At 69.7% G+C, this 56,405-nt stretch carries 50 protein-coding genes and 1 pseudogene (2 of these 51 cut by a window edge); 26 read left to right on the forward strand and 25 right to left on the reverse strand.

Annotation, left to right across the window (positions count from 1 at the left end):
• The 4 genes from CRT23_RS13490 to CRT23_RS13505 all read left to right on the forward strand — a co-directional run.
• On the forward strand, positions 1–255 hold the 3' end of the coding sequence (locus CRT23_RS13490) for an RlmE family RNA methyltransferase (protein ID WP_103710125.1). It extends 462 nt beyond the left edge of the window; the window shows 255 of its 717 coding nt (coding positions 463–717); its start codon lies off the left edge, out of view; it ends in the stop codon at positions 253–255.
• Between the two features lie 262 nt (positions 256–517).
• Positions 518–1,813 (forward strand): alpha-hydroxy acid oxidase, encoded by a 1,296-nt coding sequence (locus CRT23_RS13495; protein WP_245436197.1) that lies wholly within the window; start codon positions 518–520, stop codon positions 1,811–1,813.
• A gap of 439 nt (positions 1,814–2,252) precedes the next feature.
• Complete coding sequence (locus CRT23_RS13500; protein ID WP_103710126.1) at positions 2,253–3,464, forward strand: hypothetical protein; 1,212 nt, start codon at positions 2,253–2,255, stop codon at positions 3,462–3,464.
• 37 nt (positions 3,465–3,501) lie between these two features.
• A complete protein-coding gene (locus CRT23_RS13505) occupies positions 3,502–4,056 on the forward strand; it encodes a hypothetical protein (protein WP_103710127.1) in 555 nt (184 codons plus the stop codon).
• Between the two features lie 4 nt (positions 4,057–4,060).
• Here the strand turns inward: CRT23_RS13505 and CRT23_RS13510 are convergent, their stop codons facing one another.
• The 3 genes from CRT23_RS13510 to CRT23_RS13520 all read right to left on the reverse strand — a co-directional run bounded on the left by CRT23_RS13510 (position 4,061) and on the right by CRT23_RS13520 (position 7,768).
• Complete coding sequence (locus CRT23_RS13510; RefSeq protein ID WP_103710128.1) at positions 4,061–4,483, reverse strand: DUF779 domain-containing protein; 423 nt, start codon at positions 4,481–4,483, stop codon at positions 4,061–4,063.
• Positions 4,484–4,637: 154 nt separating this feature from the next.
• The gene (adh, locus tag CRT23_RS13515) at positions 4,638–6,158 is read right to left on the reverse strand and encodes an aldehyde dehydrogenase (protein ID WP_055953430.1); all 1,521 of its coding nucleotides are present in this window, start codon (positions 6,156–6,158) and stop codon (positions 4,638–4,640) included.
• A gap of 185 nt (positions 6,159–6,343) precedes the next feature.
• Positions 6,344–7,768, reverse strand: a complete 1,425-nt coding sequence (locus CRT23_RS13520) for a serine hydrolase (RefSeq protein ID WP_103710170.1) — start codon at positions 7,766–7,768, stop codon at positions 6,344–6,346.
• 366 nt (positions 7,769–8,134) lie between these two features.
• Between CRT23_RS13520 and CRT23_RS13525 the strand changes: the two genes are divergently transcribed.
• Both CRT23_RS13525 and CRT23_RS13530 read left to right on the forward strand, forming a co-directional pair.
• Complete coding sequence (locus CRT23_RS13525; protein WP_103710171.1) at positions 8,135–9,304, forward strand: multidrug effflux MFS transporter; 1,170 nt, start codon at positions 8,135–8,137, stop codon at positions 9,302–9,304.
• Between the two features lie 79 nt (positions 9,305–9,383).
• Complete coding sequence (locus tag CRT23_RS13530) at positions 9,384–9,908, forward strand: DoxX family protein (RefSeq protein ID WP_103710129.1); 525 nt, start codon at positions 9,384–9,386, stop codon at positions 9,906–9,908.
• Positions 9,909–9,928: 20 nt separating this feature from the next.
• Here the strand turns inward: CRT23_RS13530 and CRT23_RS13535 are convergent, their stop codons facing one another.
• On the reverse strand, positions 9,929–11,578 hold the full coding sequence (locus tag CRT23_RS13535; RefSeq protein ID WP_348628855.1) for an MDR family MFS transporter: 1,650 nt from the start codon (positions 11,576–11,578) through the stop codon (positions 9,929–9,931).
• Positions 11,579–11,684: 106 nt separating this feature from the next.
• Here CRT23_RS13535 and CRT23_RS13540 point away from each other — a divergent pair, with 106 nt between their 5' ends.
• From CRT23_RS13540 to panE, 4 genes are all read left to right on the forward strand, one after another.
• Positions 11,685–12,587 (forward strand): DUF3313 domain-containing protein, encoded by a 903-nt coding sequence (locus CRT23_RS13540; RefSeq protein WP_103710131.1) that lies wholly within the window; start codon positions 11,685–11,687, stop codon positions 12,585–12,587.
• A 164-nt stretch (positions 12,588–12,751) separates the two neighbouring features.
• Positions 12,752–14,245, forward strand: a complete 1,494-nt coding sequence (guaB, locus tag CRT23_RS13545) for an IMP dehydrogenase (protein ID WP_055953442.1) — start codon at positions 12,752–12,754, stop codon at positions 14,243–14,245.
• A gap of 60 nt (positions 14,246–14,305) precedes the next feature.
• Positions 14,306–14,737, forward strand: a complete 432-nt coding sequence (locus CRT23_RS13550; protein WP_055953445.1) for an MAPEG family protein — start codon at positions 14,306–14,308, stop codon at positions 14,735–14,737.
• Positions 14,738–14,815: 78 nt separating this feature from the next.
• Positions 14,816–15,772, forward strand: coding sequence for a 2-dehydropantoate 2-reductase (gene panE / locus CRT23_RS13555; protein ID WP_103710132.1), 957 nt, complete (start codon positions 14,816–14,818; stop codon positions 15,770–15,772).
• Here the strand turns inward: panE and CRT23_RS28490 are convergent.
• Positions 15,766–15,939, reverse strand: a complete 174-nt coding sequence (locus CRT23_RS28490) for a hypothetical protein (RefSeq protein ID WP_181017347.1) — start codon at positions 15,937–15,939, stop codon at positions 15,766–15,768. The genes panE and CRT23_RS28490 overlap by 7 nt on opposite strands.
• A gap of 165 nt (positions 15,940–16,104) precedes the next feature.
• On the opposite strand from CRT23_RS28490, the gene CRT23_RS13560 reads away from it, so the two are divergent.
• A complete protein-coding gene (locus tag CRT23_RS13560; RefSeq protein ID WP_103710172.1) occupies positions 16,105–17,406 on the forward strand; it encodes an RsmB/NOP family class I SAM-dependent RNA methyltransferase in 1,302 nt (433 codons plus the stop codon).
• Positions 17,407–17,528: 122 nt separating this feature from the next.
• Here CRT23_RS13560 and CRT23_RS13565 read toward each other — a convergent pair whose 3' ends face one another.
• Entirely contained in the window at positions 17,529–17,756 is a 228-nt protein-coding gene (locus CRT23_RS13565) for a hypothetical protein (protein WP_055953452.1), read from the reverse strand.
• A gap of 164 nt (positions 17,757–17,920) precedes the next feature.
• On the opposite strand from CRT23_RS13565, the gene guaA reads away from it, so the two are divergent.
• From guaA to CRT23_RS13580, 3 genes are all read left to right on the forward strand, one after another.
• Positions 17,921–19,477, forward strand: a complete 1,557-nt coding sequence (gene guaA / locus CRT23_RS13570; protein WP_055953455.1) for a glutamine-hydrolyzing GMP synthase — start codon at positions 17,921–17,923, stop codon at positions 19,475–19,477.
• 594 nt (positions 19,478–20,071) lie between these two features.
• Positions 20,072–21,163 carry an efflux RND transporter periplasmic adaptor subunit gene (locus tag CRT23_RS13575; RefSeq protein ID WP_245436199.1) on the forward strand — a complete coding sequence of 364 codons (1,092 nt, stop codon included), beginning with the start codon at positions 20,072–20,074 and terminating at the stop codon, positions 21,161–21,163.
• Positions 21,164–21,195: 32 nt separating this feature from the next.
• Positions 21,196–24,372 (forward strand): CusA/CzcA family heavy metal efflux RND transporter, encoded by a 3,177-nt coding sequence (locus tag CRT23_RS13580; RefSeq protein WP_103710134.1) that lies wholly within the window; start codon positions 21,196–21,198, stop codon positions 24,370–24,372.
• A 260-nt stretch (positions 24,373–24,632) separates the two neighbouring features.
• Here CRT23_RS13580 and CRT23_RS13585 read toward each other — a convergent pair whose 3' ends face one another.
• On the reverse strand, positions 24,633–24,965 hold the full coding sequence (locus tag CRT23_RS13585; RefSeq protein WP_055953464.1) for a hypothetical protein: 333 nt from the start codon (positions 24,963–24,965) through the stop codon (positions 24,633–24,635).
• A 266-nt stretch (positions 24,966–25,231) separates the two neighbouring features.
• Positions 25,232–26,854, reverse strand: a complete 1,623-nt coding sequence (locus CRT23_RS13590; RefSeq protein ID WP_103710135.1) for an ABC-F family ATP-binding cassette domain-containing protein — start codon at positions 26,852–26,854, stop codon at positions 25,232–25,234.
• A 170-nt stretch (positions 26,855–27,024) separates the two neighbouring features.
• Here CRT23_RS13590 and CRT23_RS13595 point away from each other — a divergent pair.
• The 3 genes and pseudogenes from CRT23_RS13595 to CRT23_RS13605 form a co-directional block, all read left to right on the forward strand.
• Positions 27,025–28,914 (forward strand): annotated as a pseudogene (locus CRT23_RS13595) (MHYT domain-containing protein); the annotation flags it as partial.
• Positions 28,915–28,949: 35 nt separating this feature from the next.
• Positions 28,950–29,363, forward strand: a complete 414-nt coding sequence (locus CRT23_RS13600; RefSeq protein WP_103710173.1) for a response regulator — start codon at positions 28,950–28,952, stop codon at positions 29,361–29,363.
• Between the two features lie 13 nt (positions 29,364–29,376).
• Positions 29,377–30,426 (forward strand): histidine kinase dimerization/phosphoacceptor domain -containing protein, encoded by a 1,050-nt coding sequence (locus CRT23_RS13605; RefSeq protein WP_103710137.1) that lies wholly within the window; start codon positions 29,377–29,379, stop codon positions 30,424–30,426.
• 7 nt (positions 30,427–30,433) lie between these two features.
• Here the strand turns inward: CRT23_RS13605 and CRT23_RS13610 are convergent, their stop codons facing one another.
• From CRT23_RS13610 to CRT23_RS13620, 3 genes are all read right to left on the reverse strand, one after another.
• Positions 30,434–31,873, reverse strand: coding sequence for an FAD-binding oxidoreductase (locus CRT23_RS13610; RefSeq protein ID WP_103710138.1), 1,440 nt, complete (start codon positions 31,871–31,873; stop codon positions 30,434–30,436).
• Positions 31,874–32,220: 347 nt separating this feature from the next.
• Positions 32,221–34,002 (reverse strand): GGDEF and EAL domain-containing protein, encoded by a 1,782-nt coding sequence (locus CRT23_RS13615; protein ID WP_103710139.1) that lies wholly within the window; start codon positions 34,000–34,002, stop codon positions 32,221–32,223.
• A gap of 805 nt (positions 34,003–34,807) precedes the next feature.
• Positions 34,808–35,818, reverse strand: coding sequence for a 1-aminocyclopropane-1-carboxylate deaminase (locus tag CRT23_RS13620; RefSeq protein WP_103710140.1), 1,011 nt, complete (start codon positions 35,816–35,818; stop codon positions 34,808–34,810).
• A gap of 154 nt (positions 35,819–35,972) precedes the next feature.
• On the opposite strand from CRT23_RS13620, the gene CRT23_RS13625 reads away from it, so the two are divergent.
• On the forward strand, positions 35,973–36,437 hold the full coding sequence (locus CRT23_RS13625) for an Lrp/AsnC family transcriptional regulator (RefSeq protein ID WP_103710141.1): 465 nt from the start codon (positions 35,973–35,975) through the stop codon (positions 36,435–36,437).
• A gap of 55 nt (positions 36,438–36,492) precedes the next feature.
• Complete coding sequence (locus CRT23_RS13630) at positions 36,493–37,755, forward strand: D-serine ammonia-lyase (protein ID WP_245436202.1); 1,263 nt, start codon at positions 36,493–36,495, stop codon at positions 37,753–37,755.
• Between the two features lie 129 nt (positions 37,756–37,884).
• Here CRT23_RS13630 and CRT23_RS13635 read toward each other — a convergent pair whose 3' ends face one another.
• Positions 37,885–38,280, reverse strand: coding sequence for a helix-turn-helix domain-containing protein (locus CRT23_RS13635; protein ID WP_103710143.1), 396 nt, complete (start codon positions 38,278–38,280; stop codon positions 37,885–37,887).
• Between the two features lie 107 nt (positions 38,281–38,387).
• On the opposite strand from CRT23_RS13635, the gene CRT23_RS13640 reads away from it, so the two are divergent.
• Positions 38,388–39,134, forward strand: coding sequence for a glucose 1-dehydrogenase (locus CRT23_RS13640; RefSeq protein ID WP_103710144.1), 747 nt, complete (start codon positions 38,388–38,390; stop codon positions 39,132–39,134).
• Positions 39,135–39,189: 55 nt separating this feature from the next.
• Here the strand turns inward: CRT23_RS13640 and CRT23_RS13645 are convergent, their stop codons facing one another.
• The 4 genes from CRT23_RS13645 to CRT23_RS13660 are packed head-to-tail and all read right to left on the reverse strand — an operon-like array spanning position 39,190 to position 42,843.
• A complete protein-coding gene (locus tag CRT23_RS13645) occupies positions 39,190–40,155 on the reverse strand; it encodes an aliphatic sulfonate ABC transporter substrate-binding protein (RefSeq protein ID WP_103710145.1) in 966 nt (321 codons plus the stop codon).
• Between the two features lie 14 nt (positions 40,156–40,169).
• Positions 40,170–40,718 carry a cupin domain-containing protein gene (locus CRT23_RS13650; protein WP_103710146.1) on the reverse strand — a complete coding sequence of 183 codons (549 nt, stop codon included), beginning with the start codon at positions 40,716–40,718 and terminating at the stop codon, positions 40,170–40,172.
• A 29-nt stretch (positions 40,719–40,747) separates the two neighbouring features.
• A complete protein-coding gene (locus CRT23_RS13655) occupies positions 40,748–41,740 on the reverse strand; it encodes an ABC transporter substrate-binding protein (RefSeq protein ID WP_103710147.1) in 993 nt (330 codons plus the stop codon).
• A complete protein-coding gene (locus CRT23_RS13660) occupies positions 41,740–42,843 on the reverse strand; it encodes an LLM class flavin-dependent oxidoreductase (RefSeq protein WP_103710148.1) in 1,104 nt (367 codons plus the stop codon). Before CRT23_RS13660 ends, CRT23_RS13655 begins: the two co-directional genes overlap by 1 nt.
• Before the next feature lie 313 nt (positions 42,844–43,156).
• Here CRT23_RS13660 and CRT23_RS13665 point away from each other — a divergent pair, with 313 nt between their 5' ends.
• Together CRT23_RS13665 and CRT23_RS13670 are read left to right on the forward strand one after the other, a co-directional pair.
• Positions 43,157–44,542 (forward strand): FAD/NAD(P)-binding protein, encoded by a 1,386-nt coding sequence (locus CRT23_RS13665; protein WP_103710149.1) that lies wholly within the window; start codon positions 43,157–43,159, stop codon positions 44,540–44,542.
• 261 nt (positions 44,543–44,803) lie between these two features.
• Positions 44,804–45,073, forward strand: coding sequence for a hypothetical protein (locus CRT23_RS13670; protein ID WP_181017348.1), 270 nt, complete (start codon positions 44,804–44,806; stop codon positions 45,071–45,073).
• A 30-nt stretch (positions 45,074–45,103) separates the two neighbouring features.
• Here CRT23_RS13670 and CRT23_RS13675 read toward each other — a convergent pair whose 3' ends face one another.
• Entirely contained in the window at positions 45,104–47,761 is a 2,658-nt protein-coding gene (locus CRT23_RS13675) for a glucosidase (protein WP_103710150.1), read from the reverse strand.
• 283 nt (positions 47,762–48,044) lie between these two features.
• Positions 48,045–48,665, reverse strand: a complete 621-nt coding sequence (locus CRT23_RS13680; RefSeq protein WP_103710151.1) for a pyridoxamine 5'-phosphate oxidase family protein — start codon at positions 48,663–48,665, stop codon at positions 48,045–48,047.
• Positions 48,666–48,905: 240 nt separating this feature from the next.
• Between CRT23_RS13680 and CRT23_RS13685 the strand changes: the two genes are divergently transcribed.
• Together CRT23_RS13685 and CRT23_RS13690 are read left to right on the forward strand one after the other, a co-directional pair.
• Positions 48,906–49,319 carry a DUF1236 domain-containing protein gene (locus CRT23_RS13685; RefSeq protein WP_103710152.1) on the forward strand — a complete coding sequence of 138 codons (414 nt, stop codon included), beginning with the start codon at positions 48,906–48,908 and terminating at the stop codon, positions 49,317–49,319.
• Positions 49,320–49,450: 131 nt separating this feature from the next.
• The gene (locus tag CRT23_RS13690) at positions 49,451–49,831 is read left to right on the forward strand and encodes a hypothetical protein (protein WP_103710153.1); all 381 of its coding nucleotides are present in this window, start codon (positions 49,451–49,453) and stop codon (positions 49,829–49,831) included.
• A gap of 338 nt (positions 49,832–50,169) precedes the next feature.
• Here the strand turns inward: CRT23_RS13690 and CRT23_RS13695 are convergent, their stop codons facing one another.
• The 5 genes from CRT23_RS13695 to CRT23_RS13715 form a co-directional block, all read right to left on the reverse strand.
• Positions 50,170–50,544 (reverse strand): hypothetical protein, encoded by a 375-nt coding sequence (locus tag CRT23_RS13695; RefSeq protein ID WP_103710154.1) that lies wholly within the window; start codon positions 50,542–50,544, stop codon positions 50,170–50,172.
• Positions 50,545–50,558: 14 nt separating this feature from the next.
• Complete coding sequence (locus CRT23_RS13700) at positions 50,559–50,927, reverse strand: hypothetical protein (protein WP_245436204.1); 369 nt, start codon at positions 50,925–50,927, stop codon at positions 50,559–50,561.
• A 146-nt stretch (positions 50,928–51,073) separates the two neighbouring features.
• Positions 51,074–51,595, reverse strand: a complete 522-nt coding sequence (locus CRT23_RS13705; protein WP_103710174.1) for an Hsp20/alpha crystallin family protein — start codon at positions 51,593–51,595, stop codon at positions 51,074–51,076.
• A 134-nt stretch (positions 51,596–51,729) separates the two neighbouring features.
• Complete coding sequence (locus tag CRT23_RS13710; RefSeq protein WP_103710155.1) at positions 51,730–52,293, reverse strand: Hsp20 family protein; 564 nt, start codon at positions 52,291–52,293, stop codon at positions 51,730–51,732.
• A 295-nt stretch (positions 52,294–52,588) separates the two neighbouring features.
• A complete protein-coding gene (locus CRT23_RS13715) occupies positions 52,589–53,059 on the reverse strand; it encodes a hypothetical protein (RefSeq protein WP_181017349.1) in 471 nt (156 codons plus the stop codon).
• A 171-nt stretch (positions 53,060–53,230) separates the two neighbouring features.
• On the opposite strand from CRT23_RS13715, the gene CRT23_RS13720 reads away from it, so the two are divergent.
• Positions 53,231–54,109 carry a LysR substrate-binding domain-containing protein gene (locus tag CRT23_RS13720; RefSeq protein ID WP_103710156.1) on the forward strand — a complete coding sequence of 293 codons (879 nt, stop codon included), beginning with the start codon at positions 53,231–53,233 and terminating at the stop codon, positions 54,107–54,109.
• A 101-nt stretch (positions 54,110–54,210) separates the two neighbouring features.
• Positions 54,211–55,116, forward strand: coding sequence for a ketopantoate reductase family protein (locus CRT23_RS13725; RefSeq protein ID WP_103710157.1), 906 nt, complete (start codon positions 54,211–54,213; stop codon positions 55,114–55,116).
• A gap of 16 nt (positions 55,117–55,132) precedes the next feature.
• Here CRT23_RS13725 and CRT23_RS13730 read toward each other — a convergent pair whose 3' ends face one another.
• Together CRT23_RS13730 and CRT23_RS13735 are read right to left on the reverse strand one after the other, a co-directional pair.
• Positions 55,133–55,474 (reverse strand): hypothetical protein, encoded by a 342-nt coding sequence (locus CRT23_RS13730; RefSeq protein WP_103710158.1) that lies wholly within the window; start codon positions 55,472–55,474, stop codon positions 55,133–55,135.
• A gap of 177 nt (positions 55,475–55,651) precedes the next feature.
• Positions 55,652–56,405 carry the 3' portion of a hypothetical protein gene (locus tag CRT23_RS13735; RefSeq protein WP_103710159.1) on the reverse strand. The gene runs 344 nt beyond the window's last position, so only the last 754 of its 1,098 coding nucleotides appear in the window; the start codon falls outside the window, past its right edge; it ends in the stop codon at positions 55,652–55,654.

The raw sequence follows: 56,405 nt of genomic DNA on the forward strand, positions 1-56,405 counted from the left end.
CATCTGCGGATCATCGGCCTCGCCGAGACCGCGGCCGAATTCGCCCGTGAGATCCTGGCGCCCGGCGGATCCTACCTCGCCAAGGTGTTCCAGGGCGGCACCGAAGGGACGCTGCTCGCCGACCTGAAGCGGGACTTCGCCAGCGTGCGCCACGTGAAGCCGAATGCGAGCCGGGCCGATTCGAGCGAACTCTACGTCTTGGCGACGGGCTATCGCGGCCCGACCGGCGCGGCGGTCGAATCGCAGGACGACTGAGCCGGACCGATCCCGGCCATGGAAGCGTGACCATAATGCACTGCGTGCAACGCAGCATGCTGACTCACGCAGAGCTCTGCATTTCCGACGACTTCCGCTTCAAAAACTTATGCGATGCGTAACCATTAAAATTTCGATTTTTGCATTATAATTGGTGCCGTTCCGGAGCCTCTAGAGAATTATAGCCCAGGCCGCATTGTTGCGCACTGCAACATCCCTGGTGCAGGACGGCGGCTCCGCGAGATCGCCGAGAGCCTTTTGCATGTTCGAGATGTTTCAACCTCAGCCCGGTTCTGAGACTGAAAAACTGTTCCACCGTCGCAAGTTCCTCGAGTTCCTGTCGGCCAGCCCCGTGGTGGCGCCGTCGATGGTCACCGCCCTCGCGGGCCTCTCGGCCCTCGGCACCGACGCCGCCATGGCGCAGAGCTACGACGTCCTGCGCCAGTCCCCCGGCAATGTCGGCGAGATCATCGATTCGCCGAGCCAGGCCCTCAACGTCTTCGATTTCGAGCCCGCGGCGAAGAAGGCGCTGCCCCCGGCCCATTACGGCTACCTGGCCAGCGGCGTCGACGGTGACGAGACCCTGAAGGCGAACCGCGAGGGCTTCGAGAAGATCCGCATCCGCGCCCGCCGCCTGATCGACGTGCGCAAGATCGACACCACCGTGAAGATCTTCGGCGAGACCTGGGCGAGCCCGATCGTCCTGGCTCCGGTGAGCAGCCAGGCCGCCTTCCATCCCGAGGCCGAGTCGGCGGTGGCCCGCGGCGCCAAGGTCAAGGGTCACCAGATGATCCTGTCGACCGTGGGCAGCACCGCGATCGAGGACGTGATCAAGGAGCGCGGCGCGCCGGTCTGGTACATGCTCTACCCGACCGACGACTGGGCCGTGACCGAGGCCCTGGTGAAGCGGGCCGAGAAGGCCGGCGCCCCCGCCATCGTGCTTACGGTCGATCGCCAGGGCGGCCGCAACACCGAGACGCTGTTCCGGGAGCGTCGCCTCGACACCCGCACCTGCTCGGATTGCCATACGCCGGGCTTCAAGAACGAGGTCAGCCGCAAGCCGATGTTCGACGACATCGACGTGTCGAAGGTGACGAACCTCTACGGCACGGGCATGACCTGGGACTACGTGAAGCGCCTGCGCGGCATCGTGAAGGGCAAGCTCGTCCTCAAGGGTATCGTCACCCACGAGGACGCCAAGAAGGCCCTCGATTACGGCGTCGACGCCCTGATCGTGTCGAACCATGGCGGCCGCGCCGAGGAGAGCCTCGAGGCGACGATCGATGCGCTTCCCGAGGTGGTCCAGGCGGTCAACGGCAAGGTGCCCGTCCTCATCGACGGCGGCTTCCGCCGCGGCACCGACGTGATCAAGGCCCTGGCGCTCGGCGCCAACGCGGTCTGCATCGGCCGCCCCTACGTCTGGGGTCTGGCCGCCTTCGGCGAGCCCGGCGTCACGGCGGTCCTGGCGATCATGCAGCGCGAGTTCGAGACGATCATGCGCCAAGTCGGCGCGACGAAGCTCTCCGAGATCACCGCCGCCAGCGTCAGCCGCGCCTGAGATCGTCACAGGGCGGCGAAGCCCATTCGCCGTCCTCTCCAGATCGCTTCTTGGGCGGAACCGCCCGGGGCGCGATCTGTCGTTCAGGGCCCGGTCGGCAGACCAGCAGGACAGGTTCGGGAAGACTGTGCATCCCCTGAACCATCCCTGCCCCTCGCCGGTATTGCGCCGAAGGCTCAGGACACCTTCGGCCTTTAAGTCGGGACGGGGCGAGACCCAGCGCAGCGAAGGATCGCCGCGCAGCTGCCGCGCACGGGATCTGTTCAGCGCGGCAATCGTCTGATCTTCAGGGCCGGATCATTACGCTTTCATTAGCCCTGATCGCCACGATCCTTCGACGACGTCGCGGTCATCAACACATCTTCCATGATCCGCAGTCCAGGTTGCCGGTCTTGATCCGGGCGCCTGCCCCGGACGCGCAGGCGATGTGGAGTTGTCGATGGTCTCCCGGCTTCCGGTCTCCCGGTTTCTGGTCTCCCTGTTCGCGGCCGGGATCGGCTTCGCCGCGACGGCGGCGGCGGCCAAGGACATTCCCTTCGCGAAGGTGGCGGATTGGGACATCAGCCGCAGCGGCGATGGGGCCAAGGCCAAGTGCATGATGGTGCGCGGCTACCAGGATGCGGACGACGAGAATGCCAGCGCGGTGGCGATCGGGACCTACCCGGGATTCCTGGTCATCTCCCTGGGCTACCAGGGCTGGTCGCACGACAAGGGCGACCGCACCGTCGTTCTCCTGGCGGGCGGGAAGGTGGTCGACCGGCGCTCTAAGTGGAAGGCCGACGACACCCAGTTGACCGGCGAGTTCCCGGACACGCTCCTGCCGCACCTCATGGGCGCCGACGCCATCGTGCTGCGCTTCAAGGACGGCGACGCCGACTTCAAGATTCCGGCCTTCGCCGAAGCCTTCGCCGCGTTGAAGCGCTGCAGCGGCACGTCGGCGGAGGTCGCGGCGGAGCTTCCCTCGGAGGGCCGCATCGCCAACTACGCGAGCGGGCACTTTTTCGAGAAAGCCCTCAAGGAATGCGAGGTCGCGAGCACGGGCAAGCAGCGCGCCGATCTCGAGGCCAAGCTGGCGGCGATGCGCCCGGAGATGAGCCCGATCCAGGCGGCCATCGACAGCGAACTCGGCAAGCGCTTCACCGACCCGAAAGCCCCTCTCTGCCCGAAGGCGGAGGACGCGGCGAGCTTCGGCACCGCCCTCGACCAGTACCTCGCCCTCGGGCCGGACGCCTTCGCGGCCGCGACGGCGCGACGCCAGGATGAGCGGAAGGCGGCCGCACGGCCCTCGGAGACCCGGATCAAGGTCTACGGCATGGGCCTGATCTTCCAGAAACTCCTGGGAAGCTGCGAGATCCCGACGACGGTGCGGCAACGGGCCGCCTTCGATGCCAAGCTCGCCGCCCTCGGCCCCGAGATGGCCCCGGTCATGGAGGAGATCCAGGGGAAGCTGCAGCCGACCTTCGCGAAGCCGATACCGGAGCTCTGCACCGCGTTCCGCGACCTGTCGGACGACCCGCAGCCCATCGTCGCCTTCACGACCCAGACGCCCGAGGCGTTCGCCGGGTTCATGGATGCCCGCGAGGCCGCCGAGTCGGCCGCCAAGTCGGCCGCCAAACCGGCGGAGACGCCGGCGCCCGGCGCCAAGCTCTGAGCTGCGACCGCCCCCGTTCCCATCGGAGAATCCCGTCATGAAGCGCCCGTCGCCGGCCCGGTCCTGCCTGTTCGGCCTGCTCGCGAGTCTCGTCGCCTCCGGGGCCGCACGGGCCCAACAGCCTCTTCCGCAAGAGGCATTTCAGCAGGAGCGGCCGCTGTTCGAGAGCCTGAACGGCTGGCAGGTCGAGCGCGCCGCCAGCGTCACGGGCAGCCCCGCCTGCGTGATCGTGCGGTCCTACGTCGACGAGGACGATGACGACGCCGACAATTCGATCACCTTGGCGCTGGAGAACAAGGCCCTGGTCGTGGTGCTGACCTACAGCAAGTGGCAGCACGACCGGGACGAGAAGATCACGGCCGCCACCGAACTCGGTGGCAAGACCGTCAACGCCAAGGCGACCTGGACCGGCAACGGTACCCGGCTCGTCGGGACCTTGCCCGCCAGCCTCGTCGAGAAAGCCGCCGAGTCCGAGGAGATCCTCCTCAAGGGCAAGGGCTGGAAGGCGGGCTTCGACCTGAGCGGCGTCTCCGAGGCCGTCGCGGCGATGAAGCGCTGCAACGCCGGCGAGCGACCGAAGCCGCGCTCCTGACGCCTCAGATCCGGCAGGCGCCCTCCAGCGCCGTGTTCTCGGCCTCGGTGAAGACCCGGGACCGGATCAGGAAGCGCTTGTCGCGCCCGTTCTCGAGGGAGAACATGCCGCCGCGGCCGCGCACCACGTCGAGGATGAGGTGCGTGTGTTTCCAGACCGCGAATTGCGGCCGGCTGATCCAGAAATCGGCCCCCGCCACGGTGCCGAGATGGACGTCGCTGTCGCCGGTGAGGAAGTCGCCGAGGGGGTAGCACATCGGCGACGAGCCGTCGCAGCAGCCGCCGGACTGGTGGAACATCACCGGTCCGTGCTCGGCCCGCAATTCCTCGATGAGCTCGATGGCGGCGGGGGTCGCGGTGACGCGCAGGGGCGTCCCGTCGGCACCGACCTGGTCGGCGGTGGTCGGATTGCGGGCGGTCTCGCTCATGGAGGATCTCCGGGGGAGGACGTTCGGGCAGAGACGCCCGGGAGAGGACGCCGGGGAGAGGACGCCGGGATGAGATAGGGCGGCCAACGAAAAAGCCCCGGCCGTCATCCGGCCGGGGCGAGTTTCACTCGGGTGTCAATCTCGAAACCGGCTCCTAGAAGAAGCCGAGCTTCTTGGCGGAGTAGCTGACGAGCATGTTCTTCGTCTGCTGGTAGTGGTCGAGCATCATCTTGTGGTTCTCGCGCCCGATGCCGGACTGCTTGTAGCCGCCGAAGGCCGCGTGGGCCGGGTAGGCGTGGTAGCAGTTCGTCCAGACGCGGCCGGCCTGGATGGCGCGGCCGAAGCGGTAGGCGCGGGTGCCGTCGCGGGTCCAGACGCCGGCGCCGAGGCCGTAGAGGGTGTCGTTGGCGATGCTGAGGGCGTCGGCATCGTCCTTGAAGGTGGTGACCGAGAGGACGGGGCCGAAGATCTCTTCCTGGAAGATGCGCATCTTGTTGTGGCCGCGGAACACGGTCGGCTTCATGTAGTAGCCTTCCGCGAACTCGCCGTCCTTGACGTTGCGCTCGCCGCCGGTGAGGCACTGGGCGCCTTCCTGCTTGCCGATGTCGACGTAGCTGAGGATCTTCTCCAGCTGCTCTGAGGAGGCCTGGGCGCCGATCATCGTGGCGGGATCCAGGGGCGACCCTTGCGTGATCGCCTCGACGCGCTTGATCGCCCGCTCCATGAAGCGGTCGTAGATCGACTCGTGCACCAGGGCGCGGCTCGGACAGGTGCAGACCTCGCCCTGGTTGAGGGCGAACATGGTGAAGCCCTCCAGCGCCTTGTCGAAGAAGTCGTCATCCTCGTTGGCGACGTCGGAGAAGAAGATGTTCGGCGACTTGCCGCCGAGCTCCAGCGTCACCGGGATCAGGTTCTGCGAGGCGTACTGCATGATCAGCCGGCCCGTCGTCGTCTCGCCCGTGAAGGCGATCTTGGCGATGCGGGGCGAGGAGGCCAGCGGCTTGCCGCACTCGAGGCCGAAGCCGTTGACGATGTTGAGCACGCCCGCCGGCAGCAGGTCGGCGATGAGCTCGGCCACCACGAGGATCGAGGCCGGGGTCTGCTCGGCGGGCTTGAGCACGATGCAGTTGCCGGCCGCGAGCGCCGGGGCGAGCTTCCACACCGCCATCAGGATGGGGAAGTTCCACGGGATGATCTGGCCGACGACGCCGAGCGGCTCGTGGAAGTGGTAGGCGACGGTGTCGTGGTCGATCTCGGAGATCGAGCCCTCCTGCGCGCGGACGCAGCCGGCGAAGTAGCGGAAATGGTCGATCGCCAGGGGGATGTCGGCGTGGGTCGTCTCGCGGATCGGCTTGCCGTTGTCCCAGGTCTCGGCCAGCGCGATCAGGTCGAGGTTCTCCTCCATCCGGTCGGCGATCTTGTTCAGGATGCGGGCGCGCTCGCCCGGCGCGGTGCGGCCCCAGGCCTCCTTCGCGGCGTGGGCGGCGTCGAGGGCCTTGTCGACGTCGGCGGCGTCCGAGCGGGCGACTTCGCAGATCACCCGGCCGGTGATCGGGGAGGTGTTCTCGAAGTAGCGGCCGGCAACGGGCGCGACCCACTGGCCGCCGATGAAGTTGTCGTAGCGCGCCGAGAACGGCGCCTTGGTACCCTGGTTGAGAAATTCCGGCTTGTTCATCGCAGTTCCTCCTGATTGTTCTTATGGGCGGCAGCCAAGGCCAGGCGCGGCGTCAAATCAAGGTGGACTTTTGGCCAACGGAGTGTCGCGCAGGGGCGTGGCTCGGATGATCGGCGCGCCCGATGGCGTCGTGACGCGGCGCGGATGTTAGACCCGTTCGGGCGGGTTGGCGACCCGGACGGCCCTCAGCGCGGCCCGAGGCGGGCCAGGCGGCGGTTGCCGATCCGATGGGCCGTCTGCGCGTCGATCCGGGGGCCCGCGCGCGCCCCGCCGGGCAGGTCGAGGAGGAGGCCCGTCGCCCGGCCGTCCGGCTCGATGTCGAGGGCGAGGCGGGTGCCGTCCTCGGCCACGAAGACGCGGTCGCTCTCCGGGGTCAGGCCGAGGCGGGCGGGCCCGGCCCCGCGGGCGACGAGGCGGTCGCCCTCCCGGGCGAGGGAGACCACGGCGCGGGGTCCCGTCCGGTAGACCCCGACGTAGCGGTCGAGCACGGCGGCCGGCACCGCGATCTCGGTGACCTCCGGCTGCCCGAGGGCGAGGGCGCCGAGGCGGCGGGACAGGGTCTGGGCCGGCGTCGTCTCGGTGTTGCCCAGGACGACGACCGTCAGGCCGAGATCCGGGTAGCTGTCCTTGATCGCCGAGAACCCGTCGAGGAAGCCGCCGTGGGACAGGAGCCGCTGGCCATAGGCGCGGCCGACATAGAGCCCGAGCCCGTAGCCGTGGCCGCTGTCCCGGACCATCTCGGCCAGCGCGGCCGGGCGCAGGATCCGGCCGGAGAACAGGGCGGCGTCCCAGGCCACGAGGTCGTCCAGGGTGGAGACGAGGCCGCCGGCCCCGAGGACGGCCGCCGACACCACGGGGGGCGCGTTGCGCCACTGCCCGGCGACCCGGTGATAGCCGGCGGCCCGCTGCGGGATCACCGCCTCGAGATCGGCGTCGCCGGTCTCGGCGAGGCCGGCCGGGGCGAGGACGAGGCGGTTCAGCGCGGTGGCGAAGGGCGCGCCGGTGATCCCCTCGACGATCGCCGCCAGGAGGATGTAGCCGGTGTTGCTGTATTCTTGGGCCGAGCCCGCCGGGAACAGCAGCGCCTCGCGGAAGAGCCGGCCCACCACCGCCATGGGCGTGCGGGCGGTCCGGGCGAGGAGGGTCGGGTAGTCGGGCAGGGCGGTCACGTTGGGCAGGCCGGCGGTGTGGTCGAGAAGCATCCGCAGGGTGATGGGCGCCCAGGTCGCCGGCAGGCCGGGCATGTGCTGCGCGGCCGGGTCGTCGAGCCGGAGTTGCCCGGCCTCCTGCAGCGTCAGGATCGCGGCGGCGGTGAACTGCTTCGTCAGGGAGGCGATCCGGAAGCGGGTCTCCGGGGTGTTGGGCACGGACCATTCGCGCTGCGCCGCCCCGTAGGCCTGCCGGAACAGCACCGCGCCGTCCCGGGCTACGATGACGGCGCCGGAGAAGATCCCGGCCCGGGCGTAGGGCCGCACCAGGGCGTCGGCCCGGGCGGCGAAGTCCGGCTGGGGCGCCGCGACCGGCGCGACGGCCTCGGCCCGGACCGGCTGGCCCGACAGGAGGGCACCGAGGAGCCCGAACTGGACGATCCCGCGACGCGTCTCTTGCATGCTGCCGCTGTTCCGCTCCCCGACGCGCCGCATCTCCGGCACCCGGGCACGGTTCTCCGAAATTGTGGCGCGAGCGCGCCGAGGAGCCCGCGCGGCAGCCATGCAGCGCCCCGGATGGCCCCGCCGTGCCGAAGGCACCAAGAGCCGGACGAAACGTTCTGGCTCGACGGTGATCCGCCGCGCCGCCCCAGCCCCCGAGGACCGTCCCAGGTGAGCACCACCCCGGCCCAGACCGCTCCGGCCAAAATCGTCCCGGCTCAAACCGCGCACGCCCCGGCACCCCCGATCCCCGACGCCGTCTCCGGACCCGCCGCATGGCCCTGGACGGGCCCGGGCTTCGGCGAGTTCGTCGGAATCGTCGCCCTGATGATGGCCGTGACGGCGATCTCGATCGACAACCTGCTGCCGGCGTTCCCGGCGATCCAGGCGCGGTTCGGCGTGGTCGACCCGAACAGCCTGCAGCTCCTCATCTACGTCTACATGATCGGATTCGGCACGGCGCAGATCGTCTACGGGCCGCTCTCGGACACCTACGGCCGGCGCTCGGTGCTGCTGGCGGGCCTGGCGATCTACGTCGTCGGCACCGGCCTCGCCATGGTGGCGCCGTCCTTCGGCTGGCTCCTGGCGGCGCGGATCATCCAGGGCATCGGCGCCGCCAGCGGGCGCGTGCTGTCGACGGCGATCGTGCGCGACCGCTTCGCGGGGCGCGAGATGGCGAGCGTGATGTCGCTCATCATGATGGTGTTCCTGATCGTGCCGATGATCGCGCCCGCCATCGGCGGAGCCATGCTGCTGTTCGGTTCGTGGGTCTACGTCTTCGTCTCGATGCTGGCGCTCGCCGGCATCCTGGTGCTCTGGTTCGCCTGGCGGATGCCCGAGACGCTGCATCCGGAGTACCGGCGGCCGTTCTCCCTCGGCGCGGTGGCCCAGGCGGTGGCCATCACCTTCCGCAACCGCGTGGCGGTGGGCTACGCCACGGCGCTGGGCCTGCTCACCGGCTGCATCATGGGCTATGTCGGCTCGGCCCAGCAGGTGTTCGACACGGGGCTCTACCATCTCGGGGGCCTGTTCCCCCTGGCCTTCGGCCTCGTCGCCGGCGCCATGGGGGCCGCCACCCTGGTGAATGCCCGCCTCGTCCGGCGCCTCGGCATGCGGCCGCTGTCCCATGCGGGCCTGAGCCTGTTCGTCGTCGTGGCGGTGGGGCAGGTGGTGGCGGGGCTCGCCTATCACGGTCACCCGCCCCTGGCCCTGTTCCTGACGATCCTGGCCGCCAACCAGTTCCTCATCAGCTTCGCCATGCCGAACTTCAACGCCCTGGCGCTGCAGCCCCTCGGCGAGATCGCCGGCACGGCCTCGTCCTTCCTCGGCTTCTACACCACGATCCTGGGCGCCTTCTGCGGCTTCCTGATCGGGCATGCCTTCGACGGCTCGGTGCTGCCCATCGGCATCGGCTACGCGCTCCTCGGCGGCCTCGCCCTCGCGGTCGTGGCCTGGACCGAGCGGGGCCGCCTCTTCCGCGGCGGCGTCTCCGGTTGAGGGGCTCGCAGCCTTAACGCCGTCTTCAGGCGGTCACGACAAAGCTCGGTGTCCCAGGATACCTGACGGAGCCCCAGACGTGACCGGCCGTGCCCAAGACGGACTGCTCTTCCTCACCCGGCTGCTGCTCGCCGCCGCGCTGCTGCCCACCGGGGTCGCCCGGGCCCTGAACGTCTCCGGCTTCGCCATCACCCTCGCGGCCACCGGCCTGCCGTCGCCGAACGCCGTCGCCACCGCGGCCGTGATCGTCCAGGTGTTCGGCCCGGTGGCGCTGATCCTCGGCGTGCTGCCGCGCCTCAGCGGGCTGGCGCTCGCCGTCTTCGTCGGCGTGATGGCGGTGCTGCTGCATCCGTTCTGGCAGTTCGTCGGCCCGAGCGCGGTGGCCGAGCGCACCCTGCTCCTGGCCGATTTCGGTCTCGCCGGCGGCTTCCTCATGTACGCGATGACCGGACCCGGCCGCTGGAGCTGGCAGGGCTGGCGCCAGGGCGCCCGCGCCGCGGCGAGCCCGGCCCGGTCGGCGGCCAAGCCGACGGCCGGCGCACGGGGCGGCTCGAAGCCGAAGCGCGCGCCCGGCGGCCGGGCGCCCGCCCGCGCCGCGGCCTGAGGCCCGCGCCCCCGGGCGTCCTACGGCATCGCGTTGCGTGGGGCGGCGGCGACCAGCCGGTGCCCCGAGACCTCGGCCCCGGCCTCCGGGCTGAGCCGGCGGAAGGGGAAGAACGACATCACCGAGATCAGCGCCACGGCCAGGAAGGCTGGGGCGAAGTCCTGCGCCGCGATCTCGCTGCGGCCGTGGAACGCGGCGGCGCCCTCCAGGGCCAGGGCCCCGAGGGACACGCCCAGGCTGAGCGAGAGCTGCTGCGCCACGCTGGCGAGGCTGGTGGCCGCGCTCATCTCCCGGGTCTCCAGCTCGGCATACGCGATGGCGTTGACGCAGGTGAACTGCAGGGAGCGCACGCAGCCGCCGATCAGCAGGAGGCAGATGATGATCGCGTGCGGGGTCTCGGCGGTGAACAGGCCGTTCACGGCGAGAAAGGCCGAGGCGACGAGGGCGTTGACGAGCATCACCCGCCGGAAGCCGTAGGCGCGCAGGATGCGGGGGCCGATGATCTTGATGAGCAGCGCCCCGGCCGCCGCCGCGAAGGTGATGAGGCCCGAGCGCAGGGGATCGAGGCCGAAGCCGATCTGCAGCATCAGCGGCAGCAGGAACGGGATCGCCCCGGTGCCGATCCGGAACAGGCTGCCGCCGGTCACCGCCGCCCGGAAGGTCGGATAGCGCAGCAGGTCGAGGCGGATCACCGGATGGGCGATGCCGCGCGAATGCCGGAAATACAGCGCCAGGAGGAGTCCCCCGGTGACGAGGCAGCCCCAGGAGACCCCGTCCGGCAGGAGGTGGCGGCCGGTGGAGGCCAGGCCGAGCATCAGCGTGGCCAGCCCCAGCCCGGAGAGCAGGAAGCCGAGGACGTCGAGGGGCGGCCGATCGCTCTCGCGGATGTTCTCGAAGTAGAGCGTCGACAGAACGATGCCGGCGATCCCGATCGGGATGTTGATGAAGAAGATCCAGCGCCAGTCGAAGTAGGTGGTGATGAAGCCGCCCAGCGGCGGACCGAAGATCGGTCCGATCAGGGCGGGGATCGTCAGGTAGGCGAGGGCGCTGACGAGTTCGCTCTTGGGCACGCTGCGCAGGATCACGAGGCGTCCGACCGGCACCATCATGGCCCCGCCGATCCCCTGGAAGAACCGGGCGGCGACGAAGCCCGCCAGGGAGTTCGAGGCCGCGCAGGCCAGCGAACCCGCCATGAACACCCCGAGTGCGACCCGGAACACCGTGCGGGCCCCGAACCGGTCCGCCATCCAGCCGCTGATCGGGATGAAGATCGCCAGGCTGACGAGGTAGGCGGTCAGCGCGAGCTTGAGGGCGATCGGGTCCTCGTTCAGGCTCCGGGCGATGGCCGGCAGCGCGGTGGCGATCACGGTGGAATCGGTGTTCTCCATGAACAGCGCGGTGGCGACGACGAGGGGAACGATCTGGGAGGTGCGCATCGGCGAGACATAGGTCCGGTCGGGCCGTTCGGGTGCCTCATACCGACGAAAAGCCGCGCCGCGGCAAGCGCGCGTCCCGTGACGAATGGCACGGGATGAAAGCGGCATGTCGCACGTGCAGGGCCTGACGCCTCCGGCGGCGTGGCCCTGCGGCCACATCGGTCCAGCATCGGACCGGCGACGGGCCTGCTCACCTTTCCACAATGTTGCTGGAGCCGCTAAGCTCGCCGGCATGATCTGGACGCCGCAGGTCTCCCCCTCGGAAAGGGCTCCTTCGGGAGACGCCTTTCCCGGGGAGGCGTGCCGAGCGTCCACCCGCGCGTCCCCAAGAAAGTCACCGATGCTTCCGAGGTTCGAACATCGACGCAGGCTGGCAGGCTTCGTCTCCAGCCTTGCCCTGGCGGCCGCGGTCGCGGGCTGCGGCACCGTGGTGCTCACGGAATCCGGCGCCCTGACTCGCTACGACCGCCTCGCCGGCAGCGACGAGACGGCCAGCTCCTCACGAATCTTCGTCGATCCGGCGGCCCTCGCGGCCACCCGGACGGTGCGGATCGTGCCCACCTCCTTCTCCGAGGTCGTGGCCCCGGGCCTGACCCCGGCCGAGCGCAAGCTCGTGGCCAACGCGGCCGACCGGGCCCTCTGCTACGAACTCTCCCTGCGCTACGACGTGGTCTCGGGCCGCAAGGCCGACCTCACCGTCCGCTCGGCGGTGACCCGGATCGACCTCACCAACGTCCCGGCGGCCGGCGCCACGGTGGCGACCTCGGCGGGCATCACCATCGCGTCCCAGCTCGGCGCCGGTTTCGCGACGGCCGTCGGCCGCATCCCGATTCCCCGCATCCCCATCGGTCTCGGCAGCCTGACGGTCGAGGCCGAGGCCCTCGACAGCCGCAACGTGCAGCGGGCCGCCATGGTCTGGGGCGGGGCGAGCAACGCCTTCACCAACCAGGCCCGGTTCTCCCCGGCCAGCGACGCCTACGACCTCGCCGGCGAGTTCGGCCAGGATTTCGGCTTCTACCTCGCCACCGGCCAGGACCCGTTCAAGGCGCCGCTCACGCTGCCGACCTACGATCGCGTCCGCATCACGACCCTCGGCGAGGCGCCCCTCGACCCGGATTGCGAGGCGTTCGGCCGCGCGCCCGGCATCGACGGCATCCTCGGCGACTACGTCGGCGCCCCGCCGGAATGGACCGACAAGGGACCGGCCGAGGGCCTGCCGGGCGCCCCCCGAGGCGTGCGCTAGGCGCAACCCCCACCGGAGAACGGCGCCCCTGGCGCATTTTCCTGTCGGACGCGCGCACCGGCGGCTTTGCGCCGGTTCCTCGCGCATGATACTGGCCCGTGCCAACCCAGTGACGTCGGAACGCCCGTGAGGGCCCGACGCAGCACCCGTTCCGGAGTTGGTTCATGGCCCGCATCACCGCTGATTCCATCATCGAGGGCCTGACCTTCGACGACGTCCTGCTGCGCCCCGCAGCCTCCTCGGTGATGCCCACCGAAGTGAAGATCGCGAGCCGGCTCACCCGCTCGATCCACCTCAACCTGCCGATCCTGGCCTCGGCCATGGACACCGTCACCGAGGCGCCGATGGCGATCGCCATGGCGCAGAACGGCGGCATGGGCGTCATTCACCGCAACCTCGAGCCGGCCGAGCAGGCCGAGCAGGTCCGCCTCGTCAAGAAGTACGAGTCGGGCATGGTGCTGAACCCCATCACCATCCACCCGGACGAGACCCTGGCGGACGCGTTCTCGCTGATGAAGCAGAACCGCATTTCCGGCATCCCGGTGGTGGAGCGCGGCCCCAACGGCTCCCGCGGCAAGCTCGTCGGCATCCTCACCAACCGCGACGTGCGCTTCGCCACGAACTCGTCCGAGACCGTCGCCGACCTGATGACCCGCGACCGGCTCATCACCGTGCGCGAGGGCGTGAGCCAGGACGAGGCCAAGCGCCTGCTGCACCAGTTCCGCATCGAGAAGCTGCTCGTCGTCGACGACCATTACCGCTGCATCGGCCTCATCACGGTCAAGGACATCGAGAAGCAGGTCGCCTATCCGGGCGCGGTCAAGGACGAGCAGGGCCGCCTGCGGGTCGCCGCCGCCACCACCACCGGCGACAGCGGCTTCGAGCGGGCCGAGCGCCTGATCGATGCCGGCTGCGACGTGATCGTGGTCGACACGGCCCACGGCCACTCGATCAAGGTGCTCGACGCGGTGCGCCGGGTGAAGCAGCTCTCCAACGCCGTGCAGGTGGTGGCGGGCAACGTCGCGACCCGCGACGGCGCCCAGGCCCTGATCGATGCCGGCGCGGACGCCATCAAGGTCGGCATCGGCCCGGGCTCGATCTGCACCACCCGCATCGTCGCCGGCGTGGGCGTGCCGCAGCTCACCGCCCTGATGGAGGCCGTCGAGGCCGCCCATGGCGCGGACGTGCCGGTCATCGCCGATGGCGGCATCAAGTACTCGGGCGACCTCGCCAAGGCGATCGCGGCCGGCGCCTCCGTGGCCATGCTGGGCTCGCTCCTGGCCGGCACCGACGAGGCCCCGGGGGAGGTGTTCCTGCACCAGGGCCGCTCCTACAAGAGCTACCGCGGCATGGGCTCGGTGGGCGCCATGGCCCGCGGCTCCGCCGACCGCTACTTCCAGGCTGAGGTCAGCGACACCCACAAGCTCGTTCCCGAGGGCATCGAGGGGCAGGTGCCCTACAAGGGCCCGGTGGCGGCGGTGCTGCACCAGCTCGCCGGCGGTCTGCGGGCCGCCATGGGGTATGTCGGCGCGCCGACGATCCCCGAGTTCCAGGAGAAGGCGCAGTTCATCCGCATCACCAATGCGGGCCTGCGCGAGAGCCACGTCCACGACGTGACCATCACCCGCGAGAGCCCGAACTACCCCGGCCGCGCCTGACCGGCGCTGCGTGCGCCCGTGCCGGATGTCCGGCCGGGTCGCCGCCCGATAGGAATCGCCGTGTCCGTCCAAGCCATCCTGGCCCCCGTCTTCGCCCAGGTTTTCCTCACCTTCGCGCTGCTGTTCTGGACCGGGCGGATGCGCCTCTCCGCGGTGCGCGGCGGTGCCGTGAAGGGCCGCGAGCTGACGCTGGGCCAGCGCAACTGGCCGGCCCCGGCCCAGCAGGCCGCCAACACCTTCTCGAACCAGTTCGAGATCCCGGTGCTGTTCTACGTGCTCGTCGGCCTCGCCCTGGCCACCCGCAAGGCCGACCTCCTGTTCGTGGTCATGGCCTGGGTCTTCGTCGCGACGCGCTTCGTCCACGCGGGCGTGTATCTCTCCACGAACCACATCCCGTACCGCTTCCGGGCCTACGCCGTCGGCACGCTGGTGCTGCTCGCGATGTGGATCCTCTTCGCGATCCGGATCTTCCTGGCGCCGATCGGCATCTGACCCGGTACGATGGCGCGGCCTGACGGATGGGCGGCCGCCAAGGGGCCGCGATCCACGAACGACGAAAGGGATGAGACCATGCGCGTTCTCGTTGTCGGCGCCGGCGCCACCGGCGGATATTTCGGCGCACGCCTCGCCGAGGCCGGCCGCGACGTCACCTTCCTCGTCCGTCCGGCGCGCGCGGCCAAGCTCGCCGATGCCGGCCTGACGGTCGAGAGCCCCATCGGCAACCTGCACATCCCGGCACCCCAGACGGTCACCGCCGCCGACCTCGCCGCCGGCAAGGGCGGCGCCTTCGACCTCGTGCTGTTCTCGTGCAAGGCCTACGACCTCGACAGCGCCATCGCGGACGTCGCGCCGGCGGTGGGTCCCGACACCGCGATCCTCCCGGTGCTCAACGGGATGCGCCACCTCGACGCGTTGGACTTGGTATACGGTGCGGACCGCGTGCTCGGCGGATCCTGCGCCATCGTGGCGACCCTCGGTCCCGCGGGCGAGATCCGCCAGATGAATCCGCTGCACACCCTGACCTACGGCGAGCGGTCCGGCGGCCGCTCGGCCCGGGTCGAGGCCATCGAGTCCCTGATGCAGGGCGTGACGTTCCAGCCCCGCCTCAGCGAGAGCGTGGTGTTGGAAATGTGGGAGAAGTGGAGTTTCCTGGCGACGCTGGCCGGCTCCACCTGCCTGATGCGCGCCACCATCGGCGACATCCTCGCCGCTCCGGGCGGCCTCGCCGTCATCGAGGCGCTGATGGAGGAGTGCCGGGCGATCGCCGAGGCCGCCGGCTACGCGCCGCGGCCCGGCGTGATGGAAAACACGCGCAAGACGCTCACGGCCGAGGGATCGGCCTTCACCGCCTCGATGCTGCGCGACATCGAGGGCGGTGCCCGGATCGAGGCCGACCACATCATCGGCGACCTGATCGCGCGAGCGCCCGATGCGACCGCCCACCCAGTCCTCGACCGCGTCTACACGCATCTGAAGGCCTACGAGAACCGCCGCGCCCGCGAGGCAGCGGCGGCGAAACCTCAGTAGCGCGGGCCGGGCGGCGGGGGCGGAGGCGCGCCGTATTCCAGCTGGGTCTTGGCATCCGGCCGGCGCGGGGGCGGCGCCGACAGGTCGGGAGCATCTGGCGCCGTGGAACAGGCGGCGACTGCCAGCATGACGAGGCCGGCGAGGCTGAGATGGATGACGGGAGACATGGGGTTCTCTAAAGCTCCAGGCGTCCGCTCCACGCGGCACCGTGGCGCAAGCTAAGCCGTAAACGTGCCGGAAGCTCGACTGTATTGTGTCCGGCCCTCGCCCGAAGCGTGGCGGTATCGCGGCGCCTACGGAAGGCGACGGCCCTAAAACTCGAGGATCTTGCCCTGACGCCCCCCGCCCGCCTCTCCGCCGCCATCGAGGTCCTCGCCGATATCGCCGCGCGCCGCCGCCCCGCCGCCGATGCGCTGAAGGATTGGGGTTTAAGCCACCGCTTCGCCGGGTCGGGCGACCGCGCCGCCATCGCCAGCCTCGTCTACGACGCCCTGCGTCGGCGCGCCTCCGCCGCCTGGATCATGGCTGACGAGGGCGCGCGCAGCCTCGTGATCGGCATGCTGCGGCTCCAGTATGGTCTCGCGGCGCCGACCATCGCGGAGATGTTCAGCGGCGAGCGCTTCGCCCCCGAGCCCCTGACCCCGGAAGAAAGGACCCGCCTTGTGGAAGGGACCCTGGCTGATGCCCCGCTCCACGTCGCCGGCGATGTCCCCGAATGGGTGCTCCCCTCCTTCGAAGCGACCTTCGGCTCCGAGACCCTCGACGAGCTGCGCGCCCTCGGCCGACGGGCCCCGCTCGATATCCGCGTCAACACGCTCAAGCGCAGCCGTCCGGAGGCCCTGGCGGGTCTCGTCCACCTCGCGCCGGAGCCGACCCCGCACGCGCCCAACGGCCTGCGCATCCCCATCGGCGATGATGGGCGAGGCCCCGCCCTCCATGTCGAGCCGGAATTCATCGACGGCTGGTACGAGATCCAGGACGAAGGCTCGCAGCTTGCGAGCCTTCTCAGCGGCTCACGCCCCGGCGAGACCGTCGTCGATCTCTGTGCGGGCGGTGGTGGAAAGACCCTGAGCCTCGCCGCGATGATGGAGAATACCGGGCGATTGGTCGCCAGCGACGACGATCCCCGCCGGCTCGCCCCGATCCACGAGCGTCTGCGGCGCGCCGGTGCCGTCGCGGAGATCCGTACGCCCCGCGCCGGCAAGGCCCGCACCGACGTTCTCGGCGACCTCGACGGGTGCGCGGACCGCGTCCTCGTCGATGCGCCCTGTACCGGCTCCGGAACCTGGCGGCGCAATCCGGATGCCAAGTGGCGAATGCGCCCGAATGCCCTGGGCACGCGTGTGGCGGATCAGGCCATGGTGCTCGACCGGGCCGCGCGGCTGGTACGCCCCGGCGGTCGCATCACCTACATCACCTGCTCGCTGCTGCCCGAGGAGAACGACGCGGCCGTCGCCGGTCTTCTCGCGCGCCGGCCGGACGACTTCGCGGTGCTCTCAGCCTCCGAGATCCTCGCCACGCACGCGCCCGATCTCGGCTCGGCGGTCCGCCTGACCCGGCACGGTCTCCAGATGAGTCCCGCCCGGACCGGCACCGACGGCTTCTACGTCGCCACCCTTGAGCAGCGGTCCTGAAACGAGGATTGGCCCTGCAAGGGGGCCAATCCATACGACCCGTCAGGAGCAGCGGCGCTCTTTCAAAAGCAGCGGCGCTCTTTCAAAAGCAGCGGCGCTCTTTCAAAAGCAGCGGTGCTCTTTCAAAAGCAGCGGCGCTTGCGCACCACGACCATCCGGCCCATCGGCCCACGGCGCTTGGTAACGACGGTTTTGCAACGGGGGCCGCGGATCACCGTGCGCTCGACGATGCGGACCTGCTGGATCCCGCCGGCCGGTGCGATGCCGGCCGAGACGGGCAAGGCGGAGGCCGAGGTGGCTCCGAGTCCGGCGAGGGCGAGTGTGGCGATCCCGAAGATGGTGGCTCTCATGGCTGAGGCTCCTGTTCGTTGCTGGGGGGCACGGTGTCGGCGCCCGGCGGTGAACGACCGGTTAACGGGACTGCACGCCGGATCCCCAGGCCGACGCCAGCCGCGGGGCGGCTCTGCGGACCGATCCGTTGCACCAGACCGAGGCCTCGTCTAACTCCGGTGCCATGACTACAGAGCACGACAAAATCCTCATCGTCGATTTCGGCAGCCAGGTGACGCAGCTCATCGCGCGCCGCGTCCGCGAGGAGGGCGTCTACTGCGAAATCGTCCCCTTTACCAAGGCGGCCGAGGCTTTCGCCGAGACGAAGCCGAAGGGCGTGATCCTCTCGGGGGGGCCCGAATCGGTGACGACCGAGGCCTCGCCCCGGACTCCGCAGATCGTCTTCGATTCTGGCGTGCCGGTCTTCGGCATCTGCTACGGCCAGCAGACCATGGCCGCCCAGCTCGGTGGCGAGGTCGAGGGCGGCCATCATGCGGAGTTCGGTCGGGCCGAGATTGAGATCCTGTCGGAATGCCCCCTGTTCAAGGGCGTGTGGCACGTGGGCGAGCACTATCCCGTCTGGATGAGCCACGGGGACCGCGTCACCAAGCTACCGGACGGGTTCACCACCGTCGCCATGTCGAAGAACGCCCCCTTCGCGGCGGTGGCGGACGAGGCTCGCCGGTACTACGCGGTGCAGTTCCACCCGGAGGTGGCGCACACGCCGCATGGCGCACTGCTGATCCGCAATTTCGTGCGCGACATCGCCGGCTGTACGGGCGACTGGACCATGGGCGCCTACCGCGAGGAGGCGATCGAGAAGATACGCGCGCAGGTCGGCAAGGAGCGGGTGATCTGCGGACTGTCCGGCGGCGTCGATTCTGCCGTGGCGGCGGTTCTGATCCACGAGGCGATCGGCGAGCAACTCACCTGCGTCTTCGTCGACCATGGCCTGCTGCGCATGGGCGAGGCCGAGGAAGTCGTCCGGCTGTTCCGCGACCACTACAACATTCCCCTCGTCCATGTTGAAGCGCAGGACCTGTTTCTTGGGGAGCTCACCGGCGTCAGCGACCCGGAGCAGAAGCGCAAGACGATCGGGCGCCTGTTCATCGACGTCTTCGAGGCCGAATCGAAGAAGATCGGCGGGGCCGCCTTCCTGGCCCAGGGCACCTTGTATCCCGACGTGATCGAGAGCGTTTCGTTCACCGGTGGTCCCTCGGTGACAATCAAATCCCATCACAATGTCGGCGGCCTGCCCGAGCGCATGAACATGCAACTCGTCGAGCCCCTGCGCGAGCTGTTCAAGGACGAGGTCCGTGTCCTCGGGAAGGAGCTGGGCCTGCCCGAGGCCTTCGTCGGACGACACCCTTTCCCGGGTCCGGGCCTCGCCATCCGCTGCCCCGGTACGATCACGCCCGAGAAGCTCGAAGCCCTGCGCAAGGCCGATGCGATCTACCTCGACGAGATCCGCAAGGCCGGCCTCTACGACACGATCTGGCAGGCCTTCGCGGTGATCCTGCCCGTAAAGACCGTCGGAGTGATGGGCGACGGGCGTACCTACGACCACGTCTGCGCCTTGCGAGCCGTGACCTCGGTCGACGGCATGACGGCCGATTTCTATCCATTCGACATGGCCTTCCTCGGCCGCGTGGCGACGCGGATCATCAACGAGGTGAAGGGGATCAATCGCGTGACCTACGACATCACCTCGAAGCCACCGGGAACGATCGAGTGGGAATGAGCTGCAGGCAGTCTGTTCAGAAAAATTTCTCTACACGGCCCGGGTTATCGGCAAAATAAGACGTGACGGCGCGCTACGAGCCTTGCCGTCCCTGAATTGGCATGTAGTATACCAACGGTCCCTCCCAGGGATTCATGTGACGCAACTTTAACCCCGCAGACCCTAGGGTCCGCGGGGTTTTGTCGTCAGGCTGCTCGGTACTCTCGTAGGCCGAGCAGCGGGCGAGAGCCCAATATTCGGCAGCCTCTCGATCTGTCGGAGTGACCGCTTTCATTGGGCAGGGAAGCCACACCGATCAAGCGATACACGGCACGACCAAATCGTGAATCGGCCACGCTTGTATCTCTAGCGACGGCCCTCTACAGACCGACGCGCCATCCGGCTGGATCGGTTTAGTGCAAAAACGCCAAGACGCGCGAGATTGATTCGATGGTTGAGCCTCAGGGGTCGTTCGCTCCACTCGCTGGGCTGAAGCATCGTACCCAGATCTTCATACTATTAGTCGTCTCAAGTCTTTGCGTTACTGGATTTTTGTGGTTTCCAGGCACGTTCGCTGGGGCTGCGACCTCACCGACGCCGGCCGCCGTCACAGTGATGCCGCCGAGCAACGGCGATTTCATCCTCAGCCCCGACCAGTTGGCCGCCATCGATACCGAGACGGTGGAGCAACGGCTCTTCTACGAAGAGATCACCACCGAGGGTAAGATCGGCGTCGACGAGTATCAGGCCACCCCGGTGTTCTCGCCTTACCCGGGTCGGGTCATTGCCATCTTCGCGCGCACCGGCGAGCAGGTGCAGAAGGGCGAGCGCCTGTTCTCGATCCAGGCCAACGAGATGGTGCAGGCCCAGAACGACTATCTCGCAGCCCTGAACGTCCTCGCTAAATCACGCTCGCAGCTCGGCTACGCCCAAGCCGCTGAGAAGCGCCTGCACGATCTGTATGATTCGCGGGTCACCACCCTGCGCGAGCTTCAATCCGCTCAGAACGACCTGAATACGGCCACCAACGATGCCCGGACGGCCGAGGTCGGTTTGGAAGCCGTGCGTAACCGGCTGCGCATCCTGGGCCTGCGCGACGACGAGGTGGCCAATTTGCAGAAGGGTTCGATCAACCCCGAGACGGCGATCAATGCGCCCCTCAAGGGAACGATCATCCAGCGCAAGATCGGACCGGGCCAGTATATCGGCACCAGTGGGAGTGACCCCTCATACATTATCGGCGACCTGTCCAAGGTCTGGCTCATCGCGCAGCTGCGCGAGCCGGACGCGGCGAAAGTCGATCTCGGCGATCGCCTGAAGTTCCGCGTGCTCGCCTATCCGGACAAGGTCTTCGAGGGCCGGATCAATTTCATTGGTTCGTCCGTCGATCCCACCACCCGTCGCATCACGGTCCGGGCCGACATCGACAACACCCAAAATCTGCTGAAGCCCGAGATGTACGCCACCGTGCGCATCATCAACGAGCGCGAGACCCTGTCGCAATCAGTACCTCGTGCGGCGGTGGTGCTGGAGGGCAGTAAAGCGAGCGTCTGGGTGTTGAAGGCCGACAACACGGTCGAGAGCCGCCGGGTCAAGCCTGGTATCATCGACGGAAGCAAGATCGAGATCCTCGAAGGTCTGGCGACTGGCGAGCGCGTGATCTCGCGCGGCTCACTGTTCATCGACCGGATGGTGACCCGGGGCTGATTCGTCGGCTCCCGGCAGCAGGAACCCAACGCATGACCGGCCTCGTCCATCTCGCGCTGCGCCAGCGTGCCCTGGTGGTTCTCGCGTTCGTGCTGCTGCTGACCTGCGGGCTGGTGGCCTTTCGAACCCTCAACATCGAAGCCTATCCCGACCCGACCCCGCCGATGATCGACGTGATCACGCAGGCGCCTGGCTTATCGGGCGAGGAGATCGAGCGCTACGTCACCGTGCCGATCGAAGTGATCACCTCCGGCTTGCCGAACCTGAAGCAGGTCCGCTCGGTCTCCCTCTACGGTCTGTCGGACGTGAAGCTGCAGTTCGGCTTCGAGTTCAGTTACCGCGAGGCCGAGCAGCAGGTGCTGAATCGGCTGGCGCAGCTCGACGCCCTTCCCAATGGCGCCAAGCCGACCATTTCCCCGGTCAGCCCCATCGGTGAGATCTTCCGCTACAAGCTGACGGCCCCGGCAGGCTACAGCGTCCTCGACCTCAAATCCCTGCAAGACTGGGTGCTGCGTCGGCGCTTCCGCGCCGTGCCGGGCGTCATAGACGTCATCGGCTGGGGCGGCAAGACGAAGACCTTCGACATTGCTGTCGACCTCGACCGGCTCACCGCCTACGGGCTGACGCTGTCCGGCGTTGTGAAGACCCTGAACGACAGCAACTTGAACGTCGGCGGCAACCGGATCAATCTCGGCACCCAGTCGGCGGTGGTGCGCGGCGTCGGCCTGATTCGCTCCACGGACGACATCGGAGAGACCGTGCTCACGCAGTCGGGCGGTGCACCGGTGCTGGTCAAGGACGTCGCCACCGTTACGATCGGGCACCAGCCGCGCCTCGGCATCGCCGGCATGAACGACGACGACGACATCGTCCAGGGTATCGTGCTGATGCGGCGGGGCGAAGAGAGCACGCCGACGATCGAGGCCGTGCAGGCGGAGGTCGGGCGCATCGAGGCCATGGGCCTGCTACCGCCCGGGGTTCGCATCGAGCGGATCTACGACCGCGCCGACCTCATCGCGGTCACCACGCACACCGTGCTGCACAACATGCTGGTCGGCATCGTGCTGATCCTGATCGTGCAGTGGCTCTTCCTCGGCAACCTGCGCAGCGCCCTCATCGTGGTGGCGACGATCCCCTTCGCGCTGTTCTTCGCCGTCATCATCCTGGTGGTGCGCGGCGAGTCGGCGAATCTGCTCTCCGTCGGCGCCCTGGATTTCGGCCTGATCGTCGATGGTACGGTGATCATGGTGGAGGCGATCTTCCGGCGGCTCTCCGGTCACGGCGCGCCGACAGGGGAAGTGGTCCGGCCCGGTCTTGCCGGCAAGCTCCTGCGGATCCGTCAAGCCTCTGGGGACGTCAGTCGCTCGATCGTCTTCGCGGCGATCATCATCGTGACGGGCTTCCTGCCGCTCTTCACCTTGACGGGGGTGGAGGGCCACATCTTCGGGCCAATGGCGCAAACCTACGCCTACGCGTTGCTCGGCGGCCTCATCGCCACCTTCACAGTCACGCCCGTCCTCTCCGCCTACCTGCTTCCGGCCCATGTCGAGGAGGTCGAGACGATCCTCGTGCGAACCCTCGACCGCCTTTACCGACCCGCCATCCGCGCCGCCCTCGGTAACCGCATTCTCACCCTCGGCCTCGCGCTGTTGCTCACCGCCGGTGTCGGCGTGGCGGGGCGCCAGCTCGGCCTGGAGTTCCTGCCCAAGCTCGAGGAAGGCAATCTCTGGCTGCGCGCCACCATGCCGGCGACGATCTCGCTGGAGGAAGGCAACCTCTACGTCAACCGGATCCGCCGCATCATCGCAGCGGTGCCGGAGGTCGAGAGCGTGGTCTCGCAGCACGGCCGGCCGGATGACGGCACCGATGCCGCTGGCTTCTTCAACGGCGAGTTCTTCGCGCCGCTGAAGCCGGCCGAGAAGTGGCGTCCGAGCATGACCAAGGACCGGATGGTCGGCGATCTCCTGGACCGACTACGCACCGATTTCCCCGGCGTGGAGTTCAACGTCTCGCAGTACCTGCAGGACAACGTCGCCGAGGCGGTCTCAGGCATCAAGGGCGAGAACTCGTTCAAGGTATTTGGATCGGACCTCGAGACCTTGACGGAGGTCGCCAACCGTGTGGAGGCCGTGCTCCGCAAAGTGCCCGGCGTCACCGATCTCGGGGTGTTCACGTCGCTCGGCCAGCCCACGGTGCAGATCGACGTCGACCGGGTCCGTGCCGCGCGCTACGGCCTCACCCCCGGCGACATCAACGCTACGGTCCGCACCGCCATCGGCGGCGACAGCGCCGGCGACCTCTACGATAGCGGTTCGGATCGCCACTATCCTATCGTCATCCGCCTCGCCGAGCAGTTCCGCCAGAGCGTGGCCTCCATCCGCAATCTACGCATTTCGGGGCAGGGGCCGAACGGCACGCTGATGCAGGTGCCGTTGAGCGAGGTCGCTCAGGTCGCCCTCGTCTCAGGGCCCGCCTACATCTATCGGGAGGGACAGGAGCGCTACCTTCCGGTGAAGTTCAGCGTCCGCGACCGTGACCTCGGTAGCGCGATCTTGGAGGCACGCGAGCGCGTGAACGCCGAGGTAGCCCTGCCGCGGGGCTACCGCCTCGAACTCGTGGGCGAGTTCAATAACATGCAGGGCGCCCTGGCGCGCCTGTCGGTGACGGTCCCGATCGCCATCGGCCTCATCGCGATCCTGCTGTTCACGAACTTCGGCTCAGCGATCGACATGCTGCTGGCGCTCAGCGTCATCCCGATGGCGGCGGCCGGTGGCGTCCTTGCCCTCGTGATCACCGACACGCCCTTCAGCGTTTCGGCGGCGATCGGATTTATCGCCCTCCTGGGCATTGCCGTGATGGACGGTATCATCGTGCTCTCGCACTTCAACGGTCTGATCGGCGAGGGGGAGGAGCGGGTGCGCGCCATGCTGCGAACCTGTCACACGCAGCTCAGGCCGGTGGTCATGACCTGTGTGGTCGCTGGCGTCGGCCTCCTGCCGGCCGCCTTTTCAAACGGTGTGGGTTCGCAGGTTCAGAAGCCCTTGGCTCTGGTCGTCGTCGGCGGCATGAGCCTGGCACCGCTCCTCATTCTGCTGATCCTGCCGGTGCTTATCCTCACGCTGTCGCGGCGGAAGCCGGGACTGGTCGACGACGAAGCAGCGGACACATCATCGACGGCAGTTCCTCAACCGGCTTCGGCCCACGCCTGAACCCGGCCCAACCGTGAGCGGACACGCCGCTGCAGGCAGGGCTGACACGAGCAATCGGGGGACACACAGGAGGAGAGGCCGCAAGGGGCCGGCTACAAGGGGCCGACCGTATTTCGATCGTCAGGTGACGACCCGACTCGTCGCAAGACGATAGCGGAGTGGCCTCGGCCGCAGAGGGTGATGTCGCTGCCGCAACGCTTAGGTCGGCAGCCCGACGACCCGCTCGAAAGCGGGTCGGTCATGACCGGCGCTGGAAACGCTCAGTTATTGATGGTGAGGGTGGCCTTCGTCACCGGCATGTCCGGCGGAGTCGCGTCCGCGATCTGGCCCGTTGTCGGATGCGGGGTCCGGGTATTGATCCAGTCCGCGCCGATCTGCACCGACAGAAGAAGCAGGAGCGCCGCCATTAGGGCGTTCGCAGCCCGCTGCAAGGGACGAACCGACAATCGCACAGCCGCTTCCAGTCGATCCGCATCCGTCTTCGCGGAATCCATCCGGTCCGAGATTGGGAGGAGCCACGGCTCACTGGGAAGAGCCTGAAGCCCTCCCATCTCGTGAGCGCCCGGCAGGTTCTGGAACAGTCCGCTGGACATATCCGTACTCCTGGTTGGTGAGTGGCAGCCGACTGTGGAAGGCTGAACGTTCATATTCAGTTAATCTGACTTTTTGTTCATTTCAAGTTCAGGCTCGGAACGTGCCTCTCGTCCATCGCTCGCCCTGTGACTGATGGTACCCTCGTATCACTCGTCGGGCTGCCGTTCCTGTCGATCCGAGGCCGACGGGTTGGCGATGCGAATAGCGGTTGGTTCAGCCCGCATCGGCTTAGCCGATGAGCCGGCCTACCCCTTTGCTCCGACCATCAGCTTCGCAGTCCCGGCGCCTCCTGGCCGGTACGTGCGACGTACTCGGTGTAGCCGCCGCCGTACTGATGGACTCCGTCCGGGGTTAGTTCGAGGACGCGGTTCGACAGCGCAGCGAGGAAGTGCCGGTCGTGGCTCACGAACAGCATCGTGCCCTCGTAGGTCGCCAGGGCTGCGATGAGCATTTCCTTGGTACCCATGTCGAGGTGGTTCGTCGGCTCGTCGAGGACGAGGAAGTTCGGCGGATCGTACAGCATCCGCGCCATCACCAGACGGGCCTTCTCGCCACCTGAGAGCACGCGGCAGCGCTTCTCCACGTCGTCTCCCGAGAAGCCGAAGCAGCCTGCAAGGGCCCGCAGGGACCCCTGGCCCGCCTGCGGGAAGGAATCCTCCAGGAACCCGAACACCGTGCGGTCGCCGTCCAGCACGTCCATGGCATGCTGCGCGAAGTAGCCGAGCTTGACGCTGCCACCGACCGCGACACTCCCGTCGTCGGGCTCGGCAGTTCCGGTCACGAGCTTGAGAAGCGTCGACTTGCCGGCCCCGTTGATGCCCATCACGCACCAGCGTTCGCGGCGCCGGATCGAGAAGTCGAGGCCGTCGTAGATCGTACGGCTGCCGTAACGCTTGTGCACGTTCTTGAGCATCACGACGTCGTCGCCCGAGCGGGGGGCGGGCAGGAATTCGAAGGCGACACTCTGGCGGCGCTTGGGCGGCTCCACCCGCTCGATCTTGTCGAGCTTCTTCACCCGGCTCTGCACCTGGGCGGCGTGGGAGGCCCGCGCCTTGAAGCGCTCGATGAACTTGATCTCCTTGGCGAGCATCGCCTGTTGACGCTCGAACTGGGCCTGCTGCTGCGTCTCGTTGAGCGCCCGCTGCTGCTCGTAGAACGCGTAGTCGCCTGAGTAGGTGGTGAGCTGTCCGCCGTCGATCTCGACGATCTTCGTGACGATGCGGTTCATGAACTCGCGATCATGCGAGGTCATCAGCAGGGCGCCCTCGTAGCCCTTGAGGAAGGCTTCGAGCCAGATCAGGCTCTCCAGGTCCAGGTGGTTGCTCGGCTCGTCCAGGAGCATGACGTCGGGATTCATCAGGAGAATGCGGGCGAGCGCCACGCGCATCTTCCAGCCGCCCGAGAGCTTGCCGACGTCGCCGTCCATCATCTCCTGGGAGAAGCTGAGGCCCGCCAGCACCTCGTAGGCCCGCCCCTCCAGGGCATAGCCGTCGAGTTCCTCGAAACGAGCCTGGACCTCGCCGTAGCGCTCGATCAGCGCCTCCATCTCGTCGGCCCGGTCCGGGTCGGCCAGGGCCTGCTCGACCTCCTTCAGCTCGGCCCCGATCTCGCTGACCGGGCCCGCGCCGTTCATGACCTCGGAGACCACCGTGCGGCCGGACATCTCGCCGACATCCTGGCTGAAATACCCGATGGTGATGCCGCGATCCGCAGCGACCTGTCCCTCGTCGGGCTGCTCCTCGCCGGTGATCATCCGGAACAGCGTGGTCTTGCCGGCACCGTTGGGACCGACCAGACCGACCTTCTCGCCCCGCTGAAGGGCGGCGGAGGCCTCGATGAAGACGATCTGGCGGCCGTTCTGCTTGCCGATTTTTTCGAGGCGAATCATGGGGTGCGGATCACGGGGTCACGGAGGTTCGGGCGGGTGCTGGGGCCTTACGGCATGCGGGCCCCGAGGGGTAGTGCACCCGGCACCCGGCCGGTGTCTTCTAAGGGTTCGACGCCGATGGTCCTCGCGTCGAAGACCCGCTAGGCTGGCGCTTTCACGGTCAGAATGGTCTCTCCGCGCCCCCGATGGTCCACACCGGCTACAATCCGGCGCTCGTCGCCCTGTCCGTCACGATCGCGATCTTCGCCTCCTACACCGCGCTGGATCTCGGCGGCCGCGGCCGAGTCTCGGCGGGCGGGCCCCGCTGGGCCTGGATCGCTGCCGCCGCCTGCGCGATGGGCGGCGGGATCTGGTCGATGCACTTCGTCGGCATGCTGGCCTTCGAGATGGGAATGCCGGTCGCCTATGACCTCGGCACCACGGCGCTGTCCCTGGGGCTGGCCATCGCCTGCACCGGTGCCGCCTTCGGTTGGATCAGCCGGCCGAGCGCGACCCGACGCAACCTGTTCATTGCCGGCCCAGCCATGGGCCTGGGCGTGGCCGCGATGCACTACACCGGCATGGCCGCGATGCGGATGCCGAGCCATCTCACCTATGCCTGGCCGCTGGTTGCGCTCTCGGTCGTCATCGCGGTCACGGCGGCGACGGCGGCCCTCTGGCTCACCCTGCGCCAGAACAGCGTGTGGCAGACGCTCATCGCCGCCACCGTGATGGGTCTCGCGGTGGCGGGCATGCACTACACCGGCATGGCCGCGGCGAACTTCTCGCCCGACGGTGCTGATGCACATGCGACCGGTCTCAATGCGGCGCAGCAGAATCTCGCCCTGGCGGTGGCCGGCGCGACGTTCCTGATCTTGTTCCTGGCGATGCTCGCCTCCTCCTTCGATCAGCAGCGGGTCCAGGGCGACCTCCAGGCCAGTGAAGCGCGTTTCCGCGCCGCCGTGCAGGCCGTGCGTGGCGTGCTCTGGACCAACGATGCGGAGGGTCGGATGCTCGGCGAGCAGCCGGGCTGGAGCGCCATCACGGGGCAGAACCGGGCCGAATACGAAGGCTACGGCTGGGCCAACGCCGTTCACCCTGACGATCGGCAGACCAGCATCGCGGCGTGGAACGAGACCGTGCGGGCGCGGCGAACCTTCGTTCACGAGCACCGGGTACGTTCTGCCGATGGCGCCTGGCGCCACTACGCCATCCGCGCCGTCCCGGTCCTGCATGCCGACGGATCGATCCGGGAATGGGTGGGCGTCCACACCGACATCACCGAGCAGCGTCAAGCCGAAGCCGAACTGCGCGAATCCAACGAGGAGATCCAGCGCTACGCCTACATCGTGAGCCACGACCTACGCGCGCCTCTCGTGAATGTCATGGGGTTCACGAGCGAGCTGGAAACGACCCGCGAGGACGTACGCGCCGCCCTGCAGGGGCATCCGCAGGCGGAGCGGATCGATGCGGACCTCGGTGAAGCCCTTGACTTCATCAAGGCCGCGGTAACCCGCATGGAACGCCTGATCGCCGCCATCCTGAAGCTGTCGCGGGAGGGGCGGCGCAGCTTCACGCCGGAGCGTCTCGACATGACGAGCCTGCTGCGCCGCCTCGCCGATGCGCAGCACCACCAGATCGAGCAGGTCGGCGCTCGCGTCGTCGTCGCGCCGGACCTGCCCCGCCTCGTCGCCGACCGGCTGGCGATCGAGCAGATCTTCGGCAATCTCATCGACAATGCGGTCAAGTATCTCGACCCGGCGCGGCCGGGGCGGATCGAGATCAAGGCGCAGGTGCTGGGTGGCGGCCGCATCCGCTACAGCGTCGCCGATAACGGGCGCGGCATCGCCGAGCGGGATCACGCACGGGTGTTCGAGCTATTCCGGCGCTCCGGTGCGCAGGACAAGCCCGGAGAGGGCATCGGGCTCGCCCACGTCAAGGCGCTGGTCCGGTCCCTCGGCGGCCGGATCGCGGTCGCATCGGAACTGGGGGTGGGCACAACCTTCAGCGTGACGCTGCCGCGTGAGACCGCTACAGGTCAGGGACAGGACGGGCCGCCGATGCGGCTCGCCGCCGAATAGGTGCGGAGCGAAGCGTGAACGCCGTCGAAATCGTCATGATCGAGGACGATGAAGGCCATGGGCGCCTGATCGAGCGCAACATTCGCCGCGCCGGCGTGAACAACACGATCCTGCCCTTCCGGGACGGAACATCGGCGCTCGCATATCTCTTCGGCACCGACGGCACCGGTGAGGCGAGCGCCAAGCGCCACCTGCTGATCCTGCTCGACCTGAACCTGCCGGACATGACCGGCATCGACATTCTCGAGAAGGTGAAGGCGAACCCCCACACCAAGCGCTCGCCGGTCGTGGTCCTCACCACCACGGACGACCAGCGCGAGATCCAGCGCTGCTACGACCTCGGCGCGAACGTCTACATCACCAAGCCCGTGAATTACGAGGGCTTCGCCAACGCCATCCGACAGCTCGGGCTGTTCTTCTCGGTCATGCAGGTGCCGGAAAACCCATGAAATCCGCCCGCTCATGACAGAGCCCGCGCCCCTCGGCCGCGGTCGCGTCCTCTACATCGACGACGACCCCGGCCTGGGGCGGCTCGTGCAGCGCGCCCTCGCGGCACGGGGCTACGCCGTGGAGCTCGCCCTCGACGGCGATGCCGGACTGGCGCGTCTCGGGGAAGGCGGCATCGACGTGGTCGCCCTCGACCATCACATGCCCGGTCAGACCGGCCTCGACATCCTGCCCGCGATCCGCGCCCTGCCGGAGGCGCCGCCGGTGGTCTACGTCACCGGCTCGGAGGACAGCCGCGTCGCAGTCGCAGCCCTGAAGGCGGGGGCCGTCGACTACGTCTGGAAGGACCTGCAGGGCCAGTTCCGGGAGCTCCTCGGGGAGGCGATCGATACCGCCCTGCGGCAGGAGGCGCTGCGGCGGGACAAGGAGCGGGCCGAGCAGGCGGTGCGGGAGGCGCGCGACCGGGCGGAGATCATGCTGCGGGAGGTCAACCACCGCGTTGCCAATTCGCTGGCGCTGGTGGCGGCGCTGGCGCACATGCAGACCAACGCGGTGACGGACCCGGCCGCGAAGGCCGCCCTCCGGGAGATGCAGGCCCGGATCTCGGCGATCGCCGGCATCCACCGCCGGCTCTACACCTCCGACGACGTGGAGGCGGTGGACCTCGACGCCTACCTGACGAGCCTCGTGGAGGAGCTCCAGGCGGCCATGAAGGCAGCCGGGCGCGATCACGCCATCCGGCTCAACGCGGCGCCGGTGCGGCTCGCCACCGACAAGGCCGTCTCGGTCGGCGTCGTGGTCACCGAGCTGGTGACCAACGCCTACAAATACGCCTATCCCCCTGATGCGTCTGGGGAAATCCGTGTCTCCGTCGCGCGCCAGGGGACCGATGGCCTGACCCTCACGGTGGAGGATGACGGCATCGGCTGGACCGGCGAGGGCCAGCCGCGGGGCACAGGCCTCGGCTCCCGGATCATTCGGGCGATGGCGGCGAACCTGCGCTCGGCCCTGGTCTATGGCGGTGGTCCGATCGGCACCCGGGCGACGCTGTCGTTCCAGGACTGAGGACACCTCAAACCAGCGCGCCCGCGTTCATGATTCCGTCGGGGTCGAGGCCGCGCTTCAGGGTCTCAATCAGGCGCAGGCGGGCGGGGTCGGCGTAGCGCTCCAGCAGGTCGCGCTTGAAGCGGCCGATGCCGTATTCCGCGCTATATCCGCCGCCGTATTCCAGCGCGATCGCGTAGAGGTCGTGGGCAAAACCCCGCTCGATCTCGCGCGTGAACGCGAGCCGGTCGTGACCCGCGGGCACGACGAGATTGTAGTGCAGGTTGCCGTCGCCGACATGGCCGTAGACCGAGAGGCGGACGCCCGGCAGGCGCTCGGCGAGCAGGGCGGCGGCGCGATCGAGGAAATCGGTCAGGCGGGAGATCGGCACGGCGATATCGTGCTTGACCGATCCGCCGGCATGCTTCTCCCCCTCGGGAATCGTTTCGCGCACCGCCCAGAAGGCCCGGCGCTGGGTCTCGGACTGGGCCAGCACCGCGTCGACCACCCAGCCCCGTTCCATCAGGGTCTCCAGGCAGCCCATCAGCACGTCGTCGAGGGGGATGCGGTCCGAGGAGGCGGTGAGCTCGAGGAGCACGGCGCCGCCGGGTCCGGCCTTCAGTCCGGTCTCGGCGCCGCGCATCTCGGTGACGAGGCCGAGGGAGGAGGCGGAGATCAGCTCGAAGGTCGAGGCGAGGTCGGAGGTTTCGCGGCGCACCAGCGCGGCCATCTCGGGGATCGGCGCCCCCTCGGCGAGCTCGAGCCAGGCGGTGGCCCGCTGGCCCTGGGCCGGCCAGAGCTTGAGGACCACCCCGGTGATGATGCCCAGCGTCCCCTCGGCGCCGATGAAGAGCTGCTTCAGGTCGTAGCCGATGTTGTTCTTGCGCAAGGTCCGCATGTCGGAGAACAGCGTCCCGTCCGGCAGCACCACCTCGAGCCCGAGGACGAGGTCGCGGGCCATGCCGTAGCGCAGGACCTGGAGGCCGCCCGCATTGGTGCCGAGGTTGCCGCCGAGGCGGCAGCTGCCTTCGGAGCCGAGGCTCAGCGGCAAGAACAGCCCGTCGGCATCGGCCGCCTTCTGGGCGTCCGCCAGGATGGTGCCGGCATCGCACGACAGGGTGAAGTTGAGGGGGTCGACGGCGCGGATGCGGGTCATCCGCTCCAGGCTGACCACGAGCTGGCGCCGACCAGGTTCCGGGGTCGCCCCGCCGACGTAGCCGGTGTTGCCGCCCTGGGGCACGAGGCCGAACCCGTGGGTCCGCGCGAGCCCGACGAGGGCCTGGACCTCGGCCACGCTGTGCGGGCGCAGCACGGCGGGGGTGTCGCCCTGCATCAGGTCGCGCTGGTCGCGGGTGTAGCGGGCGGTCATCGACGGATCGGTGAGGACCCCGCCGGGACCGAGCAGGGCCTCGAAGGGGGCGAGGGCGTCGCGATCGGGGACGTCGCGGTTCGATAGGGATTCCACCATAGGCAGGGCTCTTCGTGGCGTGCGTCGTGCAGGTTCGGCCGTTGCGGACCGACCATGTCGCGCAGCCGCTCCGAAGGGAAGCGCCTTTCCCGATGGACTCCGCGGGATGCGACGGCCGCGGCCCTGGGACATTCCGGCCGATGCCGTCGCGATCGGCAGGGCAAACCGGGCGAGAGATCGCGAGCGAGCAAGCCATCGCGATCGAGACATCGCGCGTCTTCGGAACGAGCGCACGGATTCGGCCTTCGCCCGAGCGCCGTGCGGGCTTACCGGACAACGCCGCGCGGGCTTGCCGGATACCGATCCCGGTCCGATCAACCGGTGCCCCGGTCGGCCTCCGCCTCGGACTATGCCGCTTCGTCCCGGACGGTCGCCTGCGCCCCGAGCCAAGCCTGCAGGTCGATCGCGGCGAGGGGCGGAGACATCCAGTATCCCTGGGCTTCCTCACAGTGCCAGGACCTCAGGATCTCGTAAGCCTGCGCGTCCTCGACCCCCTCGGCGACCACGCGGAAGCCCAGCCCGCGGGACATCTCGATGAGATGCCGAACGAGCATCTGCCCCTTCTGATCGCCCGCCAGATCGCGCACGAACGACTGATCGATCTTCACGAGGTCCGCCGGCAGGTGCCTCAGGTAGGAAAGACTGCTGTAGCCGGTCCCGAAATCGTCGATCGCCACGCGGATGCCGGCGTTTCGAATCGTCCGCAGCTGCTCCTCGACATGCGTTCGGTTCTTGATGAGGGCGCTCTCGGTGACTTCGACCTCGAAGACCGAGGGACGGATGCCGGCCCTTTGCAGGTGTTCGATGAGGTCGGTCGCGAATTCAGGCTGATCGAGGTTTGCCACGGAAACATTGACCGAGACGGACAGCTCGATGGCCATGTCCCGCCAGGCCATGATCTGGCGGATGGCCTCGGCGATGACCCAAGCCGTGAGCGGACCGGCGAGATCGGTCTGTTCGACCAGCGGGATGAATTCTCCCGGTGAGATGCCGCCGAGTTCGGGGTGCTTCCAGCGGAGGAGCGCCTCGGCCCCGATGCAGGCGCCCGTTCGCAGGTCGATGCGCGGCTGGTAGACGAGCGAGAGCTCCCGGCCGGAGATCAGCGCCGTACGCATGTCGCTCAGGAGCCGGAAACGCCTCCGATGGTGATCGTCGGCGACCATCGAGTACGTGCTCACCGATTGGCCCGTGAGGCGCGCCTCCTGCGCGGCGTTGTGGGCCATGCGGATCGCGTCTTCAGCGAGGGTCTGCCCGACCGCGATCGGGGCGACGCCGATGACCGGGTTCAGGGAGATCCGGACGGGCGCCGAACTCAGGTGCTTGTGCAGATGGGCGCCCAGATCGCGCAGGCGATCCTCGAGTCCGGTCTCGGCCTGGGACGATCGAACGATCCAGGCGAATTGGGCCGCGCCGACGTGATAGATCTGGGTGTCGAGCCCGATGCTGGCCGAGATGGCACGGGTCGCCTCCCGCATCAGGTCTTCGATGACCCCGACGCCGAGCACCCGCACCGTATCCGACATCTTGAGGGCATCGATGACCTCGGCCAGCACGAGGTGACGCGGCCCTCCGTCCCCGCCGGCGGCCTGGTCGTGCAGGTCCTCGAGAAGCTGATGCCGGTTCGGCAGGCCCGTCACGGCGTCGACGCGCCCGAACGCGTGCTGAAGCTCGACCTGCGCCATGACCATGGCGGCCAGATCGGTGAGGGCGGCCTGCTCCTGCTCGGACACCTGGCGCGGCTCCGTACCGAGGACGCACATGGCGCCCAGGCAGAACCCTTCGCGGGTGATCAGCGGCGCGCCCGCGTAGAACCGTATCCCGGATTGCGCCAGCAGGCTGTCGCGGTAACAGGGATGGTCCCTGAGGTCGGGAATCAGCACGGCACGGGTCGTGTCCGCCACCTCACCGCAGGGCGCTCGATCCCGCGGGATCTCCCAGTGATCGACGCCGACCCGGGACTTGAACCACTGCCGGTCGCTGTCGGTCAGGGAAATCGCGGCGATCGGTAGATCGAACAGCTGACTCGCCATTCGGGTGATGCGATCAAAGCTTTCAGCGGGAGGCGTATCGAGGAGCCTCAGTTGCTTGAGCGCATGAAGACGCTCGTCCTCGGTATTACTGATCGCCATTGCCTAACTCATGTTAGCATCGACATGATACTATCAGCAAAATACGAACACAGGACTAGTGGGTTACGCAGCTTCTATCGCACTTAGCGCTCTATGCGCTTGAGTCGCACCTCAGATGCAGCCTTCGACTTCGCTCGCGCGCCGCGCGGGCCTCGCCCGATCCCACATCCACGACGGGCGGTCCCAACCACACACCGCGCCGTTTCACGCGGTCCGTCCGATCCGGCGTCGTCCGACTGTCTTCGCGCCCCCGTGGTTCCGAGTGTCCCTATCGTTCCGAGCGTTCAAGTCCACGTCGCAAGCCTGGAGGAACGCCGTTTCGAGATCGTTGCGATTTCGGAGAGGGCAACGAATCCTTGTGTCTTCGTTGTCCAAAGGTGAATCCCGCCGACACCGATGGTCTTCCTGCCCTGAGGATCGAAACGTTACGCTCGGCGATCTCCATCAAAAGATAGAGTTGCTTCTCGGCCGGCAGGCATGACCTTTCTGGATGCTCGGAACGCGACATCCAAGCCAAGGCTCGCCGAACTCAGCTTTCTCCGGACCGTCGGCGCGGGCGAGCCTGTGCCGGTCGACGGACCGACCGGCAAACCCCTGCTTTCGCTGTTCGAGTCGGGGATCGTCGATCGGCATTCGACGCCCAGGCGAGGGGCTCCGCGCTCGCAGGCTCTCGGCGGACCCGTCGCCGAAAAACTTCGGAAGCGCGAAAATCGGAAGGCGAGAGCGCCATGGGGCGGCCCCCTCGACCCTGTTGCGGAGCCGGGCCCCGTCCGGGCCCGGCAGCGACGCCGGCCGGTCCGGCACCTCAGCCGTTGCGGAAGGTGTAGCTGTAGCCGTTGAGGGCCGGGGCGCCGCCGAGATGGGCGTAGAGCACCTTCGAACCCTTGGGGAAGAAGCCCTTCTGCACGAGGTCGATCATGCCCTGCATGGACTTTCCCTCGTAGACGGGGTCGGTGATCATGCCTTCCAGGCGGGCCGAGAGGCGGATGGCCTCGACGGTCTCCTTCGAGGGCACGCCATAGACCGGGTAGGCGTAGTCCTCGTTCAGCACGATGTCGTCGGCGGTGATGGCCGGGGCGCCGATGAGCTCGGCGGTGTTGCGGGCGATCTCCAGCACCTGCGCCTTAGTCTGGGCCGGGGTGCAGGAGGCGTCGATGCCGATGACGTTGCGGGCGCGCCCGTCGGCGGCGAAGCCCACCACCATGCCGGCATGGGTCGAGCCCGTCACGGTGCAGACCACGATGTGGTCGAAGTGGACGCCCATCTCGGCCTCCTGGGCGCGGACCTCCTCGGCGAAGCCGACGAAGCCGAGGCCGCCGAACTTGTGCACCGAGGCCCCGGCCGGAATCGCGTAGGGCTTGCCGCCCTTCGCCTTCACGTCCTCGAGGGCCTTCGTCCAGCTCTCGCGGATGCCGATGTCGAAGCCGTCATCCACGAGCTGCGTCTCCGCGCCCATGATGCGGGACAGCATGATGTTGCCGACGCGGTCGTAGACGGCGTCCTCGTGCGGCACCCAGGCTTCCTGGATCAGCCGGCACTTCATGCCGATCTTGGCGGCCACCGCCGCCACCATGCGGGTGTGGTTGGACTGGACGCCGCCGATGGTCACCAGGGTGTCGGCCCCGCTCGCGATGGCGTCGGGCACGATGAATTCGAGCTTGCGCAGCTTGTTGCCGCCATAGGCCAGGCCGGAATTGCAATCCTCGCGCTTGGCGTAGATCAGCACGTCGCCGCCGAGATGGGCGGTGAGGCGGGGCAGGTGCTCGATCGGGGTCGGGCCGAAGGTGAGGGGATAGCGCTCGAATTTCGACAGCATGGACGGGGTCCTTCGTGGTCAGCCCGGAAAAGCTAGCAAAGACCCTGCGAAAGGTGCTCTCGAAATCGGGGCGCGGATTTTGCAATGTCGGGCGTTGTGCGCTCCGGAACGAACAGCCCTTTCGTCAGTCGCGCCCTTGCCGAGAGGATCTTTCATGGATGCAGGGCTGGACCGGATGGACCTGAAGATCCTGCGCCTGCTCCAGGCCGACGGGCGCGTGGGCAATGCCGAGATCGCCAAGCGGGTGAACACCAGCGCGGCCACCTGCCACCGGCGCATCCAGCGCCTGTTCGACGAGGGCTACGTCCGGGGCGTGCGGGCGCAGATCGCGCCCGAGAAGGTCGGGCGCGGCTCCCTCGTCATGGTCGGGGTGGTGCTGGACCGCTCGACGCCGGAGAGCTTCGCCGCCTTCGAGGCCGCGGCGCGCGCCATGCCCATGGTGCTCGACTGCCACCTCGTGGCCGGGGACTTCGACTACTTCCTCAAGATCCGCGTCTCCGATATGGCGGATTTCAACCGCCTCCACAGCGCGACCCTGATTGCCCTGCCGGGGGTTCGCCAGACCCGGACCTTCTTCGTGATGAAGGAGGTGGTCGACAATGCGCCGCTGGACATCTGAGACGGCCGTCGACCGCGTACCCGCGTCACCCATCACCCGCAAAGGGATGCTGCCCATGTCCGACCAGCCGCAGGGGATTCCGGAGGCCGTGCGCGCGGGGCGTCCGACGGTCTGGCGCAACCCGCACGGCCGGCCGGCCGCCGAGATCCTGCCCGGCCTCGCCTACGGCCTCGCGGCGGTCCGCGACGCGGAGGCGCGCTGGCGTCGGTTCGACCCGCTGCTGGCGGCCCTGTTCCCCGACTTGGAGACCGGGCGGATCGATTCGCCCCTGATGGCGCTGGCACCGGACGTCGCCACCCATGTCTGCGGCGGCGCCGCAGCGGCCGTGTGGGTGAAGGCCGACCACGACCTGCCGGTGACGGGCTGCATCAAGGCCCGCGGTGGCGTCTACGAGGTGCTGGTCACGGCCGAGCGGCTGGCCCTGGCGCGGGGCTGGCTGCGCCCGGGCGAATCCTACGCCCGCCTGGCCGAGCCCGAGCTCCGGGCCGGGTTTGGCGCCTTCACCGTGGCGGTGGGCAGCACCGGCAATCTCGGGTTCAGCGTCGGGGTGATGGCCCGTGCCCTCGGCTTCCAGGTCGAGGTCCACATGTCCCACGATGCCAAGGCCTGGAAGAAGCAGCGCCTGCACGACATCGGCGCCCGGGTGGTGGAGCATGCGGGCGATTACGGCAGCGCGGTCTCGGCGGCGCGGGACGCCTTCGCGGGCCGGGCGGACGCGCATTTCGTCGACGACGAGAGTTCGGTCGACCTGTTCCTCGGTTACGCCGCGGCGGCCTTCGACCTGGAGCGCCAGCTGGGGGCGGCCGGCATCCCGGTCGATGCCGCGCATCCCCTGGTGGTCTACCTGCCGTGCGGGGTCGGGGGCGCGCCGGGGGGCGTCACCCTGGGGCTGAAGCTCCTGTTCGGCGACGCGGTCCACTGCGTCTTCGTCGAGCCCGTCGCCGCCCCCTGCATGCTGGTGCAGCTCGCCGCCGGGCTCGACCGGCCGGTCAGCGTCTACGACATCGGCCTCGACAACCGCACCGCCGCCGACGGCCTCGCGGTGTCGAGCGCCTCGCTCCTCGTCGCCGGCACCGTCGGGCCCCTCATCGCGGGCGTCGTCACCGTGGCGGATGCGGCGCTCTTCGCCGGAGTCCGCGACCTCTGGCAGCGGGCGGCCCTGCGCCTCGAACCCTCGGCCGCCGCCGCCTTCGCGGCCGTCCGCCCGACCCTGGCGGCCCTGCCCGAGCTGCGCGGCGCCACCCAGGTGGTGTGGACCACCGGCGGGGCGCTCCTACCCGAGGCGGAATTCCAGAAGGCGCTGGCGGCCGCGGCGTGAGGCGGTTCGGATTCCGCGGCGGTTCGGATTCCGAGGCGGGGAGGGGCGACGGGCGGGTCCGACCCCGGCACCGCGTCCTTCCGGGCCCGCCTACGGCGCCCCGGGAGGACGGGACGGAGTGATCGGCAGTCAGATCGACGACCCGCTATCGGGAGGAATGGGCGCTGGGAGTCGCTCCGCCGCCCCATCCTCCATCCGCGGACCCTCGCCTGCATAGGCGTTCAGGATCGACACGAGCAGGCCCGGGAAGCGGGCCTCGACCTCCGCCCAGCGGGCGTGGTTGCGCATCTCGACCCCGTGGCGCTCGCTGCGGATCAGCCCGGCCTCGCGCAGCACCTTGAAGTGGTTGGAGAGCGAGGATTTCGGGATCACCCGGTCGCCCACCGCCGAGAGCGCCGAGCAGGCCTCGACGCAGCCCGCCCGCATGATGTTGGCGAAGATCGCGGCCCGGTTCGGGTCGGCCAGCGCGTGCAGGATCGCACTCGTCTGCAGGTCCTCGGGCGCGGGGTGAAACAGCGGTCTCATGTTTTCGACATCTAGGGACTTGATCCGCGCTTCGGAAGTTCCGAACTTCCGAACTATGGGATGCGCGGCGCCAGGGCGGCGCCGGCCCAGGGTGGAAGGATACTCGGATGTCGAAGCTTCAGGGCAAGGTCGCCGTCGTCACCGGCGGGTCGAAGGGCATCGGTGCGGGAATCGCCAAGGCGCTGGCGCGAGACGGCGCGGCCGTGGTGGTCAATTACGCCTCGAGCCAGGCGGGGGCGGAGGCGGTGGTCGCGGAGATCACCGCCGCAGGGGGCCGGGCCGTGGCGGTGCGGGCGGACGTCTCGAAGACCGCGGAGGCGCAGGCCCTGATCGAGGCGGCGGTGGCGCAGTTCGGCCGGCTCGACGTGCTGGTCAACAATTCCGGCGTCTACGAATTCGCCGCCATCGAGGAGGTCACGGAGGCGCATTACCGCCGGCTCTTCGACATTAACGTGCTGGGCGTCCTGCTCGCCTCCGGGGCGGCGGCCAAGCACCTCGGCGAGGGCGGAAGCATCATCACCATCTCCTCGGCCATCACCCATGTCAGCACGCCCGCCGCCGCGGTCTACAGCGGCACGAAGGGCGCCGTGAACGCGATCTCGGGCGTGCTCGCCAACGAGCTCGCCCCGCGCCGCATCCGGGTCAACACGGTCAGCCCGGGCTACGTGGTCACCGAGGGCACGCACAGCGCCGGCATCACCGGCTCGGAGATGGAGGCGGGCTTCGTCGCGCAGACGCCGCTGGGCCGTGCCGGCCACCCGGGCGACATCGCCGACGTCGTCAGCTTCCTCGCCTCGGACGAGGCCCGCTGGCTCACCGGCGAGAACATCACCGCCAGCGGCGGCATCCGCTGACCGGTGCGGCCTCGGGCGCCCCCGTCGGGGCGCGGCGAGGCCGGAGCCGGCCCGATCAGAGGCTCGGCGGCGCCCAGATCGGCAGGGCCGCGGCGTCCACGGCGCGGGGGAGCAGGCCCTCGGCGCGGAAGGCATCCGCGATGGTCTGCTGCTCGGCCAGGGCGGCGCGGGTTACGGGCTCGACCTGATAGCTGCGTCGGGCATTCGCCTGCCGGACGATGGCGGGGTCGAGCTTCCACAGGGCGCCGAGCCGGGCGGCGGCCGCGTCCGGGTTGGCCTTCACCCAGGCCCCCGTCTCGTTCAGCTTGCCGAACAGGAGCGCGAGCACGTCGGCGCGCTGCGTCGCGTACTCGGCCCCGGCGAGGTAGTAGCGCTTGTACGGGGACAGGCCGGTGCCGTCGCGCAGGATCCGAGCCCCGGTCTGCTGCTCCGCCGCGGACAGGAACGGATCCCAGGCGACCCAGGCCTCGACGCCGCCGCTGGCCAGGGCCGCACGCCCGTCCGACGGCGTGAGGTAGGCCGGGTTGATCGCCCGGAACGGCAGTGTCTCGGCCGCGAGGGCGGCCAGCAGCAGGTAATGGCTGCCGGCCCCCTTCGTCACCGCGACCTTGCGGCCCTTGAGATCGGCCACCGAGCGGATGGGCGAATCGGCCGCGACCAGGATCGCTTGCGCCGCCGGCGAGGCCGCCTCCTGCGCGATGTAGGCGATCCGCGCCTGGGCGGCCTGGGCGAAGATCGGCACGGTGTCGGCGACATCCGCCGAGACGTCGATCTGCCCGGCATTCAGGGCTTCCATGATCGGCAGGCCGCTGGTGAACTCGTGCCACGTGACGGTGACGTTCAGCGGCGCCAGGGCCTTCTCCAGCGCGGAATCCTCCTTCAGCAGGGCGATCAGCGTCGAGGATTTCTGGAAGCCGATGCGGAGCTTGCCCGCCTCGGCGGCCCGGGCGTTTCCGGGGACCAGGGTCAGGGCGAACAGGCTGAGCGCGGCGGCGCGCAGCGCGTGGCGGCGATGGATCATGGAGTTTCGTCTCGTCAGGGATGCTTGTGGATGGGGTCGACCCAGTGGACCGTCTCGGGTCGCTCGACGGGCTCGACATCGGTGATGTTGACCACCACGGCCTCGTTGTCGGAGCGCACGAGGACGCAGTTCAGGGGCTGGTCCGGGTCGGCGTTGATCTCCTGGTGCGGCACGTAGGGCGGCACGAAGATGAAGTCGCCGGGTCCGGCCTCGGCCACGTATTCGAGCCGGTCGCCCCAGCGCATGCGGGCGCGGCCCGAGATTACGTAGATCACGCTCTCCAGGGCGCCGTGGTGGTGGACGCCGGTCTTGGCGTCGGGGGCGATCGCCACGGTGCCGGCCCAGATCTTCTGGGCGCCGACCCGGGCATGGTTGATCGCCGCCTGCCGGAACATGCCGGGGGTCTGGGCCGTGTTGGCGTCGAGCTTGTCGCCCGGGATCACCCGCACGCCGTCGTGCTTCCAACGCGCGGCCGCCCCGTGGTCGTGAGCGTGGTCGTGGTGGCTGCGATCGTGGGCATGATCGTGGGCGTGGTCTTGGTTTTGGTCGTGTTCGCCGTGCATGGGTCGCCTCGCGTGCTGGGGGTCGCGGCTCATCGTACCGCAGCGGGCGCCGGTTCGAAGCTGCGATCGAGGATCGCCGCGGCGCTCGGGGCGCGGGCCTGCGGGATCAACCCGGACCGGACGTAGAGGTCGATGGTGCGCTGCTCGTCGGCGATGACGGCCGCGTCGATCGGCACGGCCCGGTACTGCGCCCGCGCGAACCAGCGCAGGGGCACCGCCTCGGGCAGGCCGATGAGCTTCGACCAGATTGCGGCGTAGGGCGCGGGGTCCTTCAGGGCCCAGTCCCGGGCCGCCACGAGGCGCCGGCCGAAATCGGCGAGCTGCGCCCGCTTGGTCTTCAGGGCCGCGTCGCTCGCCACCGCGAAGCTCAGGCCCGGGGTGATGCCGTTGCCGTCCCGGACCACCCGGGCGAGGCCGGCGAGCTCGGCGCTGGAGGTGTAGGGCTCCCAGGTCGCCCAGGCGTCGACGCTGCCGCTGGCCAGGGCGATCTTGGCGTCCGCGGGCGGCAGGAAGCGCAGGGTCACGGCACTCGTCGGCAGGCCCGCCTCCTCCAGGGCCGCGAGCACGACCTGATGCCCGATGGAGCCACGGTTGGTGGCGATGCTTTTCCCCTTCAGGTCGCCCACGGACCGGATCGGCGACTCCTTCGCCACCAGGATGGCGAGGCCGTCCTGCCGGTTGCGGAAGGCGAGGTACGCCTTCACCGGCACTCCGGCGGCGGCCGCGAAGGTGAAGGGCGCGTCGCCCACCCCGCCGGCATCGATCGCCCCGGCATTCAGCGCCTCCAGCAGCGGAGCCGCGGCGGGAAACTCGCTCCAGTCGAGGCGGTAGGGCAGGTCGGCCAGCACGCCGGCCGCATCCATCAGCGCCCGGGCGTTGCCGCGCTGGTCGCCCACACGCAGCACCGTGCCGTCGGCACGCGGCACGGCGTCGTCGGCGCGGGCGAGACCCGCGAGGGCCAGAAACGCGAGGACCGGAAACACGAGGGCCAGAAACGCGAGGACTGCGAGGGGGATACGCATCACGCCGCCTCCGCCCGGGCGCCACGTCGGGCGAGCAGCCGGCGGAAGGCCGGGATCAGGTCGCGGCCATACGCGAGGGCGTCCGTCAGCGGGTCGAAGCCGCGGATCAGGAAGGTGCGCACGCCGAGGTCGTGATAGGCCAGCAGCGCCTCGGCGACCTGCTCGGGCGTGCCCACCAGGGCGGTGGAGTTGCCGGACGCCCCGGTCTCCCGTGCGATGGCGGTGTAGAGCCGGGCGTCGAGGCGCGTCCCTTCGGCCGCCGCCGCCAGCAACCGGCGCGAGCCCTCGTTCTGCGGGGCCGCGGCGGGGCCGAGCCCCTGCGCGGCGCGGGTCGCGCGGGTCCGGGCCAGGATGTCCTCCGCCCGCGCCCAGGCGGCGTCCTCCGTCTCGGCCAGGATCGGCCGGAACGACAGGCTGAAGCGCGGGTGCCGTCCGTAGGGCGCCGCCGCGGCGCGAACCTTGGCGATCGCCTCGCGGACCTGGTCCAGGCTCTCGCCCCAGAGGGCGTAGGTGTCGGCGTGGCGGCCCGCCACCGCGATGGCCGCCGGCGAGGCCCCGCCGAAATAGACCGGGATGCCGCGCGGATCGACCGGCTTCACCTCGGAGAATCCACCCGCGACCCGGTAATGCGCCCCGGCGAAGTCGAAGGGGCGCGCGGCGGTCCAGGCCTGCCGGGCGATGGTCAGGAACTCGTCGGTGCGGGCGTAGCGCTGGTCCTTGGTGAGGTGGTCGCCGTCCCGGGCGAGCTCGCGGTCGTCGCCGCCACTGATCGCATGGAGCGCGACGCGGCCGCCGGTGAGCTGGTCGAGGGTCGCGAACTGGCGCGCCGCCACGGTGGGGGCGGTGAAGCCGGTGCGATGGGCGATCATCAGGCCGATGCGCTCGGTCACCGCCGCGATCTGCGCCGCGAGCAGGAGCGCGTCCGGCGCGGTGGCGTAGAACGCCACCAGGATGCGGTCGAACCCGCCCCATTCCTGCGCCTGGGCCAGGAGGCGCAGGTAGTCGCGGTCGATGGCCGGGCCGGTGGGCGCATGGATCTCCGACTGTTCGCGGGGGGCGGCGAAGCCGATGAACTCGACGGCGTCCGGATCGAGGAAGCTCATGACGGCCCTCTCAGGGGTGGGTGTCGGCGGCGGGCGAAGGGGTCCGGCACGGTCGCGGCACCCCCCTGCATCGTCCCGATCACCGCGGCGCGAGTCAACGAGAACGTTCTTTTTACAGAACGACATACGGAAGGAAAGCGTCCCACTCGGCCTCGCAATCTTGGAATATTGCGGGCGAATAGAGGTCATACACTCAAATCGGCGGCCGATCACGGTGCCGGTCCCCGTCTCACGGGCCTTCGATCCACGGCTTGTTCTCTTTAAAGAACCTTCGTAAAACCCGGGCGCCCACCAGCTTCGGGAGCCCCCCACCATGTCCTCGACCCACGGGCCACGTCCGATCGCGATCATCGGAGGCGGTTTCAGCGGCCTGATGGCGGCGGAGCAGCTGCTGCGCGCCCTGCCGGCGGATCGTGCGGTGCTGCTCTGCGAGCGCAGCCGCCCCTTCGGCCTCGGCCTCGCCTACGCCACCACCAACCCGGAGCATCTGCTGAATCTTCGGGCGAGCCAGATGAGCGCCGATTCCGAGCGGCCCGAGGACTTCGCGGATTGGCTGGCGCGCACGCCCTTCGGCGCGGAGGAGCGGCGGGGAATCCGCGAAACCGAGGCCGGCACCTTCGCGGCGCGCGGGCTCTACGGCCGCTACCTGGCGGAGCGCTGGGCCCGCGTGGTGACGAGCGCCGGCGACCGGCTGGTCCCGCTTTCGGCGGCGATCGTCGACGTGGAGCCGGTGTCGGAGGGCTTCGTCCTGCACGGGGTGGGCGTTCCGCCCCGGCCGGTGGCGGGCCTGGTCCTGGCGATGGGCAACCTTCCGGGTCCGGCGGTCGTGCCGAGCCGGTACCGGCTCGATCCGTGGCGTCCGGAAGCGTTCGGCGCCCTCGATCCGGCGCGCGACGTCCTGGTGATCGGCACCGGCCTGACCATGATGGATTCGGTGGCGGCCCTGCGCCGCGAAGGGTTCACCGGCCGCATCGTCGCCGTGTCCCGCCGGGGGCTGCTGCCGAAGCCCCACGCGGCCGTCCCGGCAGGCCGGCGCCCCGAGTTCACCCCCGAGATCCGCACTTCCGCCCGCCGGCTCGTCGCCGCCGTCCGGCGCAGGATCGCGGCGGCCCGGGAGGCCGGCGACGATTGGCGCGGGGTCATCGACGCCCTGCGGCCGATCACCGACGCGCTCTGGGCCGGGCTGCCGCGGGCCGAGCAGGCCAGGATGCTGCGCCATGTCCGCCCCTACTGGGACGTGCACCGCCACCGCACGGCACCCCCGGCGGCGGAGGCCATCGCGGCCGAGATCCGGCGCGGCGGCCTCGTGGTCCGGGCCGGGCGCATCCTGGCCATCGACGCGGCGCCGGACCGGGCGGTGGTGACGCTGCGCCCGCGCGGCACCGACCGGCGCGAGCGGGTCGAGGCGCAGGGCATCCTCGACGCCACCGGCTTCAGCCGGCTCGCCGAGACCGACGATCCGCTGCTCCGCACCCTGCTGGCCCGCGGCCTCGTCCGGCCCGGCCCGTTCGGCCTCGGGATCGCGGCGAGCCCGGGCGGCACGGTCGTGGGTCCGCCGCACCACGCTCCGATCTGGGCCTTCGGGCCGATGCTGCGCGGCGTGGTCTGGGAATGCATCGCGGTGCCGGATATCCGCGACGCGGCCCGTCACCTCGCACGCGCGGTGGCCGACGAGCTCGGCCACCGCCTGGCCGCCTGAGCCTTCCGCCGAACCGGCCTTCGGTGCGACGCCGCTCTCCGCCGCGCCGGATCTTTGGAAGCACATTCCCGGGCGATGCGGCTATCGTCCTCTGCATCGGCGGCACGGGCACGCCGACGACCGGAGCCGACGCCATGAGCCAGCCGATGCAGCTTCACCGCCGCCTTGCCCGCCAAGGCGCTCGCCACCCCGCCCCCTGTCGCCGCTGCGTAGGACGCGACGCGACGCAGACAGGGCAACACTTCGGCGGAGATGACGACCATGAGCGTTCACACCACAGCCTTTAAGCCGACCGGACCGGCGAACCCCGCGATCCTGGTCGGACCGCGCGGCCTGCGGCGAAGCTACGGCCGGGCGGCCGCCGCCGCGGCGATCGAGAACGGGCTCCTGCCGCACGAACTCGCGGAGGTCCTGGCCGGCCGCAGCGTGGTCGAGGCCTTCCCGGTCACCTGGCGCGAGAGCGTCGCGGACTATGCCGACCGGGCCGTCGCCGAGATGATGGTGGCCTATCTGAGCCAGCCCATCGCCTGACGGATCGCCTCCCGACCGCGCGCCGGCATCCTATTCCGCCGGCCTCCGGGCACGGGTGTGCAGCAGGTTGAGGATCAGCGCGGTCCAGCCCGTCTGGTGCGAGGCGCCGAGGCCGCGGCCCGTGTCGCCGTCGAAGAACTCGTGGAAGAGCAGGGCCTCCTCGGCGCCGGGGGCCGGCGGGATCGGGGGCCGGTCGCCGAAGGCCGGACGGCGGCCGTCCGCATCCTTGGTGAACAGGGCGATCAGCCGGTCCTCCAGGGCGTCGGCGATGGCGGCCAGGGTCCGGTGGTCGCCGGAGCCGGTGGGGTACTCCACCAGGAAGTCGTCGCCGTAATAGGTATGGAAGCGGCGGAGGGCCTCGATGATGAGGTAGTTCATCGGCATCCAGACCGGCCCGCGCCAGTTCGAGTTGCCGCCGAACATGTTCGAGGTGGAATCGGCCGGATCGTAGCGCACCGTGAATGAGGCGCCGAACTCGTTCAGCGCGTAGGGCTGGTCGCGGTGCGCCTTCGACAGGGAGCGGATGCCGTGGGCCGAGAGGAACTCGGCCTCGTCGAGCATGCGGCGCAGGAGCGCCTTCATCCGGTGGCCGCGCAGCAGCGACAGCAGCTTGCGGTCCTGCACGCCGCCCTCGTCCCAGCGGGAGACGAGGCAGGCGAGGTGCGGGCGGTGCTCGAGGAGCCAGTTCAGGCGCCGGGCGAAGTCGGGCAGGCGCTGCAGCACCCAGGGCTCGATCACCTCGACGGCGAAGAGCGGCACCAGGCCGACCACTGAGCGGACCCGGAGGGGGAGCATGCCGCCGCCCGGAATGTCGACCTCGTCGTAGTAGAACTCGTCCTCCTCGTCCCAGAGGCCGAAGCCCTCGCCGCCCATGTCGGTCATCGCCTCGGCGATGAGCAGGAAGTGCTCGAAGAACTTCGAGGCGGTGCTCTCGTAGACGTCGTTGTGGAGCGCCAGCTCCAGGGCGATGCGCATCATGTTGAGGGCGTACATCGCCATCCAGGCGGTGCCGTCGGCCTGGTGGATGCGGCCGAAGCCCGGCGGCGGGCGCGAGCGGTCGAACACCCCGACATTGTCGAGGCCGAGGAAGCCGCCCTGGAAGACGTTGCGGCCCTCCGCGTCCTTGCGGTTCACCCACCAGGTGAAGTTGATGAGGAGCTTGTGGAACACGCCCTCCAGGAAGGCGAGGTCGCCGCGCCCGCCGCGCCGGTCCCGGTCGATCTCGAACACCCGGTAGGTGGCCCAGGCATGGACCGGCGGGTTGGCGTCGCCGAACTCCCACTCGTAGGCCGGCAGCTGCCCGTTCGGGTGCATGTACCATTCGCGCGTCAGGAGCAGGAGCTGCTTCTTGGCGAAGTCCGGATCGAGCAGCGCCAGGGGCAGGCAGTGGAAGGCCAGGTCCCAGGCGGCGAACCAGGGATATTCCCACTTGTCCGGCATCGAGAGCACGTCCGCTCCGGCGAAGTGGCGCCAGTGCACGTTGCGGCCGCCGTCGCGCTCCTTGGGCGGTTCCGGCTGGAGCGGGTCGCCCTTGAGCCAGAGCCGGACGTCGTAGGCATAGAGCTGCTTCGACCAGATCAGGCCGGCGGCGGCCTGCCGGTAGATGGCGCGGGAATCGGCATCGCCGATGCCGTCCTGCAGCGCCTCGTAGAAGGCATCCGCCTCCGCGATCCGGCGATGGACGATGGTGCCCTCGCGGTCGACGGGGCGCAGGCGCGGGCCGGCCGAGAGGCGCAGGGTGACCCGGGTGGTCTCGCCCGGCTCGAGCTGGCGGAAGTAGTGCAGCCCGAGCTTGGTGCCGGCGTCGCGGCGCACGGCCCCGTCGTCGCCGTCGACGATCGCCGCGTGCAGGCCGTCCTTGAACGGGCCCGGAGCGTCGGGCTCCCAGCCGTGCAGGCGCAGGTTGGTGTCGTTCTCGCAGAACAGCGGGTCGGGATAGCCGTCGAAGCTGAGGCGGTAGAGCCCGAGGCGGGGATGCTCGCAGGCGATGCCGCCGTCGGGGCGCAGGGCGAGGACCGGGCGCCGGTGCGCCGCCGTCTCGCTCCAGGACCAGGTGTTGCGGAACCAGAGCTGCGGGATGAGGTGCAGGTCCGCCGTCTCGGGCCCGCGATTGACCGCCGTGATCACCACGTGGATGTCCTCGACGTCCTCCTTGGCGTATTCCACCGTGACGTCGAAGAAGCGGTTCTCGGCGAACAGCCCGGTCTCCTCGATCTCGTATTCCGGCTGGTCGCGGCCGCGCTGCAGTCCCTCGCGCACGAGGTCGTCGTAGGGGTAGGCCCCCTGCGGGTAGCGGTAGAGGAACTTCAGGTAGGCGTGGCTCGGGACCGCATCGAGGTAGTGGTAGACCTCCTTGACGTCCTCGCCGTGGTTGCCTTCCTCGTTGGCGAGGCCGAACAGGCGCTCCTTGAGGATGTGGTCCCGCCCGTTCCAGAGGGCGAGGGCGAGGCACATCTGACCGCGCTCGTCGCAGAGCCCGGCGAGGCCGTCCTCGCCCCAGCGATAGGCCCGCGAGCGCGCCTCGTCGTGCGGCAGCGAGCGCCAGGCATTGCCGTCCCGGCTGTAATCCTCCCGCACCGTGCCCCACTGGCGTTCGCTGAGATACGGCCCCCAGAGGGACCAGGGCCGCTCGCCGCGCCCCTGCTCGGCGATGCGGCGGCGCTCCGCCCAGCCGTCGAGCTCGCTCATGCCGGCCTCCCGGCGCCGGGCGACCGGCGCGCCGTCGCCATCCCGGTCCGGGGCGGGGCAGGGCGGGTGGACGGTTCGGTGGCGCGGTGGGGCGGGGGGAGGGCGATCATCAGGTCCGGGGGACTTTAGGGCGAGGGACTTCGGGGCGGGGGACTTCGGGGCGAGGGACTTCAGGACACGGGACTTCAAGACGGAGCGCGGCTCTGATGCATCATCAGCGCCAAGCCGGCCAGGCGCGGTGCGGATTCACATCCGCGGGGCCCGGCGGACCCCTGCCCGGCGGTCACCACATCGTCTGCCGCGCCCGCTCGGCCCAGGCCGCATCGTAGGCGTCGCCGCCGACCCGGCCGTCACTGAGCCCGGCCAGGATCCGCCCGGGCGTCGGCAGGGTCTTCGGGTCGACGTGGCTGTCCGCGCGCCACAGGCCCGAGCGAATGAGGGCGCGCGCGCACTGGAAGTAGACCTCGCCCACGGTGATCACGAGGGCGGTGCGCGGCGCCTTGCCGTCGACCGCGAAGGTGGCGAGCAGGGCCGGATCGTCCTCGACCACGGCCCGGCCGTTGACCCGCAAGGCGTTGCCGATGCCCGGGATGAGGACCATCAGCCCGACCCGCGGGTCGCGCACGACGTTGCGCAGGCTGTCGATCCGGTTGTTGCCGCGCCGGTCCGGCAGGATCAGCGTGCGGGGATCGGCGACGCGGACGAAGCCCGGGACATCGCCGCGCGGCGAGCAGTCCAGCCCCTCCGGGCCGACGGTCGCCAGGGCGACGAAGGGCGCGACTGCGATGAAGCGCCCGTAATCCGGGGTGATGTGGTCGGCGACCTTGGTCGTCGAGGCCTCCCCGACGGCGCCGAGGTCTCCGTAGATGCGCTCCAGCGCTTCGATCGTCTCGACGGCCGCCATCGCTCTTCGTGTCCCTGCCTGGTGATCGGGTGACGCGCGCGTCGGGAGACCTGCGCCGCCAGCCTCGTCGCAGGCCGGCGGTGTCGCCGAGCCATGCCGGCTTCCTCATGGATCCGACTCGTGACGCCCCTGTGTCCGGCGCGACACGGGTCCGCCTTGTCGGTCGCGTCGTGGGCACCGGACGCGGCCGGCCGCGTTGCCCGCTCGCAGTCGCATCCATCCGCACCGGAGACCCGCCCCATGACCCTCAAGATCCTCGCAGCCGCCTCGGCCCTCGTCCTGGCGAGCCTCGGTCCGGTCCAGGCGCAAGGCCTCGTCCAGGGCGCGCAGGAAGGGGCCGCGCGGGGCGAGCTGGCGGCCGGCCCCCTCGGCGCGGTGGTGGGCGGCGCGATCGGCGCCGCTGTCGGCACGGCCAACGGCATCCTGGGGGTCGACCGGCGCGAGCGCTTCCGGATCTACGCCAGCGCCGAGCGTCGCCCGTCCTACGCCTATCCGGGCGCCGTCCGGGTCGGCGCGGTGCTGCCCGAGGATGGGGTGGTCTACTACGACGTTCCCGCCGAATTCGCACTGAAGGGCTACAACTACACCATCGTCAACGACCATCCGGTGCTGGTCGAGCCGGGCACCCGGCGGGTGGTCGAGGTGATCGATTGAAGCAGGTCTTCGACTGAAGCGGGTCTTCGACTGATCGCGCCGGAGCGAGTCGGCCAAATGCCGCCCCTTCGCGTTACCGGGCATGGCCGATCTCCGCGCGGCCCTGTTCGATGACGAAAGGATGAGCGAGCATGAGACAGATCGCATGGGCCGGCCTCGCCGCGGCCGGACTCGTCTCCGGGACGCTGCTGGGCCCCTCCGCCGCCCGGGCCGCCGATTACAGTTACGACGCCTACGAGGCGCCCGAGACGGTGGTGACCCGCCGCACGATCGTGGAGCGGCGCATCGTCGTCCCGCCCCGCGAGGTCGTCCGTGAGGTCGTGGTCGAGCGCCCCGTGGTGGTGCCGCGCCGAATCGTCCGCGAGGTGATCGAGGAGCCGCCGGTGGTGTATCGGCCGCGGCCCGTGGTCCGCGACGTGGTGGTGGATCGGGACGGATTCTACGGCCCGCGCCGCTTCGGCCCGCGTCCGGTGGGCTACGGCTACAGACCGGCCTATGACCCCTACGACTAGGCGCCCCGCCGCCGGACCCACGGGCCGGCGGCGCAGCCCGCGACGCGGCCCGGCCCCGGTCGCAACGCCCGGCTGTCCTTAGGGTCCTGCCCGTCCAGGCGCCCATCTTGGCCCCGGACGGCCCGGGCCGCGGCAAGGCGGGCCAGAGCCGCGGCAAGGCGCGGGAGGGTCGGCGGGTTCGGCTTGCTCCCGTCCCGCCATCAGCGGCGGCGAGACCGGCAGAGACCCGACGGTCGCCCGTTGGGGGGTACCGCGCGGGCCCGCAGGCCCGTGTGGCACCTTCGGGGAAGGGGCGGCTGAAACGATGGCGTTCAGGCGAGGTGGCGGTTCCACTCCCGTCACGGGCCGAGCGGGGCCGCGGCCTGCACCGCGACGCTGGCGGCGAGGAGCACCAGCGCCACATCCCAAGCGGTCACATTCCAGGCGGACACATCCCTGCCCGTCGCGCGGCGGGGATCGCCGCCTGCGTCGTCCTCGGTGATCGCCACGGCGAGCCAGAGGTAGCCGGCGCTCGCCAGGAGCCCGGTCAGGACCACTCCCGCCGGGATGGGCCCGGCCGGCCACACCCGCAGGAGCGCGGCGAGCCCGACGCAGAGGCCCGTGGTCGCGGCCCCGTCGACGAGGCGCGTCGCCTCGGCGCCCGAGCGCGGCGGGCCGGCCCGCCGCGACCGAACCGGGCGATGGCGTGGGGTCTTGCGCGGAAAGGTCGGCATCCCGCACCCCGCCCTCAGTTCAGGCCGTCCGCCCGGGCGCCGTCGCCCGCGAGGCCGTCGCGGACGCAAGCCCCCGTCACCGGCCCCGCGTCCAGGGCCTGGAGCGCGCCCAGCACCGCGTCGAGGGGCACCGGCTCGGCCCGGCAGCCTTCGAGGCAGCGCAGGGCCGGACAGGACTCGACGGCGCGGGAATCCGAGGCCCAGGAGGCCAAGATGGCGCGCTTCTCGGCGAGCGACAGGCCCGGATAGGTCAGCACTTCGCGGGGGTGCCGGAAGACGTCGCCCGGCGCGACGAAGGCCTCGAAGGGATCGACGGCCGCCGCCCGCAGGGTCGCCGAGGCCAACGGCCCCAGGCGCTCGATAGTCGTGTCCGACAGTTGCATGACATCCTCCTCTCGGTGAGCAAGGGTCTCTCGGTGAGCAAGGGTCTTTCGGTGAGCAAGGGTCTTTCGGGGAACCGGGATTTCTTCGGAAGTCCCGGATCGGCGGGCGCGCCCGCCGCGTCAGGCCCCCGGGGCTCGGGCACCGCTCAATGGGCCGTCTCGGTCTGCGCGCCGCCGGTGATCGCGATGCGGCGCGCCGAGGCCGGGACCTGGGCCGAGCGGGGCAGCGTCACGCTGAGCACGCCGTGCCGGAAGGTGGCTTCCGCCTTGTCCGCCGCGACCGCGAAGGGCAGCGCGATCGTCCGCTCGAAGCGGCCGTCAGTGCGCTCCGTGTAGCCGCGGGCCGCGTCGCTCGTCTCCGAGCGCTTCTCGCCGCGCAGGGTGAGGACACCGTCCTCGATCAGCACCTCGACATCCGTCGCGTCGAGACCCGGCAGCTCGGCCGAGACCCGCAGGCCCTCGTCCGTCTCGACGTAGTCGACGCTGGGCCAGCCGACGCCGCCTCGGCCGAGGGTGGACGCGCCGTTCAGGCCGCTGAAGACGTCGTCGAACAGGCGGTTCATCTCGCGGTGGAGGGTCAGGACGGGGCTCAGCGGCTCGGTCCGCATCGGGCCCGGCCCGGCGGCGCCCGCGTTACGCGTCGAGGGAAGAAGATCTCTCACACTCATGGCTCGCTCCATCAGCATGGTTGACGTCCAAAGATTTTTTGCCGGCCCGGAGGTCGTCACGGCGCCCCGGGTCCGCGAGGGATCGGATATCCGAACGGGGCCGAGCTCGGATCGCCCGAGGACCGGGCAGGGCATCAGGCGGCCTCGGGCTGTCCCCGGCCGCGAGCGCTGTCGCTTGTCCGTGCGCCTTCGGCGCTCCGCGCGCCGGGCTCCTGCGTTTCCCCCGGCTCGGCCTCCGCGATCCGGGCCGGCGCGTTGTCCTGTCCGACGGTGCCCTGGGCCCCGCCGATGGCGATGCGGCGCGGCTTGAGGGCCTCGGGAACCTCGCGCCTCAGGTCGACGGTGAGCAGCCCGTTCTCGAGCGACGCGCCGAGGACGGTGACGTGCTCGGCGAGGTTGAAGGTCTGGCGGAACGACCGAGACGCGATCCCGCGGTGGAGATACTGGCGCTCACCCTCCGGACCCGTCGACCGCCCGGAGACCAGCAGGGTGGTGTCGTGCTGGACGAGGTCGATCTCGTCCGGCGTGAACCCGGCCACCGCCATGGTGATGCGATAGCGGTCCTCGGCCGCCTTCTCGATGTTGTAGGGCGGCCAGGCCGTCGAGGCCTCGACCCGCTCGGCCTGGTGCAGCAGGTCGAACAGCCGGTCGAAGCCGACCGAAGACCGGAACAGGGGTGACACATCGTAAGTCCTCATGACCACATCCTCCGTTGAGCAACGTGATGACGAGGGACGCCGGACCTGCAGGCCGACGCCCTGATCGCGGGCCATCGAGCCCCGCACGCGCGTAACGTCGCGATGTTGGCGTGGTTCCGTCACGCGACGGATTTTCTGCAGCGTCTCGGCCACCTCGCAGAGGGCTGGAATTGAAGCCGGGAGGCCTCGGGCTCCCGGCCTCGAACGACGCGAATCGTCGCCCCACGCTCTGCCTCGCCGTCGGGGTGATGCGCAGGCCCGCTCTCCCAGCGGTCGCAAGCGGGCAAAACGGCGATCAGGCGTCGCGCGGCTGGTGCTCGGCCGCGCGGACGATCAGGACGGCGAGCCCGGCCGCGACCGCATCCTCGGCCAGCCCCCGCGCCAGCCCGCCGGACTGCCGCACGTCCGGCCCCCGGGCGGCCCGACCCAGGAGGGTACCGGCCACGGCGCCGGCCATGCCGGCCAGCGCGCCCGCCTCCGGCGCCGTCCGCCGGCCGGACAGCGCCCACCCACCCACCGCGCCGATTGCCAGCCGGGCCGCGAAGGAGGGCGGGATCCGGCGATCGGGCGCGAAGGGCAACTTGTCGCCGGCCATCTCGGCCAGCGCCGCCGCCGTCGCCAGGCTGCGCGCCGCGGGACCACCCGGAATGGCGCCGCCGCGCGTGCGCTCCGCCGCGGCAGCCCAACTCAGCGCCGCGCAGGCCGTCATGCTGCGCAATCCGGCGACGAAGCCGATGCCGAACGCCATGTCGTAACCCTGTCCCATCGTCGCCTCGCTGCCGTGATGCGCCTGCTCTCGACGGCAAGGTGGCGGACGCGACCGGTGTTCCGGGTGGGTGCAGGACCGATCAGCCGTGCCTCTGGAAGCGACGCCGCGGTGCGATCCACTCGAATTTCTGATAGACAATCGCCTTTGCAGCCGCTTGACAACTGCACCATGCGCCATCCCGACCTTGAGATCGACCTGTTGCGGGCCTTCGTGGCCGTGGCCGAGACCGGCAGCTTCACCGCGGCGGCCGACGTGGTGCATCGCTCGCAATCCGCGGTGAGCCAGAAGGTGCTGCGCCTGGAGGAGATCCTCGGCAAGCGCGTCTTCGACCGGACCAGCCGCCGCCTCGGCCTCACCCGCGACGGCGAGCGCCTCCTGGTGTCCGCCCGGCAGATCCTGGAACTCAACGACGCGATGCTGCGCGCCTGCCGTGCCCCACCGGCCTCCGGGACCCTGCGCCTCGGCGTCTCGGAAGACTTCATCCCCGGGCAGCTGCCGAAGCTCTTGGCCCGGTTCGGCCGCCTGCATCCCGGCGTGCATATCGACCTGATGACGGGCCTGAGCTGCACCCTCCTGGAGGCCTACGACGCCGACCGGCTCGATGCGGTCATCGCCAAGCGGAGCGGCGCCGCCCCCCGCGGCCGGGTGATCTGGCGCGAGCCCCTGGTCTGGCTCGCGGCGGCCGACCACCAGCCGGATTTCAACCAGCCCGCCCGCCTGGTGATGCTGGCCGCCCCCTGCAGCTATCGCGACCTGATGATCACGGCGCTCGACTCGGTCCGCCGGGACTGGGTCGCCGCCTGCACGGCGAGCAGCCTGATGGGTGTCCAGGCGGCGGTGGCCGGCGGCCTCGGGGTCACCCTGCTCGGCCGCTCCTTCGTGCAGGAGGGTCTTCGGATCCTGCAGGCCCCCGAGCTCTGGCCCGCCCTGCCGATGACCGAGGTCACGGTGATCGGCGAGGACCGCGCGGGCGAACTCATGCGCCCCCTCATCACCTTCCTGACCGAGAGCCTCGCCGGCAGCGAGGCCCTCGCGCTGGCGGCCTGAGACCGGGCTGGCGGCCTGAGACCGAGTCGGGACATCGGCTGGCCCTGGGCGTTGCCCTCCCGTAAGCCTCGGCCCTGGATCGCGCACAGGGAGACGACGGGATGAAGGTCGCCGTGATGGGGGCGGGGTCGGTCGGGTGCTATTACGGTGCCCTGCTGGCGCAGGCCGGGGCCATGGTCACCCTGGTCGGACGGGCGGTCCACGTGGAGGCGATCCAGGCGCGCGGCCTCATCCTGGAGACCGCGACCGGGCAGGGCGCCGTGCGTCTGCAGGCCACGACCGAAGCGGCGGGGGTGGCCGGCGCCGACGTGGTGCTGTTCTGCGTCAAGTCCGGTGACACCGAGACGGTCGGCCGAACGATCGCCCCGTTCCTGACGCCCGACGCAGCGGTGCTGAGCTTCCAGAACGGCGTCGACAACCCCGAGCGGCTCCAGGCGGTGCTCGGCCGGCCGGTGGTGCCGGTGGCGGTCTACGTCGCGACCGGGATGCCGGGCCCCGGTCACGTCCGGCATTACGGCCGCGGCGATGTGGTGATGGGCCCGTTCCCCCGCAGCGCCGAAGTGGCCGCGCTCTTCGCGGCCGCCGGCATCCCGACGGAGGTCTCCGACCGGGTCCTCGACGCCCTCTGGGGCAAGCTGATCGTCAACTGCGCCTACAACGCCCTCTCGGCGATCACGCGGCTGCCCTACGGCCGGCTGCTCGCCGTGCCGGGCATCGACGCGGTGATGACGGATCTCGTGGCCGAATGCGTCGCCGTCGCGCAAGCCTCGGGCATCGCGGTGGCGTCCGACATCCTGAGCCAGGTTCTCGCCCTCGCGGCGACCATGCCGGACCAGGTCTCCTCCACCGCCCAGGATCTCGCCCGGGGCCGGGCGAGCGAGATCGCCCACCTCAACGGGTTCATCCTGCGCAAAGGCCAGGCGGCCGGGATCGCCACGCCGGTCAATCAGGCACTGACGGCGCTAGTTCGGGCGGCGGAGGCGCGGGGGGCGCCGAGCCTGTCCTGAATAGCGCCCGGCCGCGTCAGCGATCCCGGGCCTGGCGGCGCAGGTCATGCGATCCGGGCACGCCCGATTGAGTCAGCGTGAGATGGTCGCCGTCCAGCAACCCGATGAAGCGCTCCTTGCCGATGTCGAAGACGATCATCTTTTCGGTCCGGTCGAGGACGTGCAGCGCGTCCCACTGGAACGGCTTCGAGGGGTCCCGATTCGCCTGGACCGCATCCTGGTCGATGGTCAGCACCAGCCCCTCGCTGACCCACCGGCCCACGAGATCGGAGCCCGGCGTGGATCCAGCGGCCGCGGGTAGGGCATTGCCTCCGGCCATGAGCAGGGCTGCCCAGAGAGATGGATTCCAGACCCCCATTCGATGCTCCGCCGCATTCTCCGCCCAAGCCCGCGGGCGACGCATCATAGCATTATTCCCAGGGTGCGCCGCCCAGCGGCTTCGGGTCTTCAATCCTCTCGCACACGCAAATCACGCGCCTTGTAGTCTTGCTCCGGAGCAAGTTGCAGGACCCCGGCGACAATACGCCAGGGCACATCAATCGGCTGGCTGGGGCTCGACAAGGACGCGGCGCGAGAGACCCTCATCGAAATCGAAGCCCTGGGCCCGGAACCGCAGAGCGAGATCCGGGTCCTGCCCGCTAGCCAGCCGACTCGCGGCGGCATACGCGATGGCCGAGATCTGTCGCACCCGTTTTGCGTCGCTCCGATCGACGAACGCCAGGATTTCTGCGACGCTCGCCTCGAGCTCCCAGGCCGTGTTCACGAGGCGAGCGCCGCTGACCGCGGCGGCGCAATGCGAGAAGAAGCTGACGGCTGGGGCAAAGATCTGCCGCGCCTTCGAGAGCAGCAGCAGGTCGGTCGCTGCGCGCTGGTTCTCGGTGAGGTCGAGGCCGATGCTCGACGCGACGCGCGCTCGTCCGTAGCGATCAGCGAAGCGCCGCACCACATCCGCGTCCTCCGTGCAGACCAGGATGTCGCCCAATTGGCGCGACGCGTCGATCTGCTGGAAGAAGGCCGCGAGCGGTGTATAGCGCTGCAGGACCTGAACCATCCCATCGTTGACGAGATGCTCGAGGTCGGCGCGATTGACGACGTCGAGAATGTCGCCACGGCGGACGTGGACAGCAGTGCAGGTGGGAAGGTCGATACGCCTGCCGATGCACCCGACCGCCTCAAGGACCGCTGCGCTCCAGTTCACCTTCGACCACGCAGCCGTGAGGGCGCTTCCGAGATTGATCTCGCTGGACATGAAGGTGATGAGCGGGCCCGGAAAATCGTAGAGCAGGTCC

The sequence above is a fragment of the Methylobacterium sp. V23 genome (assembly GCF_002917135.1).
In the GTDB taxonomy this organism is placed as follows: Bacteria; Pseudomonadota; Alphaproteobacteria; order Rhizobiales; family Beijerinckiaceae; genus Methylobacterium.

Coding starts and splice junctions, on each gene's coding strand:
- CRT23_RS13495 (WP_245436197.1), top strand. CDS start 518: ATGTTCGAGATGTTTCAACCTCAGCCCGGTTCTGAGACTGAAAAACTG.
- CRT23_RS13500 (WP_103710126.1), top strand. CDS start 2,253: ATGGTCTCCCGGCTTCCGGTCTCCCGGTTTCTGGTCTCCCTGTTCGCG.
- CRT23_RS13505 (WP_103710127.1), top strand. CDS start 3,502: ATGAAGCGCCCGTCGCCGGCCCGGTCCTGCCTGTTCGGCCTGCTCGCG.
- CRT23_RS13510 (WP_103710128.1), bottom strand. CDS start 4,483: ATGAGCGAGACCGCCCGCAATCCGACCACCGCCGACCAGGTCGGTGCC.
- adh (WP_055953430.1), bottom strand. CDS start 6,158: ATGAACAAGCCGGAATTTCTCAACCAGGGTACCAAGGCGCCGTTCTCG.
- CRT23_RS13520 (WP_103710170.1), bottom strand. CDS start 7,768: ATGCAAGAGACGCGTCGCGGGATCGTCCAGTTCGGGCTCCTCGGTGCC.
- CRT23_RS13525 (WP_103710171.1), top strand. CDS start 8,135: ATGATGGCCGTGACGGCGATCTCGATCGACAACCTGCTGCCGGCGTTC.
- CRT23_RS13535 (WP_348628855.1), bottom strand. CDS start 11,578: ATGCCGGCGAGCTTAGCGGCTCCAGCAACATTGTGGAAAGGTGAGCAG.
- CRT23_RS13540 (WP_103710131.1), top strand. CDS start 11,685: ATGCTTCCGAGGTTCGAACATCGACGCAGGCTGGCAGGCTTCGTCTCC.
- guaB (WP_055953442.1), top strand. CDS start 12,752: ATGGCCCGCATCACCGCTGATTCCATCATCGAGGGCCTGACCTTCGAC.
- panE (WP_103710132.1), top strand. CDS start 14,816: ATGCGCGTTCTCGTTGTCGGCGCCGGCGCCACCGGCGGATATTTCGGC.
- CRT23_RS28490 (WP_181017347.1), bottom strand. CDS start 15,939: ATGTCTCCCGTCATCCATCTCAGCCTCGCCGGCCTCGTCATGCTGGCA.
- CRT23_RS13565 (WP_055953452.1), bottom strand. CDS start 17,756: ATGAGAGCCACCATCTTCGGGATCGCCACACTCGCCCTCGCCGGACTC.
- guaA (WP_055953455.1), top strand. CDS start 17,921: ATGACTACAGAGCACGACAAAATCCTCATCGTCGATTTCGGCAGCCAG.
- CRT23_RS13575 (WP_245436199.1), top strand. CDS start 20,072: ATGCCGCCGAGCAACGGCGATTTCATCCTCAGCCCCGACCAGTTGGCC.
- CRT23_RS13580 (WP_103710134.1), top strand. CDS start 21,196: ATGACCGGCCTCGTCCATCTCGCGCTGCGCCAGCGTGCCCTGGTGGTT.
- CRT23_RS13585 (WP_055953464.1), bottom strand. CDS start 24,965: ATGTCCAGCGGACTGTTCCAGAACCTGCCGGGCGCTCACGAGATGGGA.
- CRT23_RS13590 (WP_103710135.1), bottom strand. CDS start 26,854: ATGATTCGCCTCGAAAAAATCGGCAAGCAGAACGGCCGCCAGATCGTC.
- CRT23_RS13600 (WP_103710173.1), top strand. CDS start 28,950: ATGATCGAGGACGATGAAGGCCATGGGCGCCTGATCGAGCGCAACATT.
- CRT23_RS13605 (WP_103710137.1), top strand. CDS start 29,377: ATGACAGAGCCCGCGCCCCTCGGCCGCGGTCGCGTCCTCTACATCGAC.
- CRT23_RS13610 (WP_103710138.1), bottom strand. CDS start 31,873: ATGGTGGAATCCCTATCGAACCGCGACGTCCCCGATCGCGACGCCCTC.
- CRT23_RS13615 (WP_103710139.1), bottom strand. CDS start 34,002: ATGGCGATCAGTAATACCGAGGACGAGCGTCTTCATGCGCTCAAGCAA.
- CRT23_RS13620 (WP_103710140.1), bottom strand. CDS start 35,818: ATGCTGTCGAAATTCGAGCGCTATCCCCTCACCTTCGGCCCGACCCCG.
- CRT23_RS13625 (WP_103710141.1), top strand. CDS start 35,973: ATGGATGCAGGGCTGGACCGGATGGACCTGAAGATCCTGCGCCTGCTC.
- CRT23_RS13630 (WP_245436202.1), top strand. CDS start 36,493: ATGTCCGACCAGCCGCAGGGGATTCCGGAGGCCGTGCGCGCGGGGCGT.
- CRT23_RS13635 (WP_103710143.1), bottom strand. CDS start 38,280: ATGAGACCGCTGTTTCACCCCGCGCCCGAGGACCTGCAGACGAGTGCG.
- CRT23_RS13640 (WP_103710144.1), top strand. CDS start 38,388: ATGTCGAAGCTTCAGGGCAAGGTCGCCGTCGTCACCGGCGGGTCGAAG.
- CRT23_RS13645 (WP_103710145.1), bottom strand. CDS start 40,155: ATGATCCATCGCCGCCACGCGCTGCGCGCCGCCGCGCTCAGCCTGTTC.
- CRT23_RS13650 (WP_103710146.1), bottom strand. CDS start 40,718: ATGCACGGCGAACACGACCAAAACCAAGACCACGCCCACGATCATGCC.
- CRT23_RS13655 (WP_103710147.1), bottom strand. CDS start 41,740: ATGCGTATCCCCCTCGCAGTCCTCGCGTTTCTGGCCCTCGTGTTTCCG.
- CRT23_RS13660 (WP_103710148.1), bottom strand. CDS start 42,843: ATGAGCTTCCTCGATCCGGACGCCGTCGAGTTCATCGGCTTCGCCGCC.
- CRT23_RS13665 (WP_103710149.1), top strand. CDS start 43,157: ATGTCCTCGACCCACGGGCCACGTCCGATCGCGATCATCGGAGGCGGT.
- CRT23_RS13670 (WP_181017348.1), top strand. CDS start 44,804: ATGAGCGTTCACACCACAGCCTTTAAGCCGACCGGACCGGCGAACCCC.
- CRT23_RS13675 (WP_103710150.1), bottom strand. CDS start 47,761: ATGAGCGAGCTCGACGGCTGGGCGGAGCGCCGCCGCATCGCCGAGCAG.
- CRT23_RS13680 (WP_103710151.1), bottom strand. CDS start 48,665: ATGGCGGCCGTCGAGACGATCGAAGCGCTGGAGCGCATCTACGGAGAC.
- CRT23_RS13685 (WP_103710152.1), top strand. CDS start 48,906: ATGACCCTCAAGATCCTCGCAGCCGCCTCGGCCCTCGTCCTGGCGAGC.
- CRT23_RS13690 (WP_103710153.1), top strand. CDS start 49,451: ATGAGACAGATCGCATGGGCCGGCCTCGCCGCGGCCGGACTCGTCTCC.
- CRT23_RS13695 (WP_103710154.1), bottom strand. CDS start 50,544: ATGCCGACCTTTCCGCGCAAGACCCCACGCCATCGCCCGGTTCGGTCG.
- CRT23_RS13700 (WP_245436204.1), bottom strand. CDS start 50,927: ATGCAACTGTCGGACACGACTATCGAGCGCCTGGGGCCGTTGGCCTCG.
- CRT23_RS13705 (WP_103710174.1), bottom strand. CDS start 51,595: ATGAGTGTGAGAGATCTTCTTCCCTCGACGCGTAACGCGGGCGCCGCC.
- CRT23_RS13710 (WP_103710155.1), bottom strand. CDS start 52,293: ATGAGGACTTACGATGTGTCACCCCTGTTCCGGTCTTCGGTCGGCTTC.
- CRT23_RS13715 (WP_181017349.1), bottom strand. CDS start 53,059: ATGGGACAGGGTTACGACATGGCGTTCGGCATCGGCTTCGTCGCCGGA.
- CRT23_RS13720 (WP_103710156.1), top strand. CDS start 53,231: ATGCGCCATCCCGACCTTGAGATCGACCTGTTGCGGGCCTTCGTGGCC.
- CRT23_RS13725 (WP_103710157.1), top strand. CDS start 54,211: ATGAAGGTCGCCGTGATGGGGGCGGGGTCGGTCGGGTGCTATTACGGT.
- CRT23_RS13730 (WP_103710158.1), bottom strand. CDS start 55,474: ATGGGGGTCTGGAATCCATCTCTCTGGGCAGCCCTGCTCATGGCCGGA.